This is a genomic window from Corynebacterium sp. MSK039, assembly GCF_030232315.1.
Lineage (GTDB): Bacteria > Actinomycetota > Actinomycetes > Mycobacteriales > Mycobacteriaceae > Corynebacterium.
On sequence record NZ_JASPJL010000002.1, the window covers coordinates 173015 to 227800 of the forward strand.

Genomic DNA, 54786 nt, shown 5'->3' on the forward strand with positions numbered 1-54786 from the left:
CGAGGCCCGCGAGCGCGGCCTGCGGGATGCAGACATCCCGACGGATATCCGCTACCCGATGGTCGGCCTCGAGCTCGACGAGCCAGGTGGGGCGGAGGACCGCCTGCTCAAGGCGGTTCAGAACTTCCGCCAGCAGCTCGACCGGATGGGACGCTAGAGCCTTCGCCGTGCGCCTTTCCGATCTTCCTTTCCGCTCGCAGGACTACCTCAAGGCGATCTTCGACGTCCAGGAGTGGAGCGGCACTGGAGTGGGGCTGACCCAGCTCGCTGCCAAGGTTGGCCAGCAGAACTCCACCGCCTCCGAGGCCGTGAAGCGGCTAGCGGCCCAGGGGCTAGTCAATCACCGCCCCTACGCGCCCATCACCCTGACGGACTTGGGTCATGAGCTCGCGATTCAGATGGTGCGCCGCCACCGGCTGATCGAAACCTATCTCTGCCGTGAGCTGGGCTATTCCCTCGATGAGGTTCACGACGAGGCCGAGGAGCTCGAGCACGCCGTCAGCGAGAAATTCCTCGCCCGCATCGACGAGCTGATGGGCTACCCGGACCGGGACCCGCACGGCGATCCGATCCCGAACGCGGCGGGCCAGCTCCCCGAAACCGAGTCCTTCCCGCTTTCCGAGGCAGCCGTCGGCGATGTGTTGTGCGTGGAGCGGGTCTCCGACTCCGATCCTGACCTGCTCCGTCACCTGGAGGGCAGTGGCGTGACCCCCGGGGTTCACATTCGCGTCGACCCCCGGCCTTTCGAAGCGCTCGCCGAATTCAGTATCGTGTCCGGTACGCGATCCGGTTCGGTGGTGTCCCTGCCCGCCGCGCAGTTAGCCGCGGTTCGGTGCATCCGTCCCGCGTAGCCCACCGCCACCGGTATCATTCTTTGCCTATGCCCAAATCACGCCGCAAGGGCGCTATTCAGCGCGCCAGCGGGAAGGAAGTCCTGTGAATCGCAACCGCTACGAGCCCGCGGCCTCGGTCCCACGCCGTCGCCGCTCCGGGTGCGCTGTGATGGGCTGCGGCGTCGTCGTGGTCGCCCTGCTGAGCATCATCGCCCTGGTGGGTTTTCTGGTGGCCGCCTTCACCGGAAACTCGCCGATCAAGGCCAATCGTCTTCCCATCCCGGACGACGTCCCGCCCGCCGCGGCAGCTCCTGCGCCGACCATTGATATTCATCAGCCGGGACGCACCGCCAACCAGCTGGCCCGTTGGGCGCGTGGTCAGGTGTCGGAGACGAACATCCCCTATCAGGCCCTGATCGCCTACGGGAATGCGGAGAACATCGCCCGCCAGACCCGCCCGGAGTGCGGGCTGCGTTGGAACACCCTCGCCGGCCTGGGCTTCGTGGAAACCAAGCACGGCTCCTACGCCGGTTGGACCCTGCGCGGCACGAAGCTCAATGATCAGGGAACCGCGGACCCGAAAATCTTCGGTCCCCAGCTCAACGGGGAGAAGTTCGCCCGCATCGAGGACACGGACGGCGGCAAGCTCGACGGGGACAAGGAATTCGACCGCGCGATGGGGCCGATGCAGTTCATCCCCGAAACCTGGCAGCACTACGGGGTGGACGCCAACGGCGACGGGGTGGCGGATCCGCAGAACATCGACGACGCAACTGCCGCGGCTGCCCGCTTGCTCTGCGACTTCGGCCGCGACTTGAGCACCCCGGAGGGGTGGACGCAGGCGATTCGCTCCTATAACCAGTCGGATCAGTACGTCCGCGACGTCCGCGACGCCGCGGCGAATTACGCGCTGGGGCAGGCCGCCAGCATCATGTAGCGCGCTGTAAAGGACTGGCTCCAGGGTGCGGTTTAACGCACCGACTCGCGCATAGCCCACTCGACGGCGTCGAGCGGCAGCTCCGGGTCGACGCCGTCGCGAGCCTCGCGCACCGCGGCGAGGTAGGTGCCGTAGTCCGCGGCGGACCAGTCGGAATCCTTCTCCAGGCCCGCGATCTTCGCGCGGTTGGAGCAGATCACCAGCGGCTTATCCTCACCGGCAGCCTGCGGGCCGGCAAGGAAGTAGGCGATATAGGAGGCGAACTTCGCCGGCAGCCCGATCTTCGTCAGCGCCTCGTACTGCGCTGCTGGCTCCTTGGACTCCAGGGTCGGGATCGTCTTGAGCAGGCTGGCGGCCTTGGCCTTGTTGCGCAGGAACTGCTGCAACGGCAGCACCGCCTGGGACTGACCCGCCCCGTAGGCGAAGGCAGCACCGATGAAGTCGATGACCCGATCCCGGGCGTAGCCGGAAGCAACGGCGTCTTCCGCGAAGCTAAACACTTCCGCGCGCGTGATGGAGGCGGTGGCGTCGTCCCGGAAGGGTGGGACATGGCGCAGGTGGAACGGCCAGCCGGACTTCCAGCGGCGAGGGGAGAAGGTGACCGAGTCGTTCATGACCTTCTCGGTGGTGGGGGACACTTTATTTACAGCATCAACGATCTGATTCATGGCCCCATTGTGGCAGAACGTGGCGCGAGGGCGAGGCGTGTGGGTCGATCGGAGGTCGAATGGCGGGCGCATGGCAAAATAGAGGTGGCTAGAATAGTTCCTGGCTTTCGGGTCCGGGGCCGGTGCGATGGTGCCCGGCTTACCCCCGCCCACGCCAGTGGTCAAAGCAACGTCGAATGTGCCTAGGAGGCAGACACAGATGGCCGGAATCCTTAACGTCAGCGCGCTGGAGATCATGGACTCCCGCGGTAACCCCACCGTCGAGGTCGAGGTCATCCTCGACGACGGTTCGATGGGCCGTGCCGCCGTGCCTTCGGGCGCGTCCACCGGTGTCCACGAGGCGCACGAGCTGCGCGACGGCGGCGATCGCTACCTGGGCAAGGGTGTTGCCAAGGCTGTCGAGTTCGTCAACACCGAGATCGACGACGCTCTGGCTGGCCTGGAGGCTGACGATCAGCGCCTCATCGACCAGACCCTGCTGGAGCTCGACGGCACCGAGAATAAGTCCCGCCTGGGCGCCAACGCCCTGCTCGGCGTGTCCATGGCCGTCGCCCACGCCGCCGCTGACTCCGCTGGCCTGGAGCTCTTCCGCTACGTCGGTGGCCCGAACGGCCACGTCCTGCCGGTGCCAATGATGAACATTCTCAACGGTGGCGCGCACGCGGACTCCGGCGTGGACGTCCAGGAGTTCATGATCGCCCCGATCGGCGCGGAGACCTTCGCCGAGGCACTGCAGGTCGGCGCCGAGGTCTACCACAGCCTCAAGGCCGTCATTAAGGCCAAGGGCCTGTCCACCGGCCTGGGCGACGAGGGCGGCTTCGCCCCATCCGTCGAGTCCACCAAGGCAGCCCTGGATCTCATCGTCGAGGCCATCGAGAAGGCCGGCTACACCCTGGGCGAGGACGTCGCCCTGGCTCTGGACGTGGCTTCCTCCGAGTTCTACGAAGACGGCGTGTACAACTTCGAGGGCGGCAAGCACAGCTCTGCCGAGATGGTTGAGGTCTACGCCGACCTGGTCGAGCAGTACCCGATTGTCTCCATCGAGGACCCGCTGGACGAGGACGACTGGGAGGGCTACGTCACCCTCACCGAGAAGCTCGGCGACAAGATCCAGATCGTGGGCGATGACCTCTTCGTCACCAACCCGGCCCGCCTGCAGGAGGGCATCGACCGTGGGGCGGCCAACGCCCTGCTGGTCAAGGTGAACCAGATCGGTACCCTCTCCGAGACCTTCGACGCCGTGGAGCTGGCACACCGCAACGGTTACCGCACCATGATGTCCCACCGCTCCGGCGAGACCGAGGACACCACCATCGCCGACCTGGCCGTCGCCCTGAACTGCGGCCAGATCAAGACCGGTGCCCCGGCTCGCTCCGAGCGCGTGGCGAAGTACAACCAGCTGCTGCGCATCGAGCGCTACCTGGAGAGCGCAGCAGTCTACGCGGGTCGCTCCGCTTTCCCCCGCTTCAAGAACTAGGGCGAGCGGACTAGAATAGCCCGTTATGACCCACCCCTCCCGCGATCATTCGCCCCGCCCCGCTGGCAGTGACCAGCGCGGTGGGGCGAACGCGGATTCAGCGGATTCCGCGGGCCAGCGGCTGCCGCAGGCCCGCTCCATGGAGCGCAATCAGGCCCGTCGCCGTCGGATGCGGCAGGTACCCAAGCGCGTGGCACGCCGCTTCGTCGCCCTGCCGTCCCGAATGAGCCCCGTTGCCGCGATCGTTGTGATCCTGGTGGTCGGTCTGATGGCCCTGTCCCTGGCCACCCCGCTGCGCAACTACTACGAACAGCGCACGGAGCTGGCCCAGCTGCAGAACACCATCCAGGAGCAGGAGCGCCACAAAGCGGAGCTCCAGGCGGAGCTCAACCGCTTCGAAAACGAGGACTACCTCAAGGAGCAGGCTCGCATCCGGCTCGGCGTGATCGAGCCCGGCGAGTCCGCCTACCGCATCATCTCGCCGAAGATCACCGGGGCGGCGGGGGAGGACGCCCCCGGGGCGGGGAAGAGCCCGTCGGAGCAGGAATACGAGAACAGCCCGTGGTTTAAGAAGCTGTGGGACTCCGTGGCCGTCGAACCTGGGGAGGAAGCTCCGGGCGACGCCGGTAGCGCCCCCGCCGGGCAGGGCGAGGATCAGGACCCCGGCGGCAACCCCGAGGGTGGCGAACAGCCAAGCGGCGATATGAAACTTCCGATCCTGCCCGAGAATCAGCCATAATCGCCGGAGTCGGCACGCCCCGCGGAAGAGCTTGGAAAGACCCAAGCCCGCGGGCTTTTTCAAGAGGAGAATGAATGACGGTCAGTCGTGAAGACCTGGACATCATGGCCGCCCAGCTCGGCCGAGAGCCGCGCGGCGCGGTGGAGGTCAGCTACCGAACCCCGGACGGCCAGCCAGCCGTCGTGAAGACCCACCCCCGGCTGCCGGACGGCACCCCGTTCCCGACGCTGTACTACCTCACCGACCCCCGACTGACCGCAGAGGCCAGCCGCCTGGAGGTCGCCGGCGTCATGAAGACAATGCAGGAACGCCTCGGTGAGGACGAGGAGCTGCAGCGGGACTACCAGGCTGCCCACGAGCACTACCTGGCCACGCGCAACGCAATGGAGGACCTCGGCACTGAGTTCTCGGGCGGGGGCATGCCCGATCGGGTGAAGTGCCTGCACGTCCTCATGGCCTACGCGCTGGCCGAGGGGCCGGAACGCCTCCGGCTCGGGACCGAGACCGTGGCGCTGGCCGTGGAGCACGACCCGAGCCTGTCCGGCACCGCGATCCCGGCCGATTGGCCGACCTCCGAGGAGCTGGGTATCTCCCTCGTCCAGGCCACTACCGTGGAGGGAGCGGAGAACACCGGCATGTTCCTGCCCGAGCGCGAACGAGACCAGAGGAGCTAGACACATGGCCCAGGCCGACGCCCCACGTCGCTTCGCCGCGATCGACTGCGGCACGAACTCCATCCGACTGCTCATCTCCGAGCGGGCGGCCGACGGGACGCTGACGGAGCTCAACCGCGATAACATCATCGTCCGGCTCGGTCAGGGTGTGGACGCCACGGGTGGTTTCGCACCGGAGGCCCTCCAACGTGTCGACGACGCCCTGGCCACCTACGCCCAGCGCATGGTGGACCACAACGTCGAGGACGTGATGATGGGGGCGACGAGCGCTACCCGCGATGCGAAGAACCGCGACGAGTTCTTCGCCATCACCGCCCGCCACCTGGGCCGGATCGTTGAGGGGCGCCAGGCTGAGGTCATCAGCGGCGAGCAGGAGGCGGAGCTAAGCTTCGCCGGGGCCGTCGCAGACCTGCCGTCCGGAACCCCGGAGCGCATCTGCGTCATCGACTTGGGTGGCGGCTCCACCGAGTTCGTCGTCCATGACGTCGACGCCGACGGCGCCGTCGCGGACACCGGTACGGTCGAGGCCTACTCCGCGAATATGGGCTGCGTTCGGCTCACCGAGCGCTATCTGCACAGCAATCCGCCGACCGCGGAGGAAATCGCAGCGGCGGAGGACTACGTCGCCGAGCAGATCCGCGAGGTGGAGGAGCACGTCGACCTCACCGGCGTGACTCGCCTGGTGGGTGTGGCCGGGACCATGACCACGCTCAGCGCGATCACGCAGGGGCTGGATAGCTACCAGCCGGAGAAGATCCACCTGAGTCGCTTGCCGCTGCGCACGTTCCGGGATACCGCCATCGACCTGCGGGATAAGACCGTCGACCAGCGCCTCGAGTGCGGTCCCATGCACCCCGGCCGCGCGGACGTCGTCGGAGGTGGCGCGGTGGTCATCGACGCGGTCGCCAGCCGCTTCCTGGCCCTGGGCGTCGAGGAGATCACGATCAGTGAGAAAGACATCCTCGATGGTATGTTGGCAAAAGTTATGCGCCGAAACGGCGCTTAGAATCCGTGCGCGCTAGCGCGCGGACCCTATGCCCCCATAGCCCAATTGGCAGAGGCAGCGGACTTAAAATCCGCCCAGTGTCGGTTCGAACCCGACTGGGGGTACGAAAAGCCAGGCTGGAGAGCGCCTCTCCCGCCTGGCTTCGCTAGTAGTGTTCGCTATTGCAGCCGGTGGCTGTGCGCCGCCGCCTAGCTGTTCTTTGTTGCCTTCTCGTCTTCCTTGGCTGCCTTCTCTTCGGCCTTGACGGCGGCCTTCTCGACCTTCTTCAGCTGCTTCTCGAGGTTGAAGTCGACCTCTGGCCACTCCAGCTTCATGTTTCGCAGCTCGTTGAGCAGCAGGTAGCGCACGACCAGGCGGGCGTAGTCCTGCTTATCGCTGGGCACGATGTACCACGGGGCAACATCGTTCGTCTTCTCAATGGCACGGGCATAAGCCTCTTGGTATTCATCCCACTTCTTCTGCACGCCGAGGTCGCTGGGGGAGTAGCGCCAGCGCTGCGCCGGGTTGCGGAGGCGGGAGAGGAAGCTCTTGGTCTGGAACTGCGGGGAAATGTGTAGGAGAACCTTGATGACACGGGTGCCGTCGGCCTCGAGCTTCTTCTCGAAGCGACGGATGGCGTCGTAGCGGCGGTCGATTTCCTCGACGTCGCTGAGCCCCTCCACGCGGGAGACCAGGACGTCTTCGTAGTAGGAGCGGTCGAAGATCGCGATCTCGCCGTTGCCCGGCAGCTCGTGGCGGATGCGGGACAGGAAGTCGCGGTTGTCGGTATCGTCGATCGACTCGACCGGTTCTGCGAAGGTGGCGACGTTCACGCCCTGCGGGGACACGGCCTGCAGGATCGCGTTGGTGGCACCGCTCTTACCGGAGGCGTCCACGCCCTGCAGGATGATGAGGATGCTGCCGACCTGCTCGTCGCTGGCACCGTTTGCGTAGAGCTTGGCCTGCTCGGCGCGCAGTTCCTCGGCGATCTTCTTATAGGCCTTGTTGACCCGCTTCTCGAACTTCTCGCCTTTGCCCCTCACCCCCGGGGTTTCGCGAGGGTTGAATGACTTGAGGTCGATGTTGCCCTTGGGCGCGCGCAGCCCGAGAGCGTTGTTCATTCCAAAGCTCATAACCCCAAGTTTAGCGGCTTCGGAGGCTTTGCTCAGCTCGACGGGGATGGTGCTGCTCGCAGGGTGCTCACTAGCATGGTGAGCATGGATAACGCAGCTTTGAATCAGGACCATTCCACCTCCGGCAACAGCGGCAATCGGCCGCTTGCGCTGATCACGGGTGCGTCCCGCGGCATTGGCCGGGCGATCGCGGAGGACCTTGCCCGCGATCACCGGCTCATCCTGTGCTGCTCCTCGGAGGCATCCGCGCACAGCCTGCGGGAGGATTTTCCGGACGCCCAGGTGGTCGCTGTGGACCTGTCCGATCCGGCGGCGTTAACGGAAGCTTTTTCTTCCGACGTCGCCCCGCAGCGTCTCGACCTGCTGGTGCACTCCGCGGGCGTGACGGGGCATGCTCCCATCGCCGAGGCACCGCTTCAGATGTGGCGGGAGGTGCTCGACGTCAACGTCATCGCCGTGGCCGAGCTGACGCGGTTGCTGCTCCCGGCGCTGCGTGAGGCGCGAGGCATGGTGATCGCCATCAACTCCGGGGCGGGGCACAACTCCGGCCCTGGCTATGGGCCCTATGCGGCCTCGAAGTTCGCTCTCAAGGCGATCATGGATGCCCTGCGCGAGGAGGAGCGGGGGAGGGTTCGGGTCAGCTCCGTGCACCCCGGGAAGGTCGATTCGGATATGCAGCGCGAGCTGCAAGCCCAGGCGGGCAACGATAGCTACGACCCGGGTGTCTACGTCCGCGCCGAGGACATCGCCGCCGCGGTGCGGCTGGCCGCCGAGATGGGGCCTGAGGCCTGCCTGGAGACCGTGAGCGTGCGACCGGTCGTGAAATAAGGGCGCGGCACCGCCGCTGAGTACGCCGCGAGCGCCTCTTCGCGGAGCCAGCGTTCCAGCAAGAAGCCCTCCCCGGCGAAGAATCCGTCGGGGAGGGCTGGCGCGCGTGTGCGGCGTACTTAGGGCAGCATGCGCAGCTTCTTGCCTGCCAGCAGTGCGGTGCTCATGATGCGCGCGTAGGCCTTGGCCCCCAGGCTCTCAGGACCGCGCATGGACATCCACCGTTGCTCGGTGATGTTCTGGCTATCGGTGTACTTCAGCAGCCCGGCCGCGCCGTGGCGGCCACCCATGCCAGAGTCCTTCATGCCGCCACTGGTGTTGTCGATGGCCGACCATGCGGCGGTGTAGCCGTCGTTGATGGAGACGGAACCGGCCCGGATCTGTGGGGCGATGCGGTGCCCCGTCTCGGGGCTGGCGAAGACGGAGGCGTTGAGTCCGTAGACGGTGTCGTTGGCGGCGTTGACCGCAGCCACCAAGTCGTCGACAACCTCGACGAAGACGACCGGACCGAAGACCTCCTCGGTGCGCAGCTTCGCGTCGGCGGGGACATCCGCGAGAACCGTGGGCTCGTAGAAGTAGGGGCCCAGGTCCGGGCGAGCCTTGCCGCCGGCGAGAACGCGGGCACCCTTGGCCACCGCGTCGTCCACGTAGCTGGTGACCGTATCCAGCTGCTGTTGGGAGGCCAGCGAACCCATCGCCACCTCCCAGTCGAAGCCGGGGCCAAGGGTCATGGCGCGCACGGCGTCGGCGAACTTGGCGCTGAACTCCTCGTACACCGGTCGCTCGACGTACACCCGCTCGATGGAGACGCACAGCTGGCCAGAGTTGGAGTAGCAGGCATCCACGACGCCGCGGACCGTGTAATCCATCTTCGCGTCCGCCGCGACGATCAGCGGGTTCTTGCCACCCAGCTCCGCGGAGAAACCGATCAGGCGGGAGCCCGCGGTGGCCCCGAGGATCTTGCCGGTGGCGGTAGACCCGGTGAACATCAGGAAGTCACACGTATTGGCGATCTCGCTGCCCACGACCCGGCCGGAGCCGGTGACCAGCTGGACGAGGTCGCGTGGCAGGCCGGCCTCGAAGAGCAGGCCGAATACCAGCAGGGAGGTAAACGGGGTCGCGGAGTCCGGCTTCGCGACCACCGCATTGCCCGCGATGAGTGCAGGCAGGGCGTCGGAGATGCCCAGAGTCAGCGGGTAGTTCCACGGGGAAATCTGGCCCACCACGCCCACGGGCTGGAAGTGCTGGCGGGACTTGGCGAGAACCGGAACCGCGGAGCGGCGGCGCTTCGGGCTCAGGATCTTCTCCGCGTTATTGGCGTAATAGCGGGAGTTATTCGCCACGTCCATGACCTCGTCGAATGCGGAGGCGCGGTTCTTACCGGTCTCCAGCTGCACCATGTCCATCAGCAGCTCGCGGTTCTTCAGGACGGCGTCGTGGAAACGCAGGAGGATGGCCTTGCGCTCCGAGAAGGGAACGTGAGCCCAGGAGCGCTGCGCTTGACGGGCGGCGTCGACGGCCCGGTGGACGTCCTCCTCATCGCCGGAACCGACCCAACCGAGGTGCTCCGCGGTGAAGGAGACCTCGACGTCGATCGTCTTCTCGGGCTTGGAACCATCGGCGGGCAGCTTATTGGCGGACAGCCCGCGCAGCGCCTCCTGGAAGTCTGCGGGGAGTGCGCCGAGGGACAGTCGCTTAGGGAATCGCAAAGCAGTCATGGGTGGAAATATACCTTTGCCGAGGAACCTATGAGGTGGGTTGAGAAAGAAAATCCGCAGCATCGGGAACTAAAAGAGGTTCATATGCGTTGGTACATTGTGAAGTAAGAACTTTTAACCGCCTGCCAGCTTCGTGGCGCGCCCCGGCATTCCCGGGAATCGCGCGTGGCATGGATCCTGGTTCGCGACCGGGCCGTGTAGGCGCCCCCCGCGGGTGCGTGCGTGGCGGTAAGAACGAGTTTTGACGAAGAAATCGAAAGTTGAGGCTTTCAGGTGCAGAAATCTAATCCATTCATGGCCGAACTGACCGGCCAGAACCGCCAGGGCCAGCAGCCGCAGGGCTACGGCCAGCCGGGCTACGGCCAGCAGGGCGGTGGCTACGGCCAGTTCGCCACCAGCGCCCGTGGTGCCGCTGCCACGGCGACCTACCAGGACGGGCTGCAGGATGCCGCGAATTACGGCCAGGCCGGCTCTGCCGACCGCCCGATTACCGTGGACGACGTGGTGGCGAAGACCGGCATCACGCTGGCCGTCATCGTCGTGCTGGCTGCGGCGAACTACTTCATCTTCGGCGCGAACCCGGCAACGGGCTCGATCCTCACCGTGGTCGGCGCCATCGGTGGCCTCATCACCGTGCTGGTCTCCGCCTTTGCGAAGAAGTACGGCTCCCCAGTGGTCACCCTGCTCTACGCAGGCTTCGAGGGCCTGTTCGTCGGTGGCTTTAGCTACATGCTCACCGGCATGGCGGTGGGGGATACCAACGCTGGCGCCATGATCAGCCAGGCGATCCTGGGAACCATCGGTGTGTTCGCCGGCATGCTCTTCGTCTACAAGACGGGTGCGATCCGCGTGACCCCGAAGTTCACGAAGTTCATGGTCGCCGCGCTGATCGGTGTGCTGGTTCTGGCGCTGGGCAGCATGATCATTGGCCTGTTCACCGGCGGTGCTGGTCCGCTGCGCGACGGCTCCCCGCTGTCCTGGATCTTCTCCCTGCTGTGCATCGGCCTCGCTGCGCTGAGCTTCCTGCAGGACTTCGACGCCGCCGACCGCCTCGTCCGCGCCGGTGCGCCGTCCAAGATGGCCTGGGGCGTGGCCCTCGGCCTGGCCGTGACCCTGGTCTGGCTGTACACCGAGATCCTGCGCCTGCTGTCCTACATCAATAGGGACTAGCGGCAGCAGCCAGAGAACACTCGCCCTTGGGGAAACCCCAAGGGCGTTTCTCATGGGTATCCCAGGTGCCGGTTTCGTCGAGCTGCGCCCGCGCGTGACCAGATCTTGATAGCGTGAGCAGGTCAATGAATATTAAACAGCTGGGCGCACAAGAGCTGACCCAGCTAGCAAGGAGCGCCGATGAGCTTCGGCGAAAAACCCCGTCCCACTAAGCCCCAGCCCGCGACCGGGCTGCTCAAGACTGGGAAAAGTTCCCAAGTCGGCTTGTACCCCCACGACCTGCACCCCGGACTGGTCCCGGGCTTAAGCGTCGAGGATCAAAACAAGAACTTCGCGCTGGACCGCGTCGTCTTCTTTGTTACCGCCACCTTCATCGTGGCCTTCATCGCCTGGGGCATCGCCTCCCCGGACTCGGTTTCCACAGCGTCGGCGGCCGCCTACGACTGGGCGATGAATAACGCCGCATGGCTGCTCAACCTCGTGATGAGCTTGGGCATCATCGTCATGCTCTACCTGGCATTCTCCCGGTACGGCCAGATCCCGTTGGGCCGGGACGACGAGGAACCAGAGTTCTCCCGATACTCGTGGATCGCGATGATGTTCGGCGCGGGCATCGGCGTGGGCGTGTTCTTCTTCGGCCCCTCCGAGCCCCTGGCGTACTATCTCTCGCCACCGCCTGAGACCGTCGACGCGGAAACCCCTGCTGCCCTGCACCAAGCGCTGGCCCAGTCCCACTTCCACTGGGGGCTATCCATCTGGGGCCTCTACGCGCTGGTGGGCGGAGCGCTGGCCTATTCCACCTACCGCCGTGGGCGCCCCTCGCTGCTGAGCTCCGTGTTTCGACCCCTGCTGGGAACCCAGCCGAATGAGGGGATCGCGGGCCGGGTGATCGACATGATGGCGATCGTCGCCACCCTCTTCGGCACCGCCGCCACCCTGGGTCTATCCGCCCTGCAGATCGCCCAAGGTGTGGAGATCATCTCCGGGGCAGGCCCGCTGGCCAATAATGCGGTCATCGCCATCATTGGTGTGCTCGGCGTGGCCTTCGTCATCAGCGCCGTCTCCGGCGTGGCCCGGGGTATCCGCTACCTGTCGAATATCAACATCACGCTCACACTGCTGCTCGTGGCCTTCGTGTTCCTCTTCGGCCCGAGCCTCTTCCTGCTGAACCTGGTGCCATCCGGGGTTGCGACCTATATCGATCAGCTGCTGCCGATGATGGGCAAGTCCCTGTCCTGGGGTCAGGAGACCCTCGAGTTCCAGGGCGCGTGGACGGCCTTTTACTGGGCCTGGTGGATCGCCTGGACCCCATTCGTCGGCATGTTCATCGCCCGCATCTCCCGGGGCCGCACCATCCGGGAGTTCGCGCTGGCAACGATCGCCGGACCGACCGCCATCCTGGTCCTGGCCTTCACTATCTTTGGTGGCGCCTCCATCACGTTCAGCCGGGAAGGCCGAGAGATGTTCGACGGCTCCGCGAATTCCGAGCAGGTTCTCTTCGCTCTCTTCGACCAGCTGCCCCTGAACACGATCACCCCGTTCCTGCTGATCGCGGTTCTCACGATCTTCTTCGTGACGTCCGCGGACTCCGCATCCGTGGTGATGGGAACCATGTCCTCCCAGGGCAACCCTGCGCCGAACAAACTGGTCGTGGTGTTCTGGGGTGCGTGCATGATGGGTATTGCCACGGTGATGCTGCTGGCCGGCGGGGAAACCGCACTGACAGCGCTGCAGAACCTCACGATCCTCATCGCGCTGCCGTTCTCGGTTGTTCTGCTGGTGATGACCGTGGCCTTCCTCAAGGACCTGCGCACCGACCCTGCGGCGATCCGTAAGGACTACGCCAGCACCGCGGTGGAAAATGCGGTGGTTCGTGGCCTGGAGGAGCACGGCGATGACTTCGAGTTCACCGTCGCTTCCGCCCCGGAGGGCAGGGGAGCGGGTGCCCACTTCGATTCCTCCTCTGAGGACGTCACCGACTGGTACCAGCGCGTGGACGAGGAGGGCGAAGAGATCGCCTACGACCATGAGACCAAGCGGTGGGCGGACCAGGAAGAAAACGCTGCGGATGCACCGGTTGATTCGGTAGACACCGCGTCACCTGATGCTGGTGAGCGCTCGGCGGAGCACCCGGAGCGTTAACACCGCCAGCCGACTCTGGCAGCGGCAGCAAGGCACAAAGAAACCCTCGGCCCTGGAAAATCCAGGGCCGAGGGTTTCTCGCTGCCGGAGTGCGGCAGTGTCGCGTCAGAACTACTTCTGCATCGCGCGCGGAATATCCAGATCTGGGTTATACGGCTCGGCCTCCACGAGGGTGACGCGCACCGTGTCGCCGGTCGGGGTCTCGTACTCGCGGGTCTCGCCGACCTTCGCGCCGACCAGGGCGGCGCCCAGCGGGGCGTCGGTGGAGTAGGTCTCCAGCTCCGGGTTGGAGGACTCCAGGCCGCGGGTACCGATCAGGAAGGTTTCCTTGTCCTCCTCATCGTCGTCGTAGTAGACGTGCACGACGGTGCCGACCAGCGCGACGCCGGACTCCTGCGGAGCCTCACCGATGGTGGCGTTGTCCAGCAGCTCCTCGAGGTAAGCGATGCGGGCCTCCTCCTGGCCCTGCTGCTCGCGGGCGGCGTGGTAGCCACCGTTCTCCTTGAGGTCACCCTCCTCGCGGCGCTCATTGATCTCTGCGGCCAGGACCGGGCGGTTCTCCTTCAGGGCGAACAGTTCCGCGTTGAGTCGGTCGTAGGATTCTTGGGTGAGCCAGGTGGTCTGATTGTCTGCCATCTGCGCCATCCTCCTTGGAAATTATGTCAGTAATTTTCAGCTAATCCGGGCAATCACGGTCCATGCACCGTCCCCGGCGGTAGCGCCTTAGGCGGCGATAGCTTTGCAGGAATAGTCCCACGGTTTCGCCGACGCCTGCCGGTTCTCGCTTGTCCGGGCGTATTCTAGCACCGAATAGGCGCGAAAACTTCAGCCGACGCGTCGTCGGTTGCCCGTTCTTCGGTGGGCTACTGCTTCAAGTGGGAGGGGATGACCGAGGAGCAGCCGTAGATCTTCCCGGCGTAGCCCGGCACGCGAGTGTTGATATCCACCGAGTGGCGGGAGGTCTTCGGCCCACCGGCTGGGACGTAGAACTCGCGGCGACCGACTTCATTCTTGTCGTAGTCCATCGCGGTGACGATGCAATAAGCCGGCTGCGACGGATCCTCGCGGGTGACGTCGACGCGCATGTTCAGCCGGGTGTCGGACACCACGGAACCGCCGGACTCGACCGCGGTGACGTCCGCCGAGGACGCGTTCATGAACTGGCTGACCGCGTAGGCCATCGCGCCGGCGATGAGGACGACCAGCGCGATGACCAGCACCTTGCCGGCGAAGGGGCGGTTGCGCTCAGCGCCGTAGCGGGCCTTCAGGGCATCGTCCGCGGGCATCTGCGCACCGCCCGGGCGGGAGTTGGGAACCGAAGGGGAAGCATCAGAGGTCATGGTGTTTTACATTCTAGGCAATACGGCCGTAAAAGCAGATTTCCTCAACCTGGGTCGACCGGCTCCTGTGGTTGAAGCGTGGTGGGGCGGTGCGTTGTGACTTCTCTTCATCGTGCGTGGAACAATATGGAAGTATGACTGATTCGACGACGAGCGGCGCCCAGAGCGGTTACCGCGTGCTGGCGATTCACGCCCACCCGGATGATGAATCCAGCAAGGGTGCGGCGACGATGGCTCGCTATATCGACGAAGGCCACCGAGTCCGCGTGCTGACCTGCACGGGCGGCGAGGAAGGCAGCATCCTCAACCCCAGGATGGACCGCCCCGAGGTGCACGAGAACCTGGTGGCCGTGCGCCGGGAGGAAATGGCCCGCGCCGCAGAGATCCTGGGGGTGGAGCACCGCTGGCTGGGCTACCTGGACTCCGGACTGCCGGAATCCGGAAAGCGGGAGGACCTCCCGGACGGCTGCTTTGCGCTGCAGGACGTCGACGAGGTGGCCGCCGACGTGGTTGCACAGATCCGCGAGTTCCAGCCGCACGTGATCATCACCTATGACGAAAACGGTGGCTACCCGCACCCGGATCACCTGATGGTGCACGCGGTATCCATGCGCGCCTGGGAACTGGCAGGAGACCCCGAGTATCGACCCGACTTGGGTGAAGCCTGGGCTCCGCTGAAGCTGTACTACACGCACGGTTTCGTGGTGACCCGCTTTAACATGCTCGCCGAGGCGGTAGCCCAGCGGCAGGCCAACGGCGAGATGACCCTGCGCGAGTACCAGCACACCATGACGCAGCTGGCTTTCTGGCGTGCAAAGCAGGACGTCTACCCCCGAGTGACGACCCGCGTGAACGCTGCCGATTGGTTCGATCGCCGTGATGCCGCGCTGACCGCACATGCCACCCAGATCGACCCGGACGGGCCGTTCTTCGGCGTGGACGTGGACGTGCAGCGCGAGACGTGGCCCACGGAGGAGTTCGAATTAGCGAAGACCCGGGTGGCCACTACACTGCCAGAGAGAGAACTCACCGCGGGCTTGCCGCCGGTGGGCAGCGCCGATGCACTCAGCCAGAGCCAGCCGCCAGAGGTGCCGGTGCGCCCCGAGCAGTAGGATTTCCGCTAGAGAATTTTTAGCCCAGTACTCACACACGGCTTGACCGCCGCCGAAGGGAATGGATGACATGTTCGCAGCTCTTTCGACCCCTGCTCTGCCAGCAGCGGATCTGGTGACCGCAGGGGCGGCGTACACGACCACTGTTATCGCCCAGGGACCAACCCCCAATACGGGCCCGCGCGGCGAGGAATTCGGCAAGGCCTCGCCGGTCGGGCTGTTCGTCATCCTAGGGCTGCTCTTCGTGGTCATCGTCATCGGATTCGGCATGAATCGCAGGCTGCGCCGTTTGGAACGCCGCCGCGCCTTCGCCGAGCAGCACGGCATCGACGTGTTCGATGAGGAGCGGCTCAACAAGGCCATGGAGGAGAGCGGCTACGAGGAGTACGCGAAGGGCGGAGCGATGTTCGCCCGCACCGAGGTGCCGCAGACCGATGCTCGTTTCGAGCCCGCCTCCGGGATTGGAACGCAGCTCACCGGGCCCGACGCGATCGACGCGGAGCGCGCGAAGGCCGAGGAAGAAGACGAAGACGAGAATCCTGCACGCTAAGCGAGAGGGTTAATTATCGTGCGTCTACCAAAGCTTGCGGCAGCGATCGGGCGAACCGAGCCACTGAAGAGGCTCGCCAGCCTGCTCTATCCCGCCTACGAGGCGCGGCTGGCTCGCTCTCTGCGGGATCTGCCGCGCCCGGCCCACATCGCCATCATGGCCGACGGCAACCGTCGCTGGGCCAGGGAGAACGGCTTCACCGACGTTTCCCATGGGCATCGCGTGGGTGCCCGCAAGATCGCCGAGATGTGCAATTGGTGCGACGAGATGGGCATCGCCTCGGTGACCGTGTACCTGCTCAGCACAGAGAACCTCAAGCGTAAGCCGGAGGAACTCGAGCTCCTGGTCAAAATCATTGGGGACGTCACCGACGAGCTTGGGCAGGCGAAGGCTGGCTTCCGCGTGCGCTCCGTGGGGCACCTCGAGCTGCTGCCGCAGCAGCTGCGGGAACGCCTGGAATACAACGAGCAGCTCACCGCCAATAACACGGGCGTATGCGTCAACGTCGCCGTCGGCTACGGCGGACGTCAGGAGATCGTCGACGCGGTGCGAGACACCGTCGCGGAACTCGCTGCGGACGGCACGCCGGCGGACGAGATCGCCGAGAAGATCACCGTCGACTCCCTGGGTAATCACATGTACACCAAGGGGCAGCCGGACCCGGATCTGGTGATTCGGACCTCGGGGGAGCAGCGGCTCTCGGGCTTTCTGCTGTGGCAGTCCGCCTACTCCGAGATTTGGTTCACGGACACCTACTGGCCGGCCTTCCGGCGGGTGGACTTCCTCCGCGCGCTGCGGGAGTACTCCCAGCGTCACCGCCGCTTCGGACTCTAGACCAGCGCTGTGCTGGTCGCCCGGCACAGTCACAGACGGGCCGGGGCAGTGCCAAGCTGGGGAGCGAGGCTAGATCTTGCGCATCCGCACCCGGTCGACGAGATGATCTGCGCCCTTGCGCATCACCAGGCTGGCCCGGATCCGGGTCGGCAGGATGTTCTCCATGAGGTTCGGCAGGTTCACCGTCTGCCAGATCTCCCGGGCCACCTGGGAGGCCTGTGCATCGCTCAGCCCAGCGAGGTGGTGGAAGTGGGCGTCCGGGTCCTTGAAGGCGGTGTTTTTCAGCCGCAGGAATCGGGAGATGTACCAGTCCTCAATGTCCTCGACCCGGGCGTCGACATAGACGGAGAAGTCGAAAAGGTCGCTGACCATGAGGGTGGGCCCTGTCTGCAGCACGTTGAGCCCTTCGACAATGAGGATGTCTGGCTGGTCGACGACCTCGAACTCGCCGGCAATCCGGTCGTAGGCCTCGTGCGAGTAGACCGGTGCTTTGACGTTGCGGGCTCCTGATTTCACCTTGGTCACGAAGTTCAGCAGCGCCTGCTGGTCATAGGACTCGGGGAAGCCCTTGCGGTGCAGCAGGCGGCGGCGTTCCAGCTCGGCGGTGGGGAAGAGGAAGCCATCCGTGGTGATCAGATCCACCCTGGGGCTGGACTCCCAGCGCTGCAGCAGCACCTGGAGCACACGCGCGGTGGTGGACTTTCCGACGGCCACAGAGCCGGACACACCGATGATGTACGGCGTGGGAGGCATCGGCTCGCCGATGAAGGTCTCGGTGGCCTGATTCAGGCTGCGCTGTGCCTCGACCCGCAGGTTGATGAGGCGGGAGAGCGGCAGGTAGACCTCGCTGACCTCGTCCAGGTCAATCTCGTCGCCGATGCCGCGCAGCTGGTCGAGCTCCGATTCGCTCAAGACCTGTGGCATGGACTTGCGGAGTTCGCGCCACTGGCTCCTCTTGAGCTCGATGAAGGGCGATACAGCCGCGTCCGCGGAGGCGCGCTGGGGCGTACGATTCATGGCCTCATTGTGCCTGTGTGGGGGGAGATAACCCAAATGTGCTAGGTGCGCTGTGACCTGCGTCCGGGGCAGACGCTAAGATGTGGGGCGCAACGCAACAACACCTTCTACCCCCAAGGATCGGTCTGCATTCTTGGTGGTATACACCCTTTTTGAAGGAAGGCCGACGGAAACTTATGTCCGATTCTCCACAGACCATCCAGCACAACGTGCCGCTGGCTGAACTCGACCCGGATGTCGCCCGCGCCATCGACGGCGAGCTGGCCCGCCAGCGCAACACTCTCGAGATGATCGCGAGTGAGAACTTTGTGCCGCGCGCAGTGCTGCAGGCGCAGGGCTCCGTCCTGACCAATAAGTACGCCGAGGGCTACCCTGGACGCCGCTACTACGGCGGCTGCGAGCACGTCGACGTCATCGAGGACCTGGCCCGCGACCGCGCGAAGCAGGTCTTCGGCGCGGAGTTCGCCAACGTGCAGCCGCACGCTGGTGCGCAGGCCAACGCCGCCGTCCTCATGGCGCTGGCTAGCCCGCGGGATAAGATCCTGGGCCTGTCCCTGGCTCACGGTGGACACCTGACCCACGGCATGCACCTGAACTTCTCCGGCAAGCTCTACGAGGCTATTGCCTACGAGGTGGACCCGGAGACCATGCGCATCGACATGGATAAGGTCCGCGAGCAGGCGCTCAAGGAGAAGCCGACCGTCATCATCGCTGGTTGGTCCGCCTACCCGCGCCACCAGGACTTCGCTGCCTTCCGCTCCATCGCGGACGAGGTCGGCGCGAAGCTGTGGGTCGACATGGCCCACTTCGCAGGTCTGGTTGCTGCCGGCCTGCACCCGTCCCCGGTCCCGCACGCTGACGTCGTGTCCACCACGGTGCACAAGACCCTCGGTGGCCCGCGTTCCGGCCTGATCCTGGCGAAGCAGGAGTGGGCGAAGAAGCTGAATTCCGCAGTCTTCCCGGGCCAGCAGGGTGGCCCGCTGATGCACGCCGTTGCCGCGAAGGCCGTGGCCATGAAGGTTGCCCAGACCGACGAGTTCCGTGACCGCCAGGCCCGCACCCTCGAGGGCGCGAAGATCCTGGCTGAGCGCCTGTCCGCCGCTGACACCAAGGGTGCTGGCGTCGAGGTGCTCACCGGCGGCACCGATGTTCACCTGGTGCTGGCTGACCTGCGCCACTCCGAGCTGGACGGCCAGCAGGCGGAGGATCTGTTGCACGAGGTTGGCATCACCGTTAACCGCAATGCCGTTCCTTTCGACCCGCGCCCGCCGATGGTCACCTCCGGCCTGCGCATCGGTACCCCGGCCCTGGCTTCCCGCGGCCTGGACACCGCCGCCTTCACCGAGGTCGCGGACGTCATCGGTACCGCGCTGGCGCAGGGTAAGAACGCCGACGTCGACGCGCTGCGCGCTCGTGTTTCCAAGGTCGCCGAGGACTTCCCGCTGTACGAGGGCCTCGAAGACTGGAAGCTGGTCTAACAATGGCGGAGTCCGCTGTGAACCCGCAGGACGGCCAGGCTGGCTCCGCGTTCCAGTCCGCTGGGGCGGGGCACGCGCTGATCATCGTCGACGTGCAGAATGACTTCGTTGACGGCAGCCTGGCCACCGAACGTGGTGCGCAGGCCGCCGAGGCGATCAGCAAGCACATCGCTGGCCTGCACCGTTATGACGTCATCGTGGGCACCAAGGATTGGCACATCGACCCGGCCGGGCACTTCGCCCCGGAGGGCGCGGAACCGGACTACCAGGACACCTGGCCGGTGCACTGCGTTGCCGGGACCACCGGCGCGCAGTCGCACCCGGCGCTGGCGACTGATCAGGTCGAGGCGTGGTTCCACAAGGGTGAGTACGAGCCCGCCTACTCGGGCTTTGAAGGCCACCTCGCGGACTCTCTTGCCACCACGGAAGTGAACAGCGCTGCTGCCGAAGCGGAGCGTCCGAAGGTGCTGCTCGCAGAATGGTTGCGCTCTCGCCGTATTGGTCAGGTGACCGTGGTCGGCATCGCGACCGACTTCTGCGTGCGCGCCACGGCGCTGGATGCGAAGGCCGAGGGCTTCGGCGTCACTGTCATCCCGCGCCTGTGCGCGCCGGTGTCAGCAGCGGGGGAGGAAGCGACCCTCGCCGAACTGCGTGAGGCCGGCGTCGAGGTGAAGTAGCCGCAGTCGCGACGTAAAGCTAAAAGAACCCGATGGTGGAAACCATCGGGTTCTTTTATGTCTAACTCACCCAGGCGGGCGGCTCAGGCTGCGCCCGCCCGGCGAGGGGGCAAGGGGAGTGGCTTACTCGCCCTTAGCCAGCTTGCGGGAGATGATCTCCAGCATGATCTCGTTCGGACCACCGTAGATCGGCTGGACGCGGGAGTCCAGGTAGTGGGTAGCGATCGGGTACTCCATCATGAAGCCGTAGCCACCGTGCAACTGCAGTGCCTGGTTCACGACCTCGATCTGCAGCTCGGTGGTGTGGTACTTCGCCATCGCAGCGGTGGTCTCGTCCAGCTCGCCCTTGACCTTGGCCTCGATGCAGGCATCGACGAAGGACTGTGCAGCCTGCAGGCCCTGGACCATCTTGGCCAGCTCCCAGCGGTAGGCCTGGTGGTCGACCAGACGGTTGCCGAAGGTCTTGCGGTCCTGGGAGTGCTGGTACACCAGGTCGAAGGCGCGACGGGAGGTCGCGACGGAGCCCACGGCGATGGACAGGCGCTCCTGAGCCAGGTTGTGACGCAGGTAGCCGAAGCCAGCACCGCGCTCGCCCAGCAGGTTCTCAGCTGGGACCTGGACGTTCTCGAAGGAGAGCTCGGCGGTGTCCTGGGACTTCAGGCCGACCTTCTTCAGCGGGCCGGTCTTGGTGTAGCCCTCCATGCCGTCCTCAACGATGAGCAGGGAGATGCCGGCGCGGCCCTTCTCCGGGTCGGTGATGGCGACGATGATGGTGAAGTCCGCCTGGACACCGTTGGAGATGAAGGTCTTGGCACCGTTGACGGTGAAGGAGCCGTCGCCGTTGTCGCGGGCCAGGGTGCGGATGCCAGCCAGGTCGGCGCCGGCCTCCGGCTCGGTCATGGCGATTGCGGCGATCTTCTCACCGGAGCACAGTGGCTTGAGGAAGCGCTCCTTCTGCTCGTCGTTGGCGAAGCGCTGCAGGTATGGGATGACCAGGTCGTTGATGGTCTGGATGCCCACGATGATGGAGCCGGAGTCTGCCTTGGCGAGCTCCTCGGTCAGCACGGCGTTGAAGCGGTAGTCGTTCATTCCGCCGCCGCCCCACTGCTCGTCGACCTCCATGCCCAGCAGGCCCATGTCCCCGGCCTTCTTGAACATCTCGCGGTCGACGTAGCCCTGGTCGTGCCAGCGCTCGACGTTCGGGCGGATTTCGGTCTCCACGAAGCCGCGGACGGCCTCGCGGAACATCTCGTGCTCTTCGTTGAACAGGGTGCGCGGAAGGTAGTTCTTCATGTTGTCCTCTCCGGAAGTCGGGGGATGTTCGGTGAAAGAGCCGGAACAGTTCGCACTGTGATCCAGAACTCTTAATGCTTATGTTCATAGTAACGCTTTGTGGCCTCAGTCACCTATTTATGAAGAAATATTTTTTAAACCCTTGTGTGTGAACTTAGGTAATGCTAACCTCAAATCAGCGCCCACGGGGGATTATCTCACGAGGTGCGCCAGTAGTGGATAGTCGTTTTCTGCCGCGCCGCTCGGGAAGGCTCCTCTTCTCGCCTCGCCCGAGCAACTTGTCACGGCGCGAATGGAAGCGATGGGTTGAAAAGCTGCCGTGGCCTAGTCACCCACGGCGGTAACAAAAGGGGTACACCCGGTGTCGTCGCACGGGTGCCAAAAACTCAGGCGGGGCTTTAAGCATCACAGTGCTTAAAGCCCCGCCTGAGCTTTCCGTGAAATCGTCAACCCCCCAGCGCGGATGACCTAGTTCTTGCCGCCTGGGCGATTTTCCGCCAGCGACTTCCGAGCCTCGCGCAGCCAGTCCGGCTGGTTCTCCAGCAGCTCCTTGATCTCAGCGGTGGTCAGCGGCTTATCCAGATCATTCTTGCGCAGCGCAGTGATCGTAATGCCCAGCTTCCGCGCCACCTCCGGGCGTGGGTGGGGACCCTCGAGGCGTAGCTGCTGCAGCCACTCTGGTGGGTTCTGCTGCAGCTCCACGAATTCCTCGTGGGCCAGCGGGGTGTTCTGGAAATCCTCCGGGGCGGCCGGGAGGTAGATTCCCAACTTCTTCGCCGCCGTCATTGGCTTCATCTTTGGCCCCTTGGAGACCTTCTTATCTGTCATTGCCACTCCTGAAGGCTCAGCCATTGTGTGCCGAGCTGATAATTCTCTCGTCCGCGCGCCGCCAGTAGCGGCGCTGCGCATACTCAACTTTGCCGTCACCCATTCTAGAGCCAAGTGCCCGTTAACCCCGCCTCCCGGCAACCTGGCCTGACATTCCTTAAGTACCCCAGGGACCTCGCGATAGGATGGCCCCATGGCTCAGCTCGCCCCGCGCTACCTCCGCGTCGTCTTCAGCCCCGGCATCAACCCGGACAAGTGGTTCGCTCGCTTCGACGACCGCGTCCCCGGATGGCGAAGCGCTGGCGCTGCCGCGGACGACCCGCTGACATACATCAACAACGGAGAAGCGGACGTTGCGATCGTCCGTCTCGGGCAAGGCGGCGTACAGAAGGAAAAATTCCACGCCGTGACCCTCTACGAGGAACAAATGGGCGTGGCCGCCCCCAAAGAGCACCCGATCGAGGTGCTTGACCGGGTCAAGTGGGCCGAACTCTCCGACGAGATGTTCATGTACACCACACCCGCCGACGGCATCGACGACCTGCCCAAACTCCGCGAAATGCTGGGAGTTGTCGCAGCCAACGTCGGAATCGCCGTCGCACCCCGCCCCCTCCTGCGGGCCCTAAGAACCAGGGGAGTGGTCAACCGCGAGCTCCTGCTCCCCGCACCGCGAGACGAAGATCCGGACGCAGGCGCAGTCGATAGCGCGGCGGTAAGCGGTGAGGAGAAGGGCACCGCGCCCGGTCCAGAGCTGCCCGGCACGACCGTCGTCGCCGTCGTTTGGCTGAAAGAGCGGGATGCCGAGGAAATACAGGAATTCGTCGGCATCTGCCGCGGCCGAAAGGCCGGAAGCAGCCGCGGGGAACTCAGCGGCGCGGAACAGAAACGAGCCGCTCGCACACCAAAAAACGCGACGTCGTCGACAACCACCCCACGCCGAGCCCGCGGGCGCGCAGGGGCGCGCAAGAAAAGCGGCAAGAAAAATTGGAAAGGCCGCCGGCACTAAGGCAGAATCTGTGCCATGACGACCGTGGATAAGAACACTCCAGAGACGACGGGCGGATCCGAGCCGAAGATCCAGGACGTCGAAAGCCCGAAGCGCGCAGAAGACAGCATCATCATCCGCAACCTCCGCGAAGAGGACTACCCGGAAGTTCGCGCCATCCTGCAAGAAGGCATGAACACCGGCGAAGCTACCTTCGAGGCCGAAGCCCCCGAATGGGAGGACTTCCGGGCAGCGCGTCTGCTGGAACTGACCTTCGTTGCTGAAGACGAAGCCACCGGCAAGATCCTCGGCTGGATCGCGGCCTCCCCAGCCAGCCAGCGCGAGGTTTTCCACGGCGTGATCGAAGACTCGATCTACATGTCCAGCGACGCCAAGGGGCGCGGCGTAGGCGGCAAGCTGCTCGACACCCTCATCGCCGAGGCCACCAAGGCCGGCCGCTGGTCCATCCACTCCCACATCTTCCCGGAGAATGAAGGCTCCGTGCGCCTGCACGTCTCCCGCGGCTTCGAACTCGTCGGGACGTTCCACTCCATGGCAAAGATGAGCTACGGGCCCAAGAAGGACGCCTGGCGCGATAACCAGGTCTACGAGCTCGTCCTCGAAGAAGGCCCCGCCCGCAACGGCGAATAATCCCCCGCGCCCAGCTGAGCCGCTTCGCTAGGTTAGCGTCTCGCTGAGCCGCTGTGTTTGATGTCGCGCCTAGCTGAGACGCCCTACTAGGTTAGCGTCTCGCTGAGCCGCTGTGTCTGATGTCGCGCCCAGCTGAGACGCCCTATTAGTCTAGCGTCTCGCTGAGGCGCTGGGGCCGAATGAAGACCAGCACCAACCCCGCCACCAGCATCGCCGGCGCCAACCACCCCAACACCGGCACCAGCGCATCGTTATACGCGCCCACCACAGCATCTCGCACCGGCCCCGGCAGCTCGTGCACCGCATGCGGCGTCAAACTGTGCTGACCGCCATGGGCGAACTTCTCCGCATACGGCGCCGCCGCAGGTCCCATCGCAGCCAGCGCTTCCGGCAGCCGCTGCGACATAAACTCGCCGGCACGGTGGCTGAACAAACTGCCCACCACCGCGGCACCCACCGAACCGCCGATCTGGCGGAAGAAATTATTCGCCGCCGTCGCGGTACCCACAATCTTGATGGGGAAGGTGTTCTGCACCACCAGCGTCAGGATCGGCACCGTCAGACCCAGCCCCACGCCAAATACCGCGAGGCACAGCCCGAGATACTTCATCGAGGAATCCGGGGTCAGCCGCCCCACCATCACCAACGCGACCGTCGCGATCCCCAGGCCCACAACGGGAAAGTACTTATACTTGCCCGTGCTCGAGATGTAACGCCCCGACGCCGTCGAGGAGATCAGCATTCCTGCCATCATCGGGATCATCATGAGCCCAGCAGCCGTGGGGGACAGGCCGTGAATCATCTGGATATACGTCGGCAGATAAGCCATCGCACCGAACATCGCCACGCCAACGATGATGCTGGAGATCGTGGTCAGCGCGAAGTTGCGCACCCCAAAGAGCTTCGTCGGCAGCACCGGGTTCGCCACCCGCGGCTCAACCACCAGGAACAATGCGGTGGCCACGATGGTGCTGCCCAGCAGCCCCAGGATGACCGGATCGGTCCAGCCGTAATCGCGGCCACCCCACGTCAGCGCCAGGATCAGCGTGCTCGTTGCGGCAGCCAACAACACCGAGCCGAACCAGTCGAAAGGTGCGCGCTGCCCGCGCCGCGGCAACTTCAGTGCGAACGCCGAGAGCGTGAAGGCGATGACCGCCAGGGGCACGTTGAACCACAGTGCCCACCGCCAGCCTGGGCCGTCGGTAAAGAATCCACCCAGCAGGGGCCCAAGCACACTCGACAGGCCAAAGACCGCGCCCATGAGCCCCATGTACTTGCCGCGCTCGCGAGCCGGAACCACGTCGGCGATGATCGCCTGGGAGAGCACCATCAGGCCGCCACCTCCCACGCCTTGCACCGCGCGGGCGAGGATCATCATCCCCATGGACTGCGCATTCGCGCCGATCACCGAGCCGAGCAGGAAGACCGCAATCGCGAACAGATACAGCGGCTTACGTCCCAGCTGATCGCCGAGCTTGCCGTAGATCGGCATGCCAATGGTCATCGTCACCAAAAACGCGGTGATGACCCAGCTCATCTTGTCCGCCCCGCCCAGCTCGCCAACCAGCGTCGGCAGTGCCGTGGCGAAGATCATCTGCCCCAGCGAGGACATGAGCATGCCGATCATCAGCGAGGCGAAAACCAGCGGGACGTTATTTTGTTTGCGGTAGTCCTTTCCGGGGGCGGTGGACGCGGTATCTGTCATCTTTTCTTCCTGCTGTTGGGTTCGTTGTTGTGATGTTTATGTCGGTTGGGGAGGGGACGACGTCCCCGCCTGCAAGATCGGTCACTCAAAGCTCAGCCGGTCGAAACCAGCATGGAGCGTGCCGAGGGCGCGGGTAGCGGCGGTGAAGGCCTCGGCGTCGGCGATGCCGCTATCGGAACTGTGCGCCAGGGCGAACGCGGACCACACCGTGGAGGTCACCATGTTGACCAGCAGATGCGCTTCTTGTTCGAGCGGTAGATCCCGCAAGCTTCGATTGGCGGGGTGCTCGGTCAGGTTGGCGATAATGGCCTTCTTGAGGCGCTCCTTAGCCTCATGGAGCGAACGATGGCGGTCGTAGAGCAGCTCGGGGGATGTGCGAAGAAGCACGGCACGGCGCCGGGCGATCTCTCGGGAGAGCGCTGGGTCGATCGAACTGGCATGCCGCCGCTTCTGGACCTCAATATGCGCCCTGCCGACGAGCTCCACCACCTGCGCCGGGAAGGGGAGGTCCTTCTCGGCGGACAATTCAGTGATCTCCGCGAGTAGGGCCGGGGTGACGACGCTGGCTGACGGGCCGCTCAGCAGCTGGGCCTTGGATTCGAAGTAGTTGAAGAAGCTGCGGCGGCTAATGTCCGCGCCTTCGCAAATCTGCTCCACGGTCACTTGATCCACGCCGTGCTCGAGGAAGAGGCGGGTGGCTACGTCCTCGATGGTGAGCGTGGTGTGGAGCCGGTTTCGTTCACGCCTTCCGGTCAGCGGGCCGCTGTGCTCGGGCCTAGGTTCGGGAGCTGGGTGCTGTGTCACCCAAAAAAGATTACGCTCAGTGCACTATTGCACGCAATGCAAAAATATGTGAGATGGCCGATACTTCGGGCCGTAGGGCGGGTACAAAAACCGGCCGGGCCACGGGGATCCGTGGCCCGGCCGGCGGACGCGGCGCGTGAGCTGGCCTAATGCCAGTTCAGCGCGGCGGGTGCTTCTTAGAAGCGGTCGCGGTCGGTGTTGGCCATCGCCAGCACGTCGAGGCGCTTGTCCAGCTCCTCTTCGGAGAGCTTCTCCGGGACGAAGCCCAGGTCGATGACGGTCTGGCGGATGGTCTTGCCCTCAGCCAGTGCGGTCTTTGCGACCTTAGCTGCGTTCTCGTAACCGATCGCGGAGTTCAGCGGGGTCACGATGGACGGGGACTTCTCGGCCTCCAGCTTCATGTGCTCCTCGTTGGCCTCCAGGCCGTCGACGAGACGCTCGGCGAAGACGGTGGCGGTGTTCGCCAGCAGCTTGATGGACTCGAGCACGTTGCGAGCCATCATCGGGATGAAGACGTTCAGCTCGAACTGGCCCTGGGTGCCACCGAAAGCGATCGCGGCGTCGTTGCCGATGACCTGCGCGGAGACCTGGGTTGCGGTCTCACACAGAACAGGGTTGACCTTGCCCGGCATGATGGAGGAGCCCGGCTGCAGGTCCGGCAGGTGCAGCTCGCCCAGGCCGGTCAGCGGGCCGGAGCCCATCAGGCGGATGTCGTTGGCCATCTTGTAGAAGGAGACGGCGACGCTGCGCAGCGCGCCGGACATCTCGACCAGACCGTCGCGGTTAGCCTGAGCCTCGAAGTGGTCCTCGGCCTCCTTCAGGACGTCCAGGCCGGTGAGGTTCTTGAGCTCCTCGGTGACCTTCGCGCCGAAGTCAGCCGGGGTGTTCAGGCCGGTGCCGGTTGCGGTGCCGCCGATCGGCAGCTCGCCGACGCGCGGCAGGGTAGCCTTCACGCGCTCGATGCCGAGCTCGATCTGGCGGGCGTAGCCACCGAACTCCTGGCCCAGGGTGACCGGAACCGCGTCCATCAGGTGGGTGCGGCCGGACTTCACGACGTTCTTGTACTCCTTGGCCTTGTTCAGCAGGGAAGCCTCAAGCTTCTCCAGGGCCGGGATGAGGTCCTTGACGGCGGCCTCGGTGGTAGCCACGTGGGTCGCGGTCGGGAAGGTGTCGTTGGAGGACTGGCCCATGTTGACGTCGTCGTTCGGGTGGACCTCGACGCCCGCCTGCTTAGCCAGGGATGCGATGACCTCGTTGGTGTTCATGTTCGAGGAGGTGCCGGAGCCGGTCTGGAAGACGTCGATCGGGAACTCGGCGTCGAACTCGTTATCGGCGATGCGCAGGGCAGCGTCGACGATGGCCTGGCCCTTCTCCTCCGGGAGCAGGCCGCGCTCGATGTTGACCTTGGCGCAAGCAGCCTTCAGCAGGCCCATCGCGCGGATCTGTGCGCTCTCCAGCGGGCGGCCGGAGATTGGGAAGTTTTCCACTGCGCGCTGGGTCTGGGCGCGCCACAGGGCCTTCGCCGGGACCTTAACCTCGCCCATCGTGTCGTGTTCGATGCGGAACTCTTGATCGGTCATAATCGCTTCCTTCTGTTCTGAAGAATTAATAGTTCGGATTATCGCGCGCCCCAGCTGGGGCGGGGAGCTTCGGGTGCTCCCCATGCCACACAACATTCTACCGAGCTTTGCGACACGCGGGTCGCGGGGCAGTCTCCATGCGCGTGAGGAGCGCGTGATGTTCGCTTTAGATGTAGTCGAGCACCGAGTACTCCTGCAGCTTGCCCAGCTGGTGCTGGGACTCCAGGAAGCGGATCGTGCCGGACTTCGAGCGCATGACCAGGGAACGGGTCACCGCGGAACGGTTGCGGTAAGACACGCCGCGCAGCATGTCGCCGTCGGTCACGCCGGTGGCGACGAAGTAGCAGTGCTCGGAGTTCACCAGATCGTCGGTTGTGAGGATCTTGGACAGGTCGTGGCCGGCGTCGATAGCCTTCTCGCGCTCAGCGTCGTCCTTGGGCCACAGCTGCCCCAGGATCTCACCACCCATGCACTTCATGGCGGCGGCGGTGATGACGCCCTCCGGGGTGCCACCGATACCCATCATGATGTCCACCGAGTTGGTGGAGGAGTCCTGGGCGGCGGCGACCGCGCCGGCGACGTCGCCGTCACCGATCAGGCGCACCTTCGCGCCGGCCTCGCGGATCTCACGGATTAGGTCGTGGTGGCGCGGGCGGTCCAGAACCACGACGGTGACCTCCTCAGGGGCGATGCCCTTGGCCTTCGCGACGACCTGGATGTTGTGGGAAGCCGGCGCGTCCAGCTCGATCAGGCCCTTAGCCTCCGGGCCGACGGCGATCTTCTTCATGTAGAACACCGCGGATGGGTCGTACATGCTGCCGCGCTCCGCCGCCGCGATAACGGAGATCGCGTTCGGGCGACCCTCTGCCATCAGGGTGGTGCCGTCCACCGGGTCGACGGCGATGTCCACCGCCGGGCCCTTGCCCGTGCCGACGGACTCGCCGTTGAACAGCATCGGTGCTTCGTCCTTCTCACCCTCACCGATGACGACGACCCCGTCCATCGCGACGGAGTTGATCATCATGCGCATCGCGTCCACAGCGGCGCCGTCGCCGGACTCCTTCTGGCCGCGGCCGACCCACTTTCCGGACGCGAGCGCGGCAGCCTCAGTCACGCGCACGAGCTCCATGGCGAGGTTGCGATCGGGGGCCTGCTTGGTCGACTGCGGGGTGGCGCTGGAATTATCGGCGGACATGGTGTTAAACCAACTCTTTCACTCGATTGGATCGTGCGGGCTGAGCGTGCTGTTCGACTCCACCACGTTTTTGTAGTTCCGGCAGAGTGCAGCCCTGTACGGCCCTCATTTTATATCCCTCCACACACAGAGGTTGGCAGCGACGTGGGGACTGCCCTAACTCGGGCAGCTCCCGTGATTGCGAGTGCGGGTGGGAATTACCAATTCCGCCTGCTTTTGGGATAATGACCGGCGTGCGTATCGAAAAGCCCCGTCTGTTTCAGTCCACGAAGGACATCTTGCTGACCCTCGGTGTCCTCCTCCTCGTGACGTTCTTCACGGTGGGCTTTACCGGCCTGTGTTCCTTCAACCCGGGCGGGCCGGATAAGTCCGGTCCGGTCCGTGAGGTGGACGCCCACTCCTTCCTCACCCTGGAGGCACGGGGCATGAGCTTCCCGCTGCGGGAGCCCAAGATGCCAGAGGGTTGGGTGCCGAACTCCGCCCGCCGATCCCAGGTCGGGGCAGAACCTGCGCCGCTGGTGGGCTGGGTCATCGACGGGGAGCGGTACATCTCGCTGCGCCAGACCTCTGCGGACTTTAAGGCCGCAACCCAGCCGGATCAGCACTTCCGCGAGGCTGCGGGGACCGAGGAAGCCGGCGGACTGACCTGGCACGTCTACAAGGGGGAGGACGCCCGCCCAATCTGGGTCGCCGACGCGGGTGAGACGCGCTTGATTTTGGAGGGGATGGCCAGCCACGAGGACATGGCAACCGCCGCGGAGATCACGGCGAAGACCAAGCCGCTGGAGGTCTCGGCTGAATCCCAGTCCACCGGGGGAGCACCCGCAAGCAGCGGTGCGGCAGACTCCGGAGTTGCTGGTGGGGCAGCCGGTGATGCCCGGTAGGGATTAAGAGCTGCTCGGCGCGCCGGTCTGTTGACCGGCGTCGCCCTGCCCCGAAGAGCCCTGGCCCGCATTCTCCTGAGGCGAGCCGCCCTGGCCTGCGTTTTCCCGCGCGGCCAGGGCTTTTTCGATGCGCGTGCTTGCCCCATCCAGGTACTTCTCGCAGTACGCTGCTAGCTCCTCGCCTCGCTCCCAGTAATTCAGCGACTCGTCGAGGCTCATCTGGCCGAGCTCGAGGATGCGAACGACCTCTACCAGCTCGTCGCGGGCCTGCTCATAATTTAGTTCCTCGATTGGGCGAAACTTCTGCTGTTCACTCATGGCTGCTCCTTCACTGATCCTTAAAACTATTCTTCTTCGGTGTTTGTCGGTGTGTTAGCTCGCGTCGTATCTGAAGCTTCTGAGCCGGGGGCTCGCTCCACCGCCATCGCCGCGGCGGTCACGGAACCATCCGCCACCCGGATGCGCAGCTGCGAGCCGGGGCTGACATCCGCCACCGTGGTGACCACGGCAGGGCCCGACCCATCCCGGGGGATGACCTGCATGATGGAGTAGCCGCGGGCCAGAGTCTGGGATGGCCCCAACGCGTTGACCTGGGCGCGCAGCGAGGTGATGCGGGAACGCATGTCGCGAACGAGCAATCCGAGCGCGCGGTCCTTTCGGCCCACTGCCTCCTCGATGATCTCCCGTTGCCTGCGCAGGGGGATCAGCGGGTCAGCCAGCACTGGCCGGGAGCGGACCCCCTCAAGCTGTCGGCGCTCCGAGCGTACCCAACTGCGCAGGGCACCCACGGCCCGTTGGCGCAGTTCCGCGATCGCCTGCTGCTCGCCGAGCACATCCGGAACCACCTTCTTCGCTGCGTCGGTGGGGGTTGCGGCCCGCACATCGGCGACCAGGTCGAGCACGGGATTATCCGGCTCGTGTCCGATCGCCGAGACCACCGGGGTGCGCATCCGTGCCACCGCGCGGACCAGCGCTTCCTCGGAAAATGGCAGCAGGTCCTCCACCGAGCCACCGCCACGGGCGACGATGATGACGTCCACGTCTTCGTCGGCCTCGAGTCGCTGCAGTGCCGCGACCACCTCGGGCACCGTATTCGGCCCCTGTACCGCGGTGTTGATCACCTCGAAGCGCACGGCCGGCCACCGCTGCTGGGCGACACTCAGTACGTCCCGCTCCGCGGCAGAACCCCGCCCGGTGATCAGGCCGATCTTCTTCGGCAGGAACGGGGGAGCGGTCTTCAAACGCGGGTCGAAGAGCCCCTCGGCGCTCAGCGCCCGCTTCAACTGCTCGATGCGTGCCAGCAGCTCGCCCACGCCAACCTGACGCACCTGGGTCACCCACAGCGAGAAGGAACCCCGGCCCGCGTAGAAAGCGGGTTTGCCGTAGACCACCACCCGGTCGCCATCACGCAACGGGGTAGGCAGGTTCTGCAGGGTGCGGGTGTTCATGGTCAGCGGAATGGAGAGGTCCTTTTCCACATCACGCAGGGTGATGTAGGACAGCTTCCACGTCGGCTTCATGTTGACCTGCGTGATCTGGCCCTCCACCCACAAGAAGCCGAGGCGCTCGATCCACCCCTTGATCTTCTGGTTGACCATGGACACGGGCCACGGCTGCTCCGGTGAGTTCGCGTTCATGCGAGTCATTGTAGAGATCGCTGCAGACAAGCCCGGGAGGCCTCGCAGACAACGCACACCTACTCGGCCCCGAACAAGGTGTCAGGTTCGCCCCGACGGCCGCGACGGTACCGCAGAAAAGCCCATGATTTGGCAGCTGGGCTAAGGTGGGGGCATGACTTTGCCTGGTACCACCGACACCCGACAAAACGACGACACCACCGCGGCCACCCCATCGGGCACCGCGGGGAAGAAGAAGGTTTACCTCGCTGCACCGCGCGGCTACTGCGCCGGCGTGGATCGTGCCGTTGAGACCGTAGAAAAGGCGCTCGAAAAGCATGGCGAGCCGCTCTACGTCCGCAAGGAGATCGTGCACAACAAGCACGTCGTCAAGACCTTCGAGGAACGCGGCGTGATCTTCGTCGATGAAGCCGACGAGGTGCCCCGCGGCTCCAACGTCGTCTTCTCCGCCCACGGTGTGTCCCCAGCCGTCCGCGACCAGGCCCGCCAGCTGGAGCTGAAAACCTTCGACGCGACCTGCCCGCTGGTCACCAAGGTGCACCACGAGGTCACCCGCTTCGCGAAGCAGGGCTACCAGATCATCCTCATCGGCCACCACGGCCACGAGGAGGTCGAAGGCACCGCGGGCGAGGCGCCGGACGTCGTCCACCTCGTCGAGGACCAGGAGGACGTCGACAAGCTCGAGTTCGCGGATGACGAGAAGCTCGTCTGGCTCTCCCAGACCACCCTCTCCGTCGACGAGACGATGCGCACTGTGAAGATGTTGCGGGAAAAGTTCCCGCACATCCAGGATCCGCCGTCCGACGACATCTGCTACGCCACGCAGAACCGCCAGGTCGCTGTGAAGGCCATCGCGCCGAAGGTCGACCTGATGATCGTGGTTGGCTCCCAGAACTCCTCCAACTCGGTGCGCCTCGTCGAGGTCGCGCTGCAGAACGGGGCGAAGGACGCCCACCTCGTCGACTACGCCAACCAGGTCAAGCCGGAGTGGTTCGAGGGCGTTGAGAACGTCGGCGTGACCTCGGGCGCCTCCGTGCCGGAGATCCTCGTCCGCGGTGTTCTCGAGCTGCTCGCCGAGCGTGGCTATGCCGAGGTTGAGGAGGTCACCACCGCCACGGAGGACCTGATCTTCTCCCTGCCGCGCGAGCTGCGCCCGTCCCGCACCGCCGGCCGGAAGGCTTAGTCACCGAACGTCGAGGCTGGGGAGGGGAAAGATCCCACCCCGGCGTGATGTGAAAACCCGCCACGACCATGGTCGTGGCGGGTTGTGCTTTTTGAGAGGCGCAAGCCGAAAGCTAGATCAGCTGGCTTGCCCTGCGCGGAGCTAGTAGTCGCGGTCCTCAGTGGACTCCCGCCCGGCGCCGGTGTGTCGGCTTCGTGGCAGGGGGCTGCGGCGGCTGCCGTACTCCGACCGCCCAGAGCGCGATACGCCCTCGGTGGGGGAGGAGTAGCCAGTCGAGTACCGGGATGAGGACTCGGAAGAGGGGTAGCGCTGCGCCGAGCGTTCATCAGCCCGGCCTGGGACACCGCGGCGGCGCTCCGAGGAGGCCCGCAGATCCTCACGACTATAACTGCGAGCTCCCTCCGTACGGCGCTGCTGGAATCGCGCCGGGTCGAAGGGGACGTTCTTCCCGCTGGTAGCCGAACGCCGGTGCGCGGCACGAGAACGAGCGCGCTGGGAAAGCTCCTCGTTGGAGCGGTTGGCGTCGGACTGACGGCGACGGCGCTGCGTGGCCCTGGCCCGCGCACGGTCGACGCTCTCCCGGTACAGCCACCACCGCACCGCAGCGAGCAGCACGCAGATCAGCATCGTGACAGCGAGCCACAGGTAATGCTGGACGATCGGGTAGGCCGACGTCGCCAACTTCGCCTTGGCCGAACCACCGGAGGGGGCTGCGATACGGGCCACGATGAACGTCCCCACGACAAACCAGAGGGGGAACGAGGCCACCGTCAAGAACAGGCCACGCGGCTCCACGAACAGGGTGCAGACCACCATGGCGGCAGCGAAGAGCACAAAATACCCCGTCGGCAGCGTGGTGCTGCCCCAGCCGATGACAAGCCCAGTCAGCAACACCGCGGTCATCACCAGCAGGGGCGACCAGACGGGGAAGCGGGAACTTGCGTTATGCGGGGAGGTATCAGACACGGCCATTGATGTTACTTATCGCCCTTACGAAGCGGGTTGAGCAGGTTGCTGAAGGTCAGCTTTTCCTTAGTGACCTTCATCGCGCCCCGCTGGCCCGCCAGCCACTGCTCCGCCTTGCGCTGGGACTGCGCACCGGACAGAGATCCCGCGGTGGTGGCGAACTCGATATCCTCCATGGATTTCTCGCCCGTCGCGAGATCCGTCAGGTCGCCCATGTAGCGCAGGACGACGGCGATCATCGCAGCTGCCGGAACCGCCAGGAACGCGCCGATAATGCCGAAGAGCGTGCCACCCAGCGTCACTGCCAGCAGCACGATCACCGGGTGGAGGTTCATCGCCTTGGCCTGCAGCCACGGCGAGAGCACGTTGCCCTCCAGCTGCTGGACAGCCAGCACCAGGATCAGGGTGAAGATCGCAGTCTTGAAGCCCACGCCCACCAGGGCGATCAGGACCGAGAGGACACCGGCGACGGTGGCACCGACGATCGGAATGAAGCCCGCGAAGAAGGTCAGCACCGCCAGCGGACCCGCCAGCGGAACGCCCATCAGGAAGAGGCCACCGCCGATGAACACGGCGTCGATCAAGGAGACCAGTGCCTGGGTGCGGATGAACCCGCCGAGAGTCTGCCAGCAACGAGTCAGCGCCTCGGTGAGGTGCCACCCGACGCGGCGACCCGTGATGCGGCGGATCATCGGCAAGAATTTCTCGCCGTCCTTGAGGAAGAAGAAGGTCAGCACCAGCATGATGAACAGCGTCATCAGGGCAGACAGGGTGGCGGACGCGCCCGCGGCGACCTCAGAGGCGATGCGTCCAGACTGGTTCTGCAGCCAGTTCGTCGCCTGATTCAAGGCATCGTTGAACTGGCTCTCCTGGAGATTGACCGGCGGGCCCTGCAGCCAGCGCTGAATCGTGCGGATACCGGCATTGGCCTGGGTGGCGAGTTCTCGGGACTGATCCACGGCAGGTGGGATGATCAGCGCGAACAGGCCGGCGATCACCACGAAGAAGCCGATGATCGTCGTGGCCACCGCGAGCGCGTTCGGGAAGCGTAGCTTCTCACGCAGCACGCGGACGACCGGCCACAGCACGGTACAGACGATCAGCGCCAGCAGAACCGGCAGGATGCCCACCCACAGTTTGCCGAAGGCCTTGGAGGCCACGTAGGCGGCCAGTGCGATGATCAGCAGGCGCAGGCACCAGCCCGCGAACCAGCGCACGGAGGTACCCAGCACCTCGGCACGATCCCGTACTTCGGGGTTGAGGTCCTCGGCCTCGTCGAGGCTGGTGTACTTATCCAACGAGCCGTCGTGGAGGTGGGGGTGCTTCTTATGAAATTCGCGAGACTTTTCGCTCAGCTTCTCGGCGAGCTTATTCTTGCCGCCGGAGTGCTCCTTGTCATCGCTCTCGTTATCCGACATGCCCTCCGGGATAGTGGGGGCAGCTCCGTCGACGTTGACGCCCTGAGCGTCGCTGTCCTCGTTCTGCGTGGACGTGGTGTCCGAGCTGCGACGGCTGCGACCCTGCTCTTCGGGCAGGGGCAGTGTGGATTCGTGATCAGCGCGCCGGGATCCGGCGAGGAAGTCGGCGAAGTCGCGCTCGCTGTCGTGGTCGGGGGTGTGCTTGCCCTCGCCACGGCCGCTATTGCGCGGGTCTTTGGATGAATTCATGTGTCCATCATGCCTGAAAAGCGCATCAAAACAATGTTTAACCCCACCGCAAATCACTGATTTGTCGGTGGGGTTAGCTTTAACGTGGGAGCAGTGCTAGGAGACCCGAACGGCGGCAAGCGCCTCGTCGTGGGTGCCTGGGGCGGTCCCCAACTCGCCGGACTCCTCATCGCTGCTGTTGGTCAGCATGATGACAGATGCGACGAGGCCACCCCAGATGACGAGGATGAAAAGTACCATCATGATCAGCGCGATTGCGGTCATGTTAGTTGTCTCCCTTCTTGGTGGGGTTGGACTCAGCAGCGGCCGCAGCTGGGCGCTGTGCCGCGGCGGCCAGGGTATTTGGCTCGTTGTTCTTACGGCCGAAGCTCGGCACTCCGTAGTCCGAGCCCGGGACTCCATCGAGGTGGATGCCCTGGCGGAAGGGGACGATCGTCATCACGATCGCAGCGATCGCGATGATGGCTAGCACCAGCCAGCCGTAGGTGGTGATCTGGCCGGTGGCGTAGCCCTCGTAAGGCTCCTTGATTAGCCCGATGATCTCCGAAACCATCGTGTACAGCAGCACGATTGGGGTCAGGACGAAAGCGAAGAACTGCCAGACCGGACCAACCTTCACGGAGGACACGGCGTTGAGATGCTGAGTCATCTCCACACGGCGCTTGAACACCCAGGCGGTGAGGATCAGGGCCAGCGAGGCGCAGAAGATGATGCCGATGTTGTTCGTCCACTTATCCATGATGTCCAGGGCGACCAGGCCGGTGGTCGCGGAGAACAGCAGAGTGGAAATGGTTCCCATGATCGCGCCGATGATGATCGCGGCGGTCTTGCGCTCCAGGTTGAACTTGTCCTTCACAGCGGAGACCACGACCTCCATCAGGGAAATCAGAGAGGTCAGGCCGGCGATGAACAGCGAGACGAAGAACAGGATGCCGAAGGCCTCACCGAAAGGCATTTCATTGATGATCGTCGGGAAGGCAACAAAGGCCAGGCCGATTCCGCCGCTGACAACCTCAGAGACGTTGGTCTGCGTCTGGTGAGCCATGAAGCCCAGGGCCGCGAAGACGCCGATACCGGCCAGCAGCTCGAAGGAGGAGTTTGCGAAGGCAGTCACCATACCGGTGTTCGTCAGGTTGGTGCGTGGCTTCAGGTAAGACGCGTAGGTCGTCATGATTCCGAAGCCGATGGACAGGGAGAAGAAGATCTGACCATAGGCCGCGATCCACACGCCCGAGTCCGTCAGTGCGCCCCAGTCCGGGGTGAAGAAGGCATTCAGGCCATCGAGTGCGCCGTCGAGGAACAGTGCGCGAACGACCATGAGAAGGAACAGGACGATCAGCAGGGGCACGAAGATGGTGGTGAGCTTACCGATACCCTTGTTGACATCTGCCGCCAGCACGATGGTGGTGATCACCCACACTGCGACCATAATCAGCAGAATGGGGATAACGAACTTACCCGAGTGGGTGGACTCGGCGTCCAGGTGCAGGAAGTCGTTGAAGAAGTAGGACTCGGTGTCCGTGCCCCAGCTCAGCGAGAGCGACTTCCATGCGTAGAGGCCTGACCAGCCGATGATGGCGGCGTAGTAGATGGTGATGAAGAAAGCCACGCCCACCTGCAACCAGCCGATAGGCTCCGCGCGGCGGTCCATGCGCCGGTAAGCCAGCGGTGCCGAGGCGCGGAAACGGTGGCCGATGCTGAAGAAGAACCACAGCAGCGGGACACCCGCCGTCAGCAGGGCGATCAGGTAGGGGATGAGGAAGGCGCCGCCGCCGGAATCGTAGGCGACGTAGGGGAAACGCCAAATATTGCCCAGGCCCACGGCCGAGCCAATCGCCGCCATGAGGAATACCAGGCGGGTGTTGAAGGTCTCGCGGGCCTGAGGGCGCGAGTCGTCGGTGAATGCTCCGGGTGAGGTTGTGGAGCCACCGGGCGTTGTGGAGCTCATGATGTGGTGCGTCCTATCGAAAAGATAGTAGCGGGAGGCCACCGGCGGGTCCGGTGATCTACCTCACGCTCTTGAAAAGGGAATATTAGCAACACACAGCGAATTCCAAGTGATTTTTGACGTACTTTCTCGATCAACATTGGGTAGGGTGGCGCGTTTGAACCAAGGGGAGTACTTCAGGCAAGCTAGAAGACACTATTCGATCGCATCTGTAAGGACTTGTTGAGTGTCTCTCACCCTTGGAATTGTTGGCCTGCCGAACGTCGGCAAGTCCACCCTTTTTAACGCGCTGACTCGCAATGACGTGCTGGCGGCGAACTACCCCTTCGCCACGATCGAGCCGAACGAGGGTCTGGTGGAGCTGCCGGACCCGCGCCTGGATCGCCTGGCGGAAATCTACGGCTCTGAGCGCATCCTCCCGGCCACCGTCACCTTCGTAGACATCGCCGGCATCGTGAAGGGCGCATCCGAGGGCGAAGGCATGGGTAACGCCTTCCTGGCCAACATCCGCGAGGCCGACGCGATCTGCCAGGTGGTGCGCGCCTTCACCGACGACAACGTCATCCACGTTGACGGTCGCGTCGACCCTGCCAGCGACATCTCGGTCATCAACACCGAGCTGATCCTCGCCGACCTGCAGACCCTGGAGAAGGCCCTGCCGCGCCTGGAGAAGGAAGCGCGCAAGGACAAGGACGTCGCCGACGCCGTCGAGGAGGTCAAGAAGGCCCAGGCTGTCTTGGAGGACGACCGCACGCTCTTCGCCGCATCGAAGACCGGCGAGGTTGACCTGGATCTACTCCGCGAGCTGCACCTGATGACCGCCAAGCCTTTCCTCTACGTGTTCAACTCCGACGAGGATGTCCTCACGGATGACGCGAAGAAGGACGAGCTGCGCAAGCTGGTCGCCCCGGCCGAGGCCGTCTTCCTGGACGCCCAGAGTGAGACCGACCTGCTGGAGCTGGACGAGGAGGACGCCGCGGAGCTGCTCGCCGCTGTCGGCCAGAACGAGCCGGGCCTGCAGACCCTGGCCAAGGCTGGCTTTGAGACCCTCGGCCTGCAGACCTACCTGACCGTCGGCCCGAAGGAGGCCCGTGCGTGGACGATCCACCAGGGCGATACCGCACCGAAGGCCGCTGGCGTGATCCACTCTGACTTCGAGCGCGGTTTCATTAAGGCTGAGATCGTCAGCTTCGAGGATCTCGACGCGCTGGGCTCCATGGCTGAGGCCCGCGCGGCAGGCAAGGTCCGCCAGGAGGGCAAGGAGTACGTCATGGTCGACGGCGACGTCGTCGAGTTCAAGTTCAACGTGTAGTGCTTAACCTCTGCGATGAACTCTTTGATCCCGGGACGTGATGAGGACTGGGGCTATTGTGCTCCCCCGAACGCTACGGCCCGGGGACACGAGGCTGTGTCGCAGGTGCAAGCGAGAGGACCAGGAGCGAAACACAGACCGCTGAGTCGACGCAGTCACGGTAAAGACGGAGCCGTCTAGGCGGTGCTCGAGGTTGCGCGAGATACGGTGACGCTGGGCGTCGGTAAGCGATGCGCATTCGGCGACATCGATGGAAAGCTGGACTTTGCCGTCCGTCGTGTTGACGCCCTGGCCGCCTGGAGTCGACGATTTCGCGAAACGCTCCGCGAGATCGGCGGCGATGACCGCACCGTCGGGGATCCCCGGACCGGGCGCTATGGCCAGGTCGTTCATGCCGCCCAGCCTAGGTGCCCACAACCCTTTCTCGTCTCGGCGGAAGCGGAGACCGCGTCGCGACGGCCGGGATCCAGCCTCAGTATTATCCTCGTCACCGGTTGATTCGAACGCTTTTTTGCTCCTCCTTCTCCCGTCGGGCTTCGATTTCAGCGGCCTCCGCAGGTGGCAGTGATCGCTGGATCCGCTCGAATTACCGGTTCCGATCAGCGGTCGAAGGATTTTCGCAGCAGCCGGACCTGCGGCGCCGGTGCCGCCGCCGTAGCCTGACGAGCATCCCCGCCATGACGGCCATCACGACGGCGGTCCCGGCACCGATGATTCAGGGATTACCGAGGAGCCCACCGACGCCTGCGAGTGCTCCGCCCGCCGCGATGAACGGCAGGCCGCAGCAGAGCAGCGACGGAAGCGCGCAGCATGCCAGCAAGAGCAGCCCGGTCCCTGCAGCGACGACGGGACCGGCGCGCCGTTCGTCGCGGTCCTGATCGGCGCTCATCGTCTGCTTCAGGATGAGATCTCTCCGATTGCCTGCGTTGCCGTTCATGCGCAGCACGACAGCAGCGACGGGTCGGTGGTGAAGGCCTTCGCGGCGATCCGGATGCCCTCGGCCATGGTCAGGTAGGGGGCCCAGGCGTTGGCGACCTCGGCGACGGTCCTGCCGAGCACGTGGACGCCTGCGGCGGCGAGCTCCCCGGCGTCCTTGGCGACGGCGGTCAGGCCGAGGATCTCGTTCGTCTCGGCGTTCACGACGATCTTGATGAACCCGCGGGTGTCGCGGTTCACCAAGGCGCGGGGCACGTGGTGCAGGGGCAGGACGCGGCAGTCGCAGCGGATCCCCGCGGCGAGGACGTCCTTCTCGGTCATCCCGACCGCGCCGATCGCGGGCCCGGTGAACGTCACCCGCGGCAGGCGGGCGTAGTCGACGGACCGGTCGGCGTCGGCGAACGCGTTCTCGGCGACGAGGGTGCCGTGGTGGGCGGCGACGTAGACGAACTCGGGGTGCCCGGTCACGTCGCCCGCGGCCCAGACCCGCGGGTTCGAGGACTGCAACCGGTCGGAGACGACCACCTCGCCGGAGTCTCCGGTATTCACCCCGACCGCATCGAGGTTCAGGCCATCGGTGACGGGACGGCGTCCGAGGGCGACCAGGACCTGGTCGGCGCGGAACTCCTGCGAGCCGCCGGACAAGGCGGCGGTCACGACGGCCTCGCCTCCCGTGCCGCGGGAGACCCGGGTGGGCACTGCGCGGCTGACGACGCGGATGCCCTCGTCGGCGAACACCTCCTGGAGCGCCTTCGACACCTCCGGCTCCTCCTTCGAGGCGAGCCGGGACCGCACGAGCAGCGTGACCTGCGAGCCGAGGCGGGCGAACAGCTGCGCCTGCTCCAGGGCGACGTAGCCGCCGCCGAGCACCAGCAGCGACTCGGGGACCTTCGTCAGCTCCATCGCCGTGGTCGAGGTCAGGTATCCGGTCTCCTCCAGGCCGTCGATCGGCGGTGCCCACGTGCGAGAACCAGTCGCGACTAGGTAGTGGTGGGCCTCGATGGTCTCGACGCTTCCGTCGGCTCCGGCAACATCGAGAACCGGCGCATCAGGGGTGCCCACGAACGAGGCGTCGCCGCGGAGGACCTGCCAGCCGTAGGAGTCGGCGACGTCGGCGTACTTCTCGCCGCGCAGCGACTCCACTAACGCTTGCTTCCCAGCGATCAGCGCGGGCATGTCGACGGGATCCGCCGTCGTCGCGATCCCGGGGAACCGGGTTGCGGCGTCGACGGCGACGTGCCGCGCGCCGGCCGCGGCGATGAGCGCCTTCGACGGGACGCAGCCCGTGTTCACGCAGGTGCCGCCGAGCGTCCCGCGCTCGATCATCACCACCGATTTCCCGAGCGTGCTGGCGCGGATCGCAGCGGCGAACGCGCCGCCTCCCGATCCGATGATGGCGAGATCGTACTTCGTAGGCATCGCTGCTCCTGTCAACTCTTGGCTTTCTGCTCTGTCTCAGCCATACTGGACCTTCCAGTGCAGGGGAAGGTCAAGCGCGGCCACGGAGGGAGACAGTAATGTGGATCGGAGAACTCGCCGAGAGGGCGGGCACTACCGCGAAGACCCTTCGCTTCTACGAGGAACAGGGCCTTCTGCCCCCGACCGAGCGCACGCCGTCCGGATACCGCGACTACGCGCCCGAGACGGTCGCTCGGATCGACTTCATCCATCGCGGCCAGGCCGCGGGCCTCACCCTCGCCCAGATCCGCCAGATCCTCGACATCCGCGACGGCGGCCATGCGCCCTGCGAGCACGTGCGCGACCTGCTTGACGTGCGCCTCGCTGAGATTGAGCAGCAGATCGCGCAGCTCTCCGTGCTGCGCGACACTATCGTGGACCTTAGCCAGGACGCCGCGCACCCGGATCCTGAAACGTGCAGCACCGATCAAGTGTGTAGGTACTTGTAGACGGCGGGAGTCAATGACTCAAACGCTACAACCCCGATATGCGCTAGCGCATGTCGATGCCGCCGGGGCCCACCTCGATGATTTTGGTGGTGGCCGCGATAGCACACAGCAGCGGCATCGGGGCGGAGGCCTGCAGCGCGAAGTGGTGGACTCGGAAGGACGCGTTGTTCACGCCGATTTCGTCCGCAGCCTGGGTGATCTCCAGATGAGTCTTGGCGATCTTTTCCGCAGATGGCCCGCGCTAGCTGCCGAAGGCGTAATGCCTGAAGCTTAAGAAGCCGAACGCTTTCATTGGATAACACTCCTTTTGATGGTGTTAACGAGAGGGAGTAACTTTGCAACGACATACCGTCGAGTTCAAATTTAACGTCTAACGTTATTGACGCTTCGCGTTATACGGGGATAGGGTGAAGCATGATCCAGTCGTTCGCTGACAAGGACACCGAGCGTTTGTGGAAGCTTCGCCAGCTTGGGTACGCGCAGACTCTTGATGAGTTACGGATTCCCCCGGGAAACCGGCTTGAGGCGTCGAAAGGTGATCGGCGGGGTCAGTTCAGCATTCGAATCAACGACCAGTGGCGGATCTGTTTTCGGTGGTCCGCCGCGGGGCCAGAGGAGGTTGAGATCGTTGACTACCACTGACAAGCTCCCTCCGGTTCACCCCGGTGAGGTCCTCATGGAGGACTTTCTCAAGGAAATGGGGATCACCCAGCACAAGCTCGCCGTCTCCATCGGCGTTCCGCCCCGCCGAATCAACGAAATTGTTCACGGTAAGCGCGCTGTAACCGCTGACACGGCCCTTCGTCTAGCGAAGTTTTTCGAGACGAGCCCCCAGTTCTGGCTCGGGTTGCAGACCCAGTACGACCTGGATGTGGCAGAAGACAAAATCCTCGCCGAGATCGAGAGGATTCAGCCGGTTCACGCTGGCTCGGCGTAGCGGTTACCCGAACCAGGTCCGTCAGCGTGAGGATGTGCACGCGGATGGTTCGAACTAGGGAATTTGGGGCCGCCGTCGCGTGGACTTGAGTTCCGAGCGCCGCTTCTTCTCTTCGAGACGGCGCCGCACCGAGCCGCGCGTCGGCTTCGTTTTCCGCCGCGGGGGAGGCGGTGGGGCGAGCGCCTCGCGCAACAAGATGGCCATGCGCTCTCGCGCCTCGGTGCGGTTACGGACTTGCGAGCGCTGCGTCGACGCGCTCACGGTGAGCACAGTGCCGTGCAGGCGGTGTTCGAGGTTGTGGAGGGCGCGGCGGCGTTGGGCGTCGGAAAGCGATGCGCATTCCGCGATGTCGATGGAGAGCTGCACCTTGCTGTCGGTGGTGTTGACGCCCTGGCCGCCGGGGCCCGACGCCTTCGCAAACCGTTCCGACAGGTCGGCGGCGACGATGACCAGACCCCCAGGGATCCCTGGGCCGGGCGCGATGGTCAGGTCGTTCATACCGCCCAGCTTAGTTAGAGTTGTTTCCGGATCAGACCCGCCGTGCGAGATCAGGGTAGTGTACGACCACTCCGTCACCGTTGACCTCCAACTCGACGTCGACTCCCCGTGTTCCGCTTTCGTATCGGAGAGCTTCAGCATCGACAGAGCTGTAGTACTGGTCTGATGCGATCACCTGGAGGGACGGGATATCAATCCAAGCCATGATCAGCTGCGTTTTCGGAACCTGAGTCTCAAGCAGCGTCAAGCGACGAATAGGCATTGTGTTGGTGAGAGGGCACAGACCGAGATCGCAATCGAGTGCGGCGGACCAAAACTCGCCGAGTTTTGAGACACTTGCAATGCCTTGGCGAGCTCATGATTGCTGTATCCGGTAAGCACACCGGGTTTCTTCGAAGATATTCGTGCCTAGTCGAGCAGGGTGCGGTACTGTTTGCGTGCCTTCATCGAGTGAATGATCGTTTCGGTGCCGTCATCCCAGATGAGTACGACAATCTCGAGTAGTCTCATTGAGCCGTCGAATCCGAGGCGCAGTTCCCTTTGAGGGTGTTCCTCATCGAGTGGGGTCTTAAAAACGCAGCCTGAAGTCGCGGCAGTAACGGAGTCGTCTGGCTTGATGCCGTGTTTCGTGGCGCTTCGGCGTACGTCCATTTCTAAATAGCATTCTTTAGCGCTTCGCGGATTGCCTGAGAGCGTGACCATCCGTTTTTAGCCGCAAACTTGTCGAGGTCCGATATCTCGCCGGGGGAAAGCCGAATGGAGATAACCTTCGCAGCATCTTCGTTTCGTGGTTTCCTTCCACGTCGACGAAGTGTCTCTACGTCGTAGCCTTTCTCGGCTTCGGTTACCCACGCATCGATTTGCTCTTCGCTGACTAGCTTCCCGTTGATAGTTTTCATGCATCTAATCGTAATACGGAAAAGGGCTTGGCGACTAGGGGGAGGTTATGTTCTTTCGACAATCCGTGGAGTTCAAGTTCAATGTGTAACGCGGGTGTTAGGGTGGAGATTGTTGACTACTACTGACAAGCCCTCCCTGTTGGTAAATTCTCGGAGATGCAAGTGGTCGGGCATGTGCCCGATGAGGTGAGAGGCGCCATGGAGCATCACACGGCCATCGTCGTCGGTGGTGGCCAGTCCGGTCTAGCCACGGCATACTACCTGCGGCGCTACGAAGTGGACTTCTTGATCTTGGACAATCAAAAGGAAGCCGGTGGAGCGTGGTTGCACACGTGGCCTTCACTGACGCTTTTTTCGGCCGCGGAGTTCTCCAACCTGCCCGGCTGGCCTATGCCGCGGTACCCGCCGGCACGTCATGTCATCGACTATCTGACAAGCTACGAACGACGGTACGATCTGCCGGTTCGGCGCCCGGTGCACGTTCACAGCGTGTCCCATGACGAAGGGATGTTCTTCCTAGATACGAGCGCCGGTCAATTCACAGCGGACCACGTTGTCGCGGCCACCGGCACGTGGTCCGCGCCTTTTGTGCCCCACTATCCGGGCACCTTCCGTGGACGTCAGTGGCACTCGTCGACCTATCCCGGCCCCGAACCATTCCGCGGCGCGAAGGTCGCGGTGGTCGGTGGGGCGAACTCGGGTGCCCAGATCGCCGCAGACCTCATTGGGACATCGGAAGTCACATGGTTCACACGTGAGCAACCGCGCTGGATGCCTGACGACGTCGACGGCCGCGATCTCTTTCTCAACAGTCGCCGCCGGATTCTCGGCGGCGAATCCGGCCCGAACCTCGGGGACATTGTCGCGCTTCCTCATCTACGTGAGCTCCGCAACTCCGGTCAGCTCACTGCTACCCCCATCTTCGATAGCTTGAGCGAGCTCGACCACGACCACCTGATTTGGTGCACCGGTTTCCGTCCGGCCCTCGGCCCATTCCGCCACCTCATGCGCGACCGCGAACCTGAAGTGGAGAATCTGCATCTAGTCGGTTACGGCAACTGGACCGGCGACGGATCGGCAACGCTGATGGGTGTTGGGCCCTTTGCCAAACACACCGCCCAGGTAGTCGCGGGCCGTGTCGATGAAGCTCGGCATCAAAAGTTTTGAGATGATGCTTGGTCCCTGAGCAGTTCGATCCTTCCACGGTCCGCGTTGGAGAGCCAGCGCGCTGGGCGAAAGTGTGTCTCAGCGCTTCGCTTGCGCAGCCCGCAGGCTGTTCAAGATCACGATGACTTCGGCGACCTCGTGAACCAACACGACGGCGGCCAGGCCCAGCACACCGCTGATCGCCAGTGGCATCAACACGATGATGATGGCCAGAGACAGCACGATGTTTTGGTTGATGATCCTGCTGCCTCGGCGGGCGTGCTGCAGCGCCTGTGGGATCAGCCGGAGGTCGTGGCCAGTGAAGGCGACGTCAGCGGACTCGATCGCGGCGTCAGAGCCGGTTGCTCCCATCGCTATGCCCACCGTCGCGCCCGCCAGCGCAGGCGCGTCGTTGATGCCGTCGCCGATCATCGCCGTCGGCGTCTTGGAGGAGAGTTCGGCGACGATGCTTGCCTTGTCCTCCGGTCGCAGCTCGGCGCGTACGTCGTCGATTCCGGCGATTTCAGCCAGCGCCCGGGCGGTGCGAGTGTTGTCGCCGGTGAGCATGCTCACTTCCACGCCGTTGGCGTGCAGGGTCTGCACGGCTTGGGGCACCTCGGGCCGCAGCTCGTCGCGGACCCCGATCGCCCCGGCGAGGGCGTCATCGACGGTGACTAGGACGCAGGTCTGGCCCTCGGACTCCATGCGTTCAACGTCTGCCGTCAGTGGCCCGGCGTCGATCCATCGGGGGCTGCCCACCAGCACCCGTCGGTCTTCGACGGTGCCGCCGATGCCATGACCGGCTTCCTCGCTGATATCCAAGGCGGTGGACGCTTCGGGCTCCGCTGCCGCGATCGCAGCGGCGAGGGGGTGCGTCGATTGCTGCTCAACCGCCGCCGCGAAGGAAAGCACCTGCGCCCGATCGAATCCGTCTGCCGGGACCACTCCGGTAACCTCGGGCTGGTTGCGTGTAAGGGTTCCGGTCTTGTCCACCGCTAGGTGACGGATGCCGCCGAGTCGCTCGAACGCCGCGCCGGACTTGATGACTACTCCGAACTGGCTGGCTGCGCCGATCGCGGCCACGACCGTCAGCGGCACGGAGATTGCCAGCGCGCACGGCGATGCTGCGACCAGGACCACCAACGCGCGAGTGATCCACGTTTCGGGGTCGCCCAGCAGCGAGCCAATCACGCCGACCAGCACCGCCAGGATCATCACCCCGGGCACTAGGGGTTGGGCAATCCGGTCGGCGATCCGGGCGCGTTCACCCTTCTCCGCCTGCGCCTGCTCGACCAGGTCCACGAGCGTGGTCAGCGAGTTGTCCGTTCCAGCTGCGGTCGTCTCGACCTCCAGCACCCCGGCGGAGTTGATCGCTCCCGCGGGTACCTCGTCGCCGGGCGCAACCTCCTCCGGAATGGATTCTCCGGTGACCGCTGAGGTGTCAAGGCTGGAGCGTCCGGACCGAATGATGCCGTCCGTGGCGATCCGCTCCCCGGGGCGTACGACCATTAGCTCGCCAACCTCAAGATCCTTCGCAGCGACCTCGGCCGTCGTACCGTCGCGCAGCACCGTCGCGGTTTGCGGTACCAATTTCAACAGTGCCCGCAGTCCGCCTTGGGCCCGGTCCATCGCCTTGTCTTCAAGCGCCTCGGCGATCGAGTACAGGAACGCCAGCGCCGCGGCCTCTCCGACGTAACCAAGGATCACCGCGCCGACCGCACTGATCGTCATAAGCAAACCAATGCCGAGCTTGCGCTTCGTGACAAGGTTCCGGATCGCGCCGGGTGCGAACGTGTAAGCACCCAACAGCAGGCCGACCCAGAACAGTACTGTCGCGGGTGTCTCTAGCCCGGACCAGTCCAGCGCCAGTCCTGTAATGAGGGCTACACCGGAGAAGATCGGCAGTAGCAACTCGGGGTCCTTCCACCATGGCCGATCGAGATCTTCGATCTCTGTGGCTGGTTCGTGTTCGCATCCACATGCTGAACTCATGCGTCTGCTCCTTTCCCGTCGCAGCCGGGCACCGAGCACTCAGGGTCGATGCACGGGGCGTTTTCGTCGACAGTCAACGTCGCGTTCACTAGCGCGTTGAGCACTGTCGCGAGGTGCGGATCGGCGATTTCGTAGCGTGTCTTGCGGCCCTCCGGCTCGGCGACGACGATGCCGCAGTCACGCAAGCAGGTCAGGTGGTTCGAGACGTTCGAGCGGGACAGGTCCAGGTCGCGCGAAAGCACGGCCGGGTAGCCCGGGCCGTCGAGTAGGGTCAGTAGGATTCTGGAGCGCGTCGGATCCGCCATGGCTCGGCCGAGCCGGTTCATGACGTCGAGGCGTGAAGCAATAGTCAGCATGTGCTGAACTATACAGCAATTACTGAACTATTCAACACGCACTGAACTGTCATTGAAGCAAAGAGCTTGCGGCCTGCAGGAATTAGTCGATGGGATAGCCGGTAACTGGGCCTTCGTGATTCGGCTGCCAACCCGACGCGGGGGCGACATGCGTGGCGAAGTTGTCCAAGATCTTCACGTTGACGTCCACGCCCATCCCGGTGGGGATGGTGATGAGCAAGGTGTCGGCGGACATGACGGCGGCGTCGGCTTTGAGCGTGCTGTCCGCTGGTGTGCCTCCGATGCTGCTGCTCATAAGGTGGCGGGCGCCCATGAATATAAGGCGTAGGTTGCGCCTGAGGTCAGGCCGAGGAGGATGCCGTGGCTGACTGAGGCGTAGTCCGAGTTTCCGCACCCCTGGCCTCTGGTGTACGCGCTAGCCCCGCTCGGGGTAGCGCACGAGGAGATCGTTGCCGATGACTGCGCCGTCGTTGAGCGTTGCCTCGCTCACCTTCGCCCCGGCTGCACCCAGGCCCATAATGTGGCCAACCTCGTCACCGTGGGCGATGAGGTGGTCGGCGATGATACGCCGGTGGCAGCGCCACCACACCGCCTCGGAGCACATGATCGCGGTGGGAGTTTCGGCGGCGTTCGCCCGTAGCTGCGAGAGCGCGTCCGAGAACTCCTTGCCCAGCGCATGGTCGGCGTAATTGTGGAAACTGCGGTTACGCCAGTTGCCGTTAACCTCAAAAGGCACCGAGTGGGACACGTTGCGCCGCCCGGTGAGGCCCTCGCTTCTGCTGTAAGTGATGCCACATGTAGGAAGGTGTTCGGCAAGGTGGTCGTCGTTGAACCACGGGTACTTCCTGGACCCGGGCAGCTTGCGCACATCCACGATGGATGCCACACCGGCAGCCTTGATCATTTCAGCGAAGTCCTCGAACTCGAGGTTGGAGTGGCCCACGGTGTAAATGCGCATGTCGCCAATGCTACGCGCCAAGCGATTACACTTACATCGGCTTCACGAATGAGAAGGTGACTTTGCGACGACACGTCGTAAACTTCAAGGTCAACGTCCAAAAACCGTAAGGAGAAATGGTCTTGAGCTTCAACGTTTACCTGTCCGGCGAGATCCACACCGACTGGCGCGAAGAGATCCAGCGCGGCGCGGAGGCCGCCGGGCTCGACGTCGTATTCACCGCGCCGGTGACCGACCACCCCGCCAGCGACGCAGCCGGCGACCACCTGGGCGAGGCACCCGCGGGCTTCTGGCGCGATCACCAGTCCTCGAAGGTGAACTCCATCCGCACCCGCACCCTGATTGAGAAGGCCGACATGGTCGTCGTCCGCTTCGGGGACCAGTACAAGCAGTGGAATGCCGCCTTCGACGCGGGTTACTGCGCGGCACTGGACAAGCCTTATGTCACGCTGCATGGCGAGGATATCGTCCACCCGCTCAAGGAAGTCGACGCCGCCGCGCAGGCGTGGTGCACCACCACCGACCAGGTCGTGGAGATCCTGCGTTACGTACTCGAGGCCTAAGAGAAAGCTCGAAAGCGGCGCTGTTCTATCAAGCAGGCAGCCGCAGCGTCACGGCGAGCCCACCTTCGGCCCGCGGCGTCAGTTCCACCGAACCGCCGTGGGCTTTCGCAATTGCATCGACGATCGCCAGCCCCAGGCCTTGACCGGCCCCCGAGGTCCGCTGCGCCCGGGCGAAGGGCTCCACCCACGTGCGGACCTCCGCCGCGTCCAGCTGCGGGCCGTCGGACTCCACGGTGATCTCGGCGTTCCGGCCCACCTGTGCCACCGTCATGGACGGATCCTCACCGTGAGTGATCCCGTTGCGCACCATGTTCTCCACCGCCTGACGCACCAGGGTGGGGGAGGCAGCCACCGTGACCGCTTCCGCTGTCACCGCCACGCCCTGCCCACGACCGATGTCACGGCACAGCGCGGCCAGATCCAGCTCCTGGCGATCGCGGACGTCCACGTTCGCCAGCTGCAGCAGGGCAGCCACGGTATCGGCCGCCCGCGCGTTGACCTCGCGCACCCGGCCCAAGGTGTCCCGCAGTACCTGCTCATCGCCGCTGGCTAGTGCCACATCAGCCATCGTCTGGATCGTCGCGATTGGTGTCTTCAGCTCGTGGGAGGCGTTCGATGCGAAGCGGCGTTGCCGCTCGAGGGCATCCGCCAGCTCGTCGAGCATCGCATTCAGCGCATCCGCCAACTCGCCCACCTCGTCATCAGGGCCCTGGTGGCTGATGCGGGCACTCAAGTCACCCCGGGTGACGGTCGCGGCGTCGTCCGCAAAATCCCGAAGCGGCTTAATCACGAGCCCAGCCACGAACCAACCGATCACCCCAGCGACCGCGGTGAGCAGCGCCAACACAGTCAGGGAGGCCACCAGCACACGGCGCAGAACCTCATCGGCGATCGGCACCGCCCCGTCGATGAGCAGCCCCTCATCCGGCGTCGGGATTTGGGCCATGAAGGGGACCGGAGTGAGCTTCAAATACGCATACACCAGCCCGATCAGCGCCAACCCCACGCCCAAGACGGTGCCTAAGAACAGCACGGTGATCCGTGCCCGCAAGCTCAACTTCATCGCGGCGCCTCCGCCACGTAGTAACCAGCACCTGCCACGGTGTGCACGATGCGCGGCTCGCCCAGCTTTTTGCGCAGGTGGGAGACCGTCACGCGCGGGGAGTTCGTGAATGGGTCGGCATTCTCGTCCCACGCCTCCGCGAGCAGATCCTCGGCGGAGATCACCCCACCGGCTGCCTCCATGAGGACCTCCAACACCGCGAACTCCTTCGGGCTCAAGGGCACCGGCGCCCCACCCCGGGTGACCTCGCGGCGGAAGGTGTCCAGCCGCACGTCGCCGCACCGGTAGACCTCGCCGCGCACCGGCAGGTTTCGCTTAGCTAGCGCATTAACCCGCGCGATGAGCTCCGGGACCTCGAAGGGCTTGGGGAGGTAATCATCCGCGCCGAGGTCGAATCCAGCCAGGCGGTCGTCCAGGGTGCCCGAGGCAGTCAGCATGATCACCCTCGTCGCAGGGTGGGCATCGACGACCCAGCGGCAGATGTCGTCGCCGTGGATGCCAGGCAGGTCGCGGTCCAGGACGACGACGTCGGGCCGGATATCGTCGATCGACGAGCGCGCGGTGGCACCGTCGTAGACCGCAGTGGCCTGCATGTTTGCGCTGTTCAGCGCGGTGCAAATGGCGTCGGCGAGGTAGCTTTCGTCGTCGACGACGAGAACGCGGATTGTCATGGCACCGATCGTAACGGCACGGGTGTTGTGCCCGCGTTAACGTCCCCGCAACATCGGCCTGCGTACCGTTCACGCTATGCAGAACCGAAACGTTGGTATCGACGTCGCGCGGGCAGTTGCGCTCGTCGGCATGATGGTCGCCCACCTGACCTACCTGGATGGTGTGGCTGTCCAGGTGCTCTACGGCTTCCCGGCCGCACTGTTTGCTTTCATCTCCGGGGTGTCGATGGGTTACATGCGGGTACGTCCTGTTCAGATCATCGTGCGCGGGCTGTGCCTGATTGCCCTGCACTTCGCGCTTGCCCCGTTCACCGGGGAGGTGTTCGTGGTGCTCGGGACCATCGGACTCTGCATGGCGTTGCTTGCCTGGGCGCCGCGCTGGAGCTCGCCCGTGCTCCTGTGGCTGGCCTGCGTGCTGGCCTTTGCATCGGCGGTGGCGGCCTCCACTGCGACGGTGTTGATTCCCGCCTTCTGGCCTTACTCGCCGTTGATGTGGGGAGCGCTGATGATCGCCGGGATGCTCTTCCGGCGGCACATGCTCACGCGCCCGCGCCTTGTTCTTGGCCTCGTGGTTGGGCTGGGACTGTTCGCCGTGGACCTCGCGCTTCGCTGGTACACCATGCTGCCCGAGTTTTTCGACGTCGGCGGCCACACCGGTGGCTTGGGCGACATCGTCGGAAGCATCGGGGCGTCGGTGGGCATCTGTTCGCTGTGCTGCCTGCTGCAGCGGGGGATCGGGTGGCTCGCACCACTGGGCCGCATGCCGCTCACGATCTACTGCATCCACGTGCTCACGGCGGATCGGCTGGCACCGGAGTGGTTCGGCTTCTGGGTCAGCCTGGGCGGCGCCATTGCCATCTCTTATGCGTGGCTCGCGGTGTTTGACCGTGGGCCGCTGGAAACTCTGCTTCGCCGCATCACCGCGGTATTTGGAAAGGATAAAAATGAAGAAGTTCGCAGCTAGTGTGGCCACCGGGGTGGTCGCAGCAGGAGCACTCGCCATCGCACCAGCCAGTGCCATGGAGAGCAAGACCTTCGCCGGGGACACCGAGGAGGCAAAGCCGGTCGTCTCCGTCCGTGTCGATGATTCTGACCCTGACGAGGGCGTGTGCACCGGCACCGCCATCGACGCCCACTGGGTGATCACGGCCCGTCACTGCATCGATGCGGCCGCCAAGCCGGGCGGTTCGGTGCGCATCGGCCAGGGCGATGAGCAGCGGGTGTACAAGGTCGACCGTCACGAGGTTGCCCCACGCGGGGACATCGCCCTGCTCCACACTGAGCAGGAGATCAACCTGGAGACCTTCGCTGAGGTCGCGGATGAGGTGCCCACCGGGGACGTGAACATCTACGGCTGGTCCTCCGACGGCTCCGGTGGCTCCACGAAGCTCCCGTCCGCCAAGGCTAAGGTCCGCGGCGACTCGCCGCTCGCGCTCTACGAGGCCCCGAAGGCCCTCGACGTTGCCCTGAAGGACGGCGCGCGCATCCAGCCGGGCGACTCCGGTGGCGCGATCTTCGCCGATGGCAAGGTCGCCGGCATCATGTCCGCCGGTCTGTTCGAGGACCCGGAGAACCCGACGGAGGAGGAGATGACCTCGAACGCCGCTGTCTCTGTCGCACCGGTGGCGGAGCAGGCCGACTGGATCCGCGGGATCATCGGCGGCGGTGATGCGAAGGGCGAGGACAAGAAGGAAGACTCCAGCGAACCTGCAGCCGCGGCCTCCTCGGAGGACTCCGGGAACACGGCCCGCAACGTCGGCATCGGCGCGGGCGTCGTCGTCCTCGTTGCGGCTGGCGCCTGGCTGCTGCTGCGCCGCCGCGGGGCCTAAAGCCTGCCTAGCCGCCTGCCTGGCGTGCTGCCATCTCACCCGGGCGGGCCTGCATGATTGCGCCTACAATTGAGGCGTAGCCGTTTGACCACGGATTACGGTTGGCACAGCCGAGACCGACTAAGCCAAAGAAACTCGAGGACAAGGAGTAGTCATGGCAGAGACACGCGATCAGGGCCCGAAGCCGTTCGTCGTCGATATCGAGAAGGAAACCCTCGATAACGAGACCTTCCGCACCGCCCTGTGGACCGGTGAGCAGTTCCAGGTCACCGTGATGAGCATCCCGGTGGGCGGGGACGTCGGCCTCGAGGTTCACACCAAGGAGGACCAGTTCCTGCGCCTCGAGTCCGGCCGTGGCCGCGTCGAGATGGGCCCATCCAAGGATGAGGTGACCTTCACCGAGGAGGTCTCCGCCGACTGGGCAGTCATCGTTCCGAAGGGGACCTGGCACAACATCATCAACATTGGTGATGAGCCGATGAAGCTCTACAGCATCTACGCCCCGCCGCACCACGCTCACGGCACCGTCCACCAGACCCAGGCGGACGACGTCGACTAAAAACCTTCAGCCCCCAAGGTCAGACAAAGCGCCCCGCCAACAGGCTGGGCGCTTTTGTTGTCTTGTTATCGTGAAGCTTCCCTTCCATCCCCCTGGGAGCCGATTGGGCTCCAGAGCACGGGGCTGGCCGCGCTGGTCCTAGCTCTGTTTCGGTGTGTCCGCTGCAGCGTCAGGGGACTGATCCGACGCGCCCGTGGCTTGCTGTGCCGCGTAGCGCTCGTCGTACTCCTCGAGCTTGTCCAGCATCTCCTGGTGCTGAGCAGCCTCCGGGGAGTCCTCGTATTCGCCCTCACCCTCGTGCTGCTGCTCCAACTCATCCTGCAGCTTCTCACGGAAGCGCTCATTTTCCGGCGCGGTACCGCGGATCAGTGTTGCGATGCGGCGCAGGTCACGGGTGGACGCCTTGGCCGGAGCCGTGGCGTACTTCCAGATGCGGGAGCGGGCCTTGCCCTCTGCCTCGATGCGGCTGGCCGTCTTGAAGCGCCACAGGATCAACGCGCCCACGATGACCATGCCGATCCAGCCCAGGATCGGGAAGACGATGTTGACCAGGTCGCCGAAGCCCACGAAGCTCACGCCGAAGCCGACCAGCACACCCAGCAGATACACCGGGCGGTAGGCCTCCGGCTTCTTGGCGGTCAGGCGGCGTCCCAGGGCATAGAACATGCCCAGGGCTGTGTTGAAAACCATGAACACCACGACCACGCTGGCGAAGTGGCTGAACCACGGTGCGATGTGCGTCGTCAGTGCCAGGATCGGGACGTCGGAGCCGAGGACCAGTGGGGCGGCCAGCAGCAGCATGATGACCTCAATGACCACCATGGTGCTGTAGATCAGCCCACCCAGCAGGCCACCGCGGATCGCGTTCTGCATGTTGGCGCTATCGCCACCGATGACCAGGATCATGCTGATGCCGGTGGCCAGCGTCATGCCCGTGTAGTTCAGGGCGGAGAGCCACCATGGCCGCACTGGGGACTCGTTTTGTGCTCCGATGGCAGCCAGCTCCGTGAAAGAGCCGTCCGGTTTATTCAGCAGCACCCACACGAAGACGATGAGGATCACCACGACGATCAGGGGCGTCGCTCCGCCGATGATCGTCGAGACGCGGTCCACGTCCAACAAACCCACCAGGGCGATGATGATCGTCAGGCTCAGGGCGCCGATCCAGGGCTGAATGCCCCATTGCTGCTCGACGACGGCCCCGGCGCCGGCGATCATGATGAAGCCAATCGCGAATTGGGTGACGGTCGCTCCCGCATCCATCACCTTGGAGATGATCGGGTGCGAGATGCGGTTGAATACGGAGGAGTGCTCCTCGGCGAGGAAGAAACTTCCCGCCGTCATCGCCACGATCGCGGCACCGGCGGTGGTGATGGCTGCGACGAGCACACCCCACACACCCATCGTGCCGAAGCTGACGAAGTACTGGGTAACTTCCTTGCCGGTTGCGAAGCCAGCGCCGACCAGTAGCCCGACGAGCGCCAACCCAATTTTGATGCTTCTCATTCTTAACTTTTCCCTT

At 64.6% G+C, this 54786-nt stretch carries 58 protein-coding genes, 1 tRNA gene and 2 pseudogenes (1 of these 61 running past the window's edge); 29 read left to right on the top strand and 32 right to left on the bottom strand.

The features are described 5' to 3' along the window. The 3 genes from QP997_RS02395 to QP997_RS02405 all read left to right on the top strand — a co-directional run. Nucleotides 1–157 carry the end of a MazG nucleotide pyrophosphohydrolase domain-containing protein gene (locus QP997_RS02395; protein ID WP_284846095.1) on the top strand. 1364 nt of this gene lie to the left of the window's left edge, so the window shows 157 of its 1521 coding nt (coding positions 1365–1521); the start codon falls outside the window, past its left edge; it ends in the stop codon at nucleotides 155–157. Nucleotides 158–167: 10 nt separating this feature from the next. Next, on the top strand, nucleotides 168–851 hold the full coding sequence (locus QP997_RS02400) for a metal-dependent transcriptional regulator (RefSeq protein WP_284758789.1): 684 nt from the start codon (nucleotides 168–170) through the stop codon (nucleotides 849–851). Between the two features lie 151 nt (nucleotides 852–1002). Continuing rightward, nucleotides 1003–1770, top strand: coding sequence for a lytic transglycosylase domain-containing protein (locus QP997_RS02405; RefSeq protein ID WP_148813079.1), 768 nt, complete (start codon nucleotides 1003–1005; stop codon nucleotides 1768–1770). A gap of 32 nt (nucleotides 1771–1802) precedes the next feature. Here the strand turns inward: QP997_RS02405 and QP997_RS02410 are convergent, their stop codons facing one another. Further along, nucleotides 1803–2438 carry an 8-oxoguanine DNA glycosylase OGG fold protein gene (locus tag QP997_RS02410; RefSeq protein ID WP_284846096.1) on the bottom strand — a complete coding sequence of 212 codons (636 nt, stop codon included), beginning with the start codon at nucleotides 2436–2438 and terminating at the stop codon, nucleotides 1803–1805. 199 nt (nucleotides 2439–2637) lie between these two features. Here QP997_RS02410 and eno point away from each other — a divergent pair, with 199 nt between their 5' ends. From eno to QP997_RS02435, 5 genes are all read left to right on the top strand, one after another. Beyond that, on the top strand, nucleotides 2638–3915 hold the full coding sequence (gene eno / locus QP997_RS02415; RefSeq protein WP_284846097.1) for a phosphopyruvate hydratase: 1278 nt from the start codon (nucleotides 2638–2640) through the stop codon (nucleotides 3913–3915). Nucleotides 3916–3940: 25 nt separating this feature from the next. Continuing rightward, entirely contained in the window at nucleotides 3941–4654 is a 714-nt protein-coding gene (locus QP997_RS02420) for an FtsB family cell division protein (protein WP_284846098.1), read from the top strand. Between the two features lie 74 nt (nucleotides 4655–4728). Beyond that, complete coding sequence (locus QP997_RS02425; protein ID WP_070758619.1) at nucleotides 4729–5328, top strand: DUF501 domain-containing protein; 600 nt, start codon at nucleotides 4729–4731, stop codon at nucleotides 5326–5328. Nucleotides 5329–5332: 4 nt separating this feature from the next. Beyond that, nucleotides 5333–6334 carry a Ppx/GppA phosphatase family protein gene (locus tag QP997_RS02430; RefSeq protein WP_284846099.1) on the top strand — a complete coding sequence of 334 codons (1002 nt, stop codon included), beginning with the start codon at nucleotides 5333–5335 and terminating at the stop codon, nucleotides 6332–6334. Between the two features lie 30 nt (nucleotides 6335–6364). Continuing rightward, nucleotides 6365–6438 (top strand) — tRNA-Leu (locus QP997_RS02435). An 84-nt stretch (nucleotides 6439–6522) separates the two neighbouring features. On the opposite strand, the gene QP997_RS02440 is transcribed toward QP997_RS02435, so the two are convergent. Further along, the gene (locus QP997_RS02440; protein ID WP_284846100.1) at nucleotides 6523–7446 is read right to left on the bottom strand and encodes a PPK2 family polyphosphate kinase; all 924 of its coding nucleotides are present in this window, start codon (nucleotides 7444–7446) and stop codon (nucleotides 6523–6525) included. A gap of 75 nt (nucleotides 7447–7521) precedes the next feature. Here QP997_RS02440 and QP997_RS02445 point away from each other — a divergent pair, with 75 nt between their 5' ends. Further along, the gene (locus QP997_RS02445) at nucleotides 7522–8274 is read left to right on the top strand and encodes an SDR family oxidoreductase (protein WP_284846204.1); all 753 of its coding nucleotides are present in this window, start codon (nucleotides 7522–7524) and stop codon (nucleotides 8272–8274) included. 119 nt (nucleotides 8275–8393) lie between these two features. On the opposite strand, the gene QP997_RS02450 is transcribed toward QP997_RS02445, so the two are convergent. Then, nucleotides 8394–9992, bottom strand: coding sequence for a succinic semialdehyde dehydrogenase (locus QP997_RS02450; RefSeq protein WP_070758615.1), 1599 nt, complete (start codon nucleotides 9990–9992; stop codon nucleotides 8394–8396). Nucleotides 9993–10265: 273 nt separating this feature from the next. On the opposite strand from QP997_RS02450, the gene QP997_RS02455 reads away from it, so the two are divergent. Both QP997_RS02455 and QP997_RS02460 read left to right on the top strand, forming a co-directional pair. Further along, the gene (locus tag QP997_RS02455; RefSeq protein ID WP_284846101.1) at nucleotides 10266–11162 is read left to right on the top strand and encodes a Bax inhibitor-1/YccA family protein; all 897 of its coding nucleotides are present in this window, start codon (nucleotides 10266–10268) and stop codon (nucleotides 11160–11162) included. A gap of 180 nt (nucleotides 11163–11342) precedes the next feature. Further along, nucleotides 11343–13304, top strand: a complete 1962-nt coding sequence (locus QP997_RS02460; RefSeq protein ID WP_284846102.1) for a BCCT family transporter — start codon at nucleotides 11343–11345, stop codon at nucleotides 13302–13304. A gap of 111 nt (nucleotides 13305–13415) precedes the next feature. Here the strand turns inward: QP997_RS02460 and greA are convergent, their stop codons facing one another. Beyond that, the gene (greA, locus tag QP997_RS02465; RefSeq protein WP_012359850.1) at nucleotides 13416–13940 is read right to left on the bottom strand and encodes a transcription elongation factor GreA; all 525 of its coding nucleotides are present in this window, start codon (nucleotides 13938–13940) and stop codon (nucleotides 13416–13418) included. Nucleotides 13941–14167: 227 nt separating this feature from the next. Continuing rightward, nucleotides 14168–14644 (bottom strand): DUF4307 domain-containing protein, encoded by a 477-nt coding sequence (locus QP997_RS02470; RefSeq protein ID WP_284846103.1) that lies wholly within the window; start codon nucleotides 14642–14644, stop codon nucleotides 14168–14170. 134 nt (nucleotides 14645–14778) lie between these two features. Between QP997_RS02470 and mca the strand changes: the two genes are divergently transcribed. From mca to QP997_RS02485, 3 genes are all read left to right on the top strand, one after another. Beyond that, nucleotides 14779–15756, top strand: a complete 978-nt coding sequence (gene mca, locus QP997_RS02475; protein WP_284846104.1) for a mycothiol conjugate amidase Mca — start codon at nucleotides 14779–14781, stop codon at nucleotides 15754–15756. Nucleotides 15757–15826: 70 nt separating this feature from the next. After that, nucleotides 15827–16306: a hypothetical protein gene (locus QP997_RS02480; RefSeq protein ID WP_070761841.1), complete on the top strand. Its 480-nt coding sequence runs from the start codon at nucleotides 15827–15829 to the stop codon at nucleotides 16304–16306. A 45-nt stretch (nucleotides 16307–16351) separates the two neighbouring features. Then, complete coding sequence (locus QP997_RS02485; RefSeq protein WP_284846205.1) at nucleotides 16352–17140, top strand: isoprenyl transferase; 789 nt, start codon at nucleotides 16352–16354, stop codon at nucleotides 17138–17140. Between the two features lie 69 nt (nucleotides 17141–17209). Here the strand turns inward: QP997_RS02485 and coaA are convergent, their stop codons facing one another. After that, nucleotides 17210–18157, bottom strand: coding sequence for a type I pantothenate kinase (gene coaA / locus QP997_RS02490; RefSeq protein WP_070758610.1), 948 nt, complete (start codon nucleotides 18155–18157; stop codon nucleotides 17210–17212). 176 nt (nucleotides 18158–18333) lie between these two features. Between coaA and glyA the strand changes: the two genes are divergently transcribed. After that, nucleotides 18334–19635 carry a serine hydroxymethyltransferase gene (gene glyA, locus QP997_RS02495; RefSeq protein ID WP_070758609.1) on the top strand — a complete coding sequence of 434 codons (1302 nt, stop codon included), beginning with the start codon at nucleotides 18334–18336 and terminating at the stop codon, nucleotides 19633–19635. A gap of 2 nt (nucleotides 19636–19637) precedes the next feature. Next, nucleotides 19638–20312, top strand: a complete 675-nt coding sequence (locus QP997_RS02500; protein ID WP_070758608.1) for an isochorismatase family protein — start codon at nucleotides 19638–19640, stop codon at nucleotides 20310–20312. A 123-nt stretch (nucleotides 20313–20435) separates the two neighbouring features. Here QP997_RS02500 and QP997_RS02505 read toward each other — a convergent pair whose 3' ends face one another. Both QP997_RS02505 and QP997_RS02510 read right to left on the bottom strand, forming a co-directional pair. Next, on the bottom strand, nucleotides 20436–21605 hold the full coding sequence (locus QP997_RS02505; protein ID WP_070758607.1) for an acyl-CoA dehydrogenase family protein: 1170 nt from the start codon (nucleotides 21603–21605) through the stop codon (nucleotides 20436–20438). A gap of 468 nt (nucleotides 21606–22073) precedes the next feature. Beyond that, entirely contained in the window at nucleotides 22074–22433 is a 360-nt protein-coding gene (locus QP997_RS02510; RefSeq protein WP_284846105.1) for a DUF5997 family protein, read from the bottom strand. A gap of 193 nt (nucleotides 22434–22626) precedes the next feature. On the opposite strand from QP997_RS02510, the gene QP997_RS02515 reads away from it, so the two are divergent. Beyond that, nucleotides 22627–23439, top strand: a complete 813-nt coding sequence (locus QP997_RS02515; protein WP_284846106.1) for a LysR family transcriptional regulator substrate-binding protein — start codon at nucleotides 22627–22629, stop codon at nucleotides 23437–23439. Between the two features lie 15 nt (nucleotides 23440–23454). Continuing rightward, a complete protein-coding gene (locus QP997_RS02520) occupies nucleotides 23455–24069 on the top strand; it encodes a GNAT family N-acetyltransferase (protein WP_070758604.1) in 615 nt (204 codons plus the stop codon). A gap of 145 nt (nucleotides 24070–24214) precedes the next feature. Here the strand turns inward: QP997_RS02520 and QP997_RS02525 are convergent, their stop codons facing one another. From QP997_RS02525 to glpX, 4 genes are all read right to left on the bottom strand, one after another. Then, entirely contained in the window at nucleotides 24215–25774 is a 1560-nt protein-coding gene (locus QP997_RS02525; RefSeq protein WP_284846107.1) for an MDR family MFS transporter, read from the bottom strand. A gap of 81 nt (nucleotides 25775–25855) precedes the next feature. Next, on the bottom strand, nucleotides 25856–26578 hold the full coding sequence (locus QP997_RS02530; protein WP_284846108.1) for a TetR/AcrR family transcriptional regulator: 723 nt from the start codon (nucleotides 26576–26578) through the stop codon (nucleotides 25856–25858). Between the two features lie 176 nt (nucleotides 26579–26754). Further along, nucleotides 26755–28158, bottom strand: coding sequence for a class II fumarate hydratase (locus QP997_RS02535; protein ID WP_148812584.1), 1404 nt, complete (start codon nucleotides 28156–28158; stop codon nucleotides 26755–26757). Between the two features lie 166 nt (nucleotides 28159–28324). Further along, on the bottom strand, nucleotides 28325–29353 hold the full coding sequence (gene glpX / locus QP997_RS02540; RefSeq protein WP_070758600.1) for a class II fructose-bisphosphatase: 1029 nt from the start codon (nucleotides 29351–29353) through the stop codon (nucleotides 28325–28327). 224 nt (nucleotides 29354–29577) lie between these two features. Here glpX and QP997_RS02545 point away from each other — a divergent pair, with 224 nt between their 5' ends. Next, complete coding sequence (locus QP997_RS02545) at nucleotides 29578–30237, top strand: DUF4245 domain-containing protein (RefSeq protein WP_284846109.1); 660 nt, start codon at nucleotides 29578–29580, stop codon at nucleotides 30235–30237. A 3-nt stretch (nucleotides 30238–30240) separates the two neighbouring features. Here QP997_RS02545 and QP997_RS02550 read toward each other — a convergent pair whose 3' ends face one another. After that, entirely contained in the window at nucleotides 30241–30555 is a 315-nt protein-coding gene (locus tag QP997_RS02550; protein ID WP_284846110.1) for an exodeoxyribonuclease VII small subunit, read from the bottom strand. Nucleotides 30556–30581: 26 nt separating this feature from the next. Next, entirely contained in the window at nucleotides 30582–31874 is a 1293-nt protein-coding gene (gene xseA / locus QP997_RS02555; protein ID WP_284846111.1) for an exodeoxyribonuclease VII large subunit, read from the bottom strand. Between the two features lie 154 nt (nucleotides 31875–32028). Here xseA and QP997_RS02560 point away from each other — a divergent pair, with 154 nt between their 5' ends. Then, entirely contained in the window at nucleotides 32029–33057 is a 1029-nt protein-coding gene (locus QP997_RS02560; protein WP_070758597.1) for a 4-hydroxy-3-methylbut-2-enyl diphosphate reductase, read from the top strand. A 141-nt stretch (nucleotides 33058–33198) separates the two neighbouring features. On the opposite strand, the gene QP997_RS02565 is transcribed toward QP997_RS02560, so the two are convergent. The 4 genes from QP997_RS02565 to QP997_RS02580 form a co-directional block, all read right to left on the bottom strand. Beyond that, the gene (locus QP997_RS02565; protein WP_148812581.1) at nucleotides 33199–34029 is read right to left on the bottom strand and encodes a DUF6542 domain-containing protein; all 831 of its coding nucleotides are present in this window, start codon (nucleotides 34027–34029) and stop codon (nucleotides 33199–33201) included. A 5-nt stretch (nucleotides 34030–34034) separates the two neighbouring features. Continuing rightward, nucleotides 34035–35690 carry an AI-2E family transporter gene (locus QP997_RS02570; RefSeq protein WP_284846112.1) on the bottom strand — a complete coding sequence of 552 codons (1656 nt, stop codon included), beginning with the start codon at nucleotides 35688–35690 and terminating at the stop codon, nucleotides 34035–34037. 96 nt (nucleotides 35691–35786) lie between these two features. Next, nucleotides 35787–35954 (bottom strand): methionine/alanine import NSS transporter subunit MetS, encoded by a 168-nt coding sequence (gene metS, locus QP997_RS02575; protein ID WP_148812577.1) that lies wholly within the window; start codon nucleotides 35952–35954, stop codon nucleotides 35787–35789. A gap of 1 nt (nucleotide 35955) precedes the next feature. Beyond that, nucleotides 35956–37638 (bottom strand): sodium-dependent transporter, encoded by a 1683-nt coding sequence (locus QP997_RS02580; protein ID WP_148812575.1) that lies wholly within the window; start codon nucleotides 37636–37638, stop codon nucleotides 35956–35958. 226 nt (nucleotides 37639–37864) lie between these two features. On the opposite strand from QP997_RS02580, the gene ychF reads away from it, so the two are divergent. Beyond that, nucleotides 37865–38950: a redox-regulated ATPase YchF gene (ychF, locus tag QP997_RS02585; RefSeq protein WP_284846113.1), complete on the top strand. Its 1086-nt coding sequence runs from the start codon at nucleotides 37865–37867 to the stop codon at nucleotides 38948–38950. Nucleotides 38951–38953: 3 nt separating this feature from the next. Here the strand turns inward: ychF and QP997_RS09870 are convergent, their stop codons facing one another. From QP997_RS09870 to merA, 3 genes are all read right to left on the bottom strand, one after another. Further along, complete coding sequence (locus QP997_RS09870) at nucleotides 38954–39343, bottom strand: peptide chain release factor I (protein WP_350309542.1); 390 nt, start codon at nucleotides 39341–39343, stop codon at nucleotides 38954–38956. 322 nt (nucleotides 39344–39665) lie between these two features. Further along, entirely contained in the window at nucleotides 39666–39887 is a 222-nt protein-coding gene (locus tag QP997_RS02595; RefSeq protein WP_284846115.1) for a hypothetical protein, read from the bottom strand. Further along, complete coding sequence (gene merA, locus QP997_RS02600; protein ID WP_284846116.1) at nucleotides 39884–41305, bottom strand: mercury(II) reductase; 1422 nt, start codon at nucleotides 41303–41305, stop codon at nucleotides 39884–39886. The genes QP997_RS02595 and merA overlap by 4 nt, the downstream gene beginning before the upstream one ends. Nucleotides 41306–41403: 98 nt before the next feature. On the opposite strand from merA, the gene QP997_RS02605 reads away from it, so the two are divergent. After that, nucleotides 41404–41793, top strand: a complete 390-nt coding sequence (locus QP997_RS02605) for a heavy metal-responsive transcriptional regulator (RefSeq protein ID WP_284846117.1) — start codon at nucleotides 41404–41406, stop codon at nucleotides 41791–41793. A 46-nt stretch (nucleotides 41794–41839) separates the two neighbouring features. Here the strand turns inward: QP997_RS02605 and QP997_RS09875 are convergent. Next, nucleotides 41840–42085, bottom strand: a pseudogene (locus QP997_RS09875) (LLM class flavin-dependent oxidoreductase); the annotation flags it as partial. Between the two features lie 122 nt (nucleotides 42086–42207). On the opposite strand from QP997_RS09875, the gene QP997_RS02615 reads away from it, so the two are divergent. Together QP997_RS02615 and QP997_RS02620 are read left to right on the top strand one after the other, a co-directional pair. Next, nucleotides 42208–42435: a type II toxin-antitoxin system RelE/ParE family toxin gene (locus tag QP997_RS02615; protein WP_284846118.1), complete on the top strand. Its 228-nt coding sequence runs from the start codon at nucleotides 42208–42210 to the stop codon at nucleotides 42433–42435. Between the two features lie 34 nt (nucleotides 42436–42469). Further along, nucleotides 42470–42730 (top strand): HigA family addiction module antitoxin, encoded by a 261-nt coding sequence (locus QP997_RS02620; RefSeq protein WP_284846206.1) that lies wholly within the window; start codon nucleotides 42470–42472, stop codon nucleotides 42728–42730. 54 nt (nucleotides 42731–42784) lie between these two features. On the opposite strand, the gene arfB is transcribed toward QP997_RS02620, so the two are convergent. From arfB to QP997_RS02640, 3 genes are all read right to left on the bottom strand, one after another. After that, nucleotides 42785–43228: an alternative ribosome rescue aminoacyl-tRNA hydrolase ArfB gene (arfB, locus tag QP997_RS02625; protein WP_284846119.1), complete on the bottom strand. Its 444-nt coding sequence runs from the start codon at nucleotides 43226–43228 to the stop codon at nucleotides 42785–42787. 31 nt (nucleotides 43229–43259) lie between these two features. After that, nucleotides 43260–43571 (bottom strand): putative glycolipid-binding domain-containing protein, encoded by a 312-nt coding sequence (locus QP997_RS02630; protein ID WP_284846207.1) that lies wholly within the window; start codon nucleotides 43569–43571, stop codon nucleotides 43260–43262. Nucleotides 43572–43881: 310 nt separating this feature from the next. Continuing rightward, nucleotides 43882–44127: a ribbon-helix-helix domain-containing protein gene (locus QP997_RS02640; RefSeq protein ID WP_284846121.1), complete on the bottom strand. Its 246-nt coding sequence runs from the start codon at nucleotides 44125–44127 to the stop codon at nucleotides 43882–43884. A gap of 198 nt (nucleotides 44128–44325) precedes the next feature. On the opposite strand from QP997_RS02640, the gene QP997_RS02645 reads away from it, so the two are divergent. Then, a complete protein-coding gene (locus tag QP997_RS02645) occupies nucleotides 44326–45294 on the top strand; it encodes an NAD(P)-binding domain-containing protein (protein ID WP_284846122.1) in 969 nt (322 codons plus the stop codon). 78 nt (nucleotides 45295–45372) lie between these two features. Here QP997_RS02645 and QP997_RS02650 read toward each other — a convergent pair whose 3' ends face one another. From QP997_RS02650 to QP997_RS02665, 4 genes and pseudogenes are all read right to left on the bottom strand, one after another. Beyond that, a complete protein-coding gene (locus QP997_RS02650) occupies nucleotides 45373–47265 on the bottom strand; it encodes a heavy metal translocating P-type ATPase (protein WP_284846123.1) in 1893 nt (630 codons plus the stop codon). Then, entirely contained in the window at nucleotides 47262–47621 is a 360-nt protein-coding gene (cmtR, locus tag QP997_RS02655) for a Cd(II)/Pb(II)-sensing metalloregulatory transcriptional regulator CmtR (protein WP_284846124.1), read from the bottom strand. Before cmtR ends, QP997_RS02650 begins: the two co-directional genes overlap by 4 nt. An 82-nt stretch (nucleotides 47622–47703) precedes the next feature. Next, nucleotides 47704–47877 (bottom strand): annotated as a pseudogene (locus tag QP997_RS02660) (LLM class flavin-dependent oxidoreductase); the annotation flags it as partial. Nucleotides 47878–48036: 159 nt separating this feature from the next. Beyond that, the gene (locus tag QP997_RS02665; protein ID WP_284846125.1) at nucleotides 48037–48579 is read right to left on the bottom strand and encodes a DUF488 domain-containing protein; all 543 of its coding nucleotides are present in this window, start codon (nucleotides 48577–48579) and stop codon (nucleotides 48037–48039) included. 122 nt (nucleotides 48580–48701) lie between these two features. Here QP997_RS02665 and QP997_RS02670 point away from each other — a divergent pair, with 122 nt between their 5' ends. Continuing rightward, the gene (locus tag QP997_RS02670; RefSeq protein WP_070757479.1) at nucleotides 48702–49142 is read left to right on the top strand and encodes a YtoQ family protein; all 441 of its coding nucleotides are present in this window, start codon (nucleotides 48702–48704) and stop codon (nucleotides 49140–49142) included. 28 nt (nucleotides 49143–49170) lie between these two features. Here QP997_RS02670 and QP997_RS02675 read toward each other — a convergent pair whose 3' ends face one another. Further along, entirely contained in the window at nucleotides 49171–50205 is a 1035-nt protein-coding gene (locus QP997_RS02675) for a sensor histidine kinase (RefSeq protein WP_284846126.1), read from the bottom strand. After that, nucleotides 50202–50876, bottom strand: coding sequence for a response regulator transcription factor (locus QP997_RS02680; RefSeq protein WP_284846127.1), 675 nt, complete (start codon nucleotides 50874–50876; stop codon nucleotides 50202–50204). Before QP997_RS02680 ends, QP997_RS02675 begins: the two co-directional genes overlap by 4 nt. A 76-nt stretch (nucleotides 50877–50952) precedes the next feature. On the opposite strand from QP997_RS02680, the gene QP997_RS02685 reads away from it, so the two are divergent. From QP997_RS02685 to QP997_RS02695, 3 genes are all read left to right on the top strand, one after another. Further along, nucleotides 50953–51840: a DUF418 domain-containing protein gene (locus QP997_RS02685; protein ID WP_284846128.1), complete on the top strand. Its 888-nt coding sequence runs from the start codon at nucleotides 50953–50955 to the stop codon at nucleotides 51838–51840. After that, nucleotides 51821–52705: a trypsin-like serine protease gene (locus QP997_RS02690; RefSeq protein ID WP_284846129.1), complete on the top strand. Its 885-nt coding sequence runs from the start codon at nucleotides 51821–51823 to the stop codon at nucleotides 52703–52705. Before QP997_RS02685 ends, QP997_RS02690 begins: the two co-directional genes overlap by 20 nt. 154 nt (nucleotides 52706–52859) lie before the next feature. Further along, complete coding sequence (locus QP997_RS02695) at nucleotides 52860–53264, top strand: cupin domain-containing protein (protein WP_070760984.1); 405 nt, start codon at nucleotides 52860–52862, stop codon at nucleotides 53262–53264. A gap of 138 nt (nucleotides 53265–53402) precedes the next feature. Here QP997_RS02695 and QP997_RS02700 read toward each other — a convergent pair whose 3' ends face one another. Beyond that, nucleotides 53403–54770: a YkvI family membrane protein gene (locus QP997_RS02700; protein ID WP_284846130.1), complete on the bottom strand. Its 1368-nt coding sequence runs from the start codon at nucleotides 54768–54770 to the stop codon at nucleotides 53403–53405. Between the last annotated feature and the right edge of the window lie 16 nt (nucleotides 54771–54786).

Coding starts and splice junctions, on each gene's coding strand:
- QP997_RS02440 (WP_284846100.1), bottom strand. CDS start 7,446: ATGAGCTTTGGAATGAACAACGCTCTCGGGCTGCGCGCGCCCAAGGGC.
- QP997_RS02685 (WP_284846128.1), top strand. CDS start 50,953: ATGCAGAACCGAAACGTTGGTATCGACGTCGCGCGGGCAGTTGCGCTC.
- QP997_RS02460 (WP_284846102.1), top strand. CDS start 11,343: ATGAGCTTCGGCGAAAAACCCCGTCCCACTAAGCCCCAGCCCGCGACC.
- merA (WP_284846116.1), bottom strand. CDS start 41,305: ATGCCTACGAAGTACGATCTCGCCATCATCGGATCGGGAGGCGGCGCG.
- QP997_RS02535 (WP_148812584.1), bottom strand. CDS start 28,158: ATGACCGATCAAGAGTTCCGCATCGAACACGACACGATGGGCGAGGTT.
- QP997_RS02690 (WP_284846129.1), top strand. CDS start 51,821: ATGAAGAAGTTCGCAGCTAGTGTGGCCACCGGGGTGGTCGCAGCAGGA.
- QP997_RS02550 (WP_284846110.1), bottom strand. CDS start 30,555: ATGAGTGAACAGCAGAAGTTTCGCCCAATCGAGGAACTAAATTATGAG.
- arfB (WP_284846119.1), bottom strand. CDS start 43,228: ATGAACGACCTGACCATCGCGCCCGGCCCAGGGATCCCTGGGGGTCTG.
- QP997_RS02525 (WP_284846107.1), bottom strand. CDS start 25,774: ATGACAGATACCGCGTCCACCGCCCCCGGAAAGGACTACCGCAAACAA.
- QP997_RS02520 (WP_070758604.1), top strand. CDS start 23,455: ATGACGACCGTGGATAAGAACACTCCAGAGACGACGGGCGGATCCGAG.
- QP997_RS02605 (WP_284846117.1), top strand. CDS start 41,404: ATGTGGATCGGAGAACTCGCCGAGAGGGCGGGCACTACCGCGAAGACC.
- QP997_RS02565 (WP_148812581.1), bottom strand. CDS start 34,029: ATGGCCGTGTCTGATACCTCCCCGCATAACGCAAGTTCCCGCTTCCCC.
- QP997_RS02510 (WP_284846105.1), bottom strand. CDS start 22,433: ATGACAGATAAGAAGGTCTCCAAGGGGCCAAAGATGAAGCCAATGACG.
- greA (WP_012359850.1), bottom strand. CDS start 13,940: ATGGCAGACAATCAGACCACCTGGCTCACCCAAGAATCCTACGACCGA.
- QP997_RS02515 (WP_284846106.1), top strand. CDS start 22,627: ATGGCTCAGCTCGCCCCGCGCTACCTCCGCGTCGTCTTCAGCCCCGGC.
- QP997_RS02505 (WP_070758607.1), bottom strand. CDS start 21,605: ATGAAGAACTACCTTCCGCGCACCCTGTTCAACGAAGAGCACGAGATG.
- QP997_RS02650 (WP_284846123.1), bottom strand. CDS start 47,265: ATGAGTTCAGCATGTGGATGCGAACACGAACCAGCCACAGAGATCGAA.
- QP997_RS02620 (WP_284846206.1), top strand. CDS start 42,470: ATGGAGGACTTTCTCAAGGAAATGGGGATCACCCAGCACAAGCTCGCC.
- QP997_RS02425 (WP_070758619.1), top strand. CDS start 4,729: ATGACGGTCAGTCGTGAAGACCTGGACATCATGGCCGCCCAGCTCGGC.
- metS (WP_148812577.1), bottom strand. CDS start 35,954: ATGACCGCAATCGCGCTGATCATGATGGTACTTTTCATCCTCGTCATC.
- QP997_RS02420 (WP_284846098.1), top strand. CDS start 3,941: ATGACCCACCCCTCCCGCGATCATTCGCCCCGCCCCGCTGGCAGTGAC.
- QP997_RS02410 (WP_284846096.1), bottom strand. CDS start 2,438: ATGAATCAGATCGTTGATGCTGTAAATAAAGTGTCCCCCACCACCGAG.
- QP997_RS02595 (WP_284846115.1), bottom strand. CDS start 39,887: ATGAACGGCAACGCAGGCAATCGGAGAGATCTCATCCTGAAGCAGACG.
- QP997_RS02450 (WP_070758615.1), bottom strand. CDS start 9,992: ATGACTGCTTTGCGATTCCCTAAGCGACTGTCCCTCGGCGCACTCCCC.
- glyA (WP_070758609.1), top strand. CDS start 18,334: ATGTCCGATTCTCCACAGACCATCCAGCACAACGTGCCGCTGGCTGAA.
- QP997_RS02700 (WP_284846130.1), bottom strand. CDS start 54,770: ATGAGAAGCATCAAAATTGGGTTGGCGCTCGTCGGGCTACTGGTCGGC.
- mca (WP_284846104.1), top strand. CDS start 14,779: ATGACTGATTCGACGACGAGCGGCGCCCAGAGCGGTTACCGCGTGCTG.
- cmtR (WP_284846124.1), bottom strand. CDS start 47,621: ATGCTGACTATTGCTTCACGCCTCGACGTCATGAACCGGCTCGGCCGA.
- QP997_RS02405 (WP_148813079.1), top strand. CDS start 1,003: ATGGGCTGCGGCGTCGTCGTGGTCGCCCTGCTGAGCATCATCGCCCTG.
- QP997_RS02580 (WP_148812575.1), bottom strand. CDS start 37,638: ATGAGCTCCACAACGCCCGGTGGCTCCACAACCTCACCCGGAGCATTC.
- QP997_RS02615 (WP_284846118.1), top strand. CDS start 42,208: ATGATCCAGTCGTTCGCTGACAAGGACACCGAGCGTTTGTGGAAGCTT.
- coaA (WP_070758610.1), bottom strand. CDS start 18,157: ATGAATCGTACGCCCCAGCGCGCCTCCGCGGACGCGGCTGTATCGCCC.
- QP997_RS02445 (WP_284846204.1), top strand. CDS start 7,522: ATGGTGAGCATGGATAACGCAGCTTTGAATCAGGACCATTCCACCTCC.
- xseA (WP_284846111.1), bottom strand. CDS start 31,874: ATGAACGCGAACTCACCGGAGCAGCCGTGGCCCGTGTCCATGGTCAAC.
- QP997_RS02570 (WP_284846112.1), bottom strand. CDS start 35,690: ATGAATTCATCCAAAGACCCGCGCAATAGCGGCCGTGGCGAGGGCAAG.
- QP997_RS02480 (WP_070761841.1), top strand. CDS start 15,827: ATGTTCGCAGCTCTTTCGACCCCTGCTCTGCCAGCAGCGGATCTGGTG.
- QP997_RS02675 (WP_284846126.1), bottom strand. CDS start 50,205: ATGAAGTTGAGCTTGCGGGCACGGATCACCGTGCTGTTCTTAGGCACC.
- QP997_RS02500 (WP_070758608.1), top strand. CDS start 19,638: ATGGCGGAGTCCGCTGTGAACCCGCAGGACGGCCAGGCTGGCTCCGCG.
- QP997_RS02645 (WP_284846122.1), top strand. CDS start 44,326: ATGGAGCATCACACGGCCATCGTCGTCGGTGGTGGCCAGTCCGGTCTA.
- QP997_RS02665 (WP_284846125.1), bottom strand. CDS start 48,579: ATGCGCATTTACACCGTGGGCCACTCCAACCTCGAGTTCGAGGACTTC.
- QP997_RS02695 (WP_070760984.1), top strand. CDS start 52,860: ATGGCAGAGACACGCGATCAGGGCCCGAAGCCGTTCGTCGTCGATATC.
- QP997_RS02545 (WP_284846109.1), top strand. CDS start 29,578: ATGACCGGCGTGCGTATCGAAAAGCCCCGTCTGTTTCAGTCCACGAAG.
- QP997_RS02470 (WP_284846103.1), bottom strand. CDS start 14,644: ATGACCTCTGATGCTTCCCCTTCGGTTCCCAACTCCCGCCCGGGCGGT.
- QP997_RS02560 (WP_070758597.1), top strand. CDS start 32,029: ATGACTTTGCCTGGTACCACCGACACCCGACAAAACGACGACACCACC.
- eno (WP_284846097.1), top strand. CDS start 2,638: ATGGCCGGAATCCTTAACGTCAGCGCGCTGGAGATCATGGACTCCCGC.
- glpX (WP_070758600.1), bottom strand. CDS start 29,353: ATGTCCGCCGATAATTCCAGCGCCACCCCGCAGTCGACCAAGCAGGCC.
- QP997_RS02640 (WP_284846121.1), bottom strand. CDS start 44,127: ATGAAAACTATCAACGGGAAGCTAGTCAGCGAAGAGCAAATCGATGCG.
- QP997_RS02680 (WP_284846127.1), bottom strand. CDS start 50,876: ATGACAATCCGCGTTCTCGTCGTCGACGACGAAAGCTACCTCGCCGAC.
- QP997_RS02430 (WP_284846099.1), top strand. CDS start 5,333: ATGGCCCAGGCCGACGCCCCACGTCGCTTCGCCGCGATCGACTGCGGC.
- QP997_RS09870 (WP_350309542.1), bottom strand. CDS start 39,343: ATGAACGACCTGGCCATAGCGCCCGGTCCGGGGATCCCCGACGGTGCG.